The sequence below is a fragment of the Shewanella sp. P1-14-1 genome, from assembly GCF_001401775.1.
Lineage (GTDB): Bacteria > Pseudomonadota > Gammaproteobacteria > Enterobacterales > Shewanellaceae > Shewanella > Shewanella japonica.
The window spans coordinates 115,343-164,783 of sequence record NZ_LKTL01000009.1 but is presented as its reverse complement, the minus strand read 5'-3'; the positions used below and the strand labels follow the sequence as shown (position 1 = coordinate 164,783).

The 49,441-nt window shown below is 42.0% G+C and carries 51 protein-coding genes and 1 riboswitch (1 of these 52 only partly in view); of the genes, 14 read left to right on the top strand and 37 right to left on the bottom strand.

Features of this window, described 5'->3' with window-relative positions; genetic code table 11:
• Nucleotides 1-313 precede the first annotated feature (313 nt).
• The gene (locus tag AN944_RS08725) at nucleotides 314-769 is read left to right on the top strand and encodes an RNA-binding protein (RefSeq protein WP_055024226.1); all 456 of its coding nucleotides are present in this window, start codon (nucleotides 314-316) and stop codon (nucleotides 767-769) included.
• Between the two features lie 8 nt (nucleotides 770-777).
• On the opposite strand, the gene murI is transcribed toward AN944_RS08725, so the two are convergent.
• Nucleotides 778-1,566, bottom strand: coding sequence for a glutamate racemase (gene murI / locus AN944_RS08720; protein WP_144430165.1), 789 nt, complete (start codon nucleotides 1,564-1,566; stop codon nucleotides 778-780).
• A 142-nt stretch (nucleotides 1,567-1,708) separates the two neighbouring features.
• On the opposite strand from murI, the gene trmA reads away from it, so the two are divergent.
• A complete protein-coding gene (gene trmA, locus AN944_RS08715; protein WP_055024215.1) occupies nucleotides 1,709-2,806 on the top strand; it encodes a tRNA (uridine(54)-C5)-methyltransferase TrmA in 1,098 nt (365 codons plus the stop codon).
• 66 nt (nucleotides 2,807-2,872) lie between these two features.
• Here trmA and fabR read toward each other — a convergent pair whose 3' ends face one another.
• Complete coding sequence (gene fabR / locus AN944_RS08710; protein WP_055024214.1) at nucleotides 2,873-3,487, bottom strand: HTH-type transcriptional repressor FabR; 615 nt, start codon at nucleotides 3,485-3,487, stop codon at nucleotides 2,873-2,875.
• A 144-nt stretch (nucleotides 3,488-3,631) separates the two neighbouring features.
• Between fabR and AN944_RS08705 the strand changes: the two genes are divergently transcribed.
• Nucleotides 3,632-4,735: a fatty acid desaturase gene (locus AN944_RS08705; protein ID WP_055024213.1), complete on the top strand. Its 1,104-nt coding sequence runs from the start codon at nucleotides 3,632-3,634 to the stop codon at nucleotides 4,733-4,735.
• 130 nt (nucleotides 4,736-4,865) lie between these two features.
• Here the strand turns inward: AN944_RS08705 and AN944_RS08700 are convergent, their stop codons facing one another.
• From AN944_RS08700 to nudE, 4 genes are all read right to left on the bottom strand, one after another.
• Nucleotides 4,866-6,731, bottom strand: coding sequence for an MFS transporter (locus AN944_RS08700; protein ID WP_055024212.1), 1,866 nt, complete (start codon nucleotides 6,729-6,731; stop codon nucleotides 4,866-4,868).
• Nucleotides 6,725-7,345 (bottom strand): TetR/AcrR family transcriptional regulator, encoded by a 621-nt coding sequence (locus tag AN944_RS08695; protein WP_055024211.1) that lies wholly within the window; start codon nucleotides 7,343-7,345, stop codon nucleotides 6,725-6,727. The genes AN944_RS08700 and AN944_RS08695 overlap by 7 nt, the downstream gene beginning before the upstream one ends.
• 162 nt (nucleotides 7,346-7,507) lie before the next feature.
• Entirely contained in the window at nucleotides 7,508-8,317 is an 810-nt protein-coding gene (gene cysQ / locus AN944_RS08690; protein WP_055024210.1) for a 3'(2'),5'-bisphosphate nucleotidase CysQ, read from the bottom strand.
• A 111-nt stretch (nucleotides 8,318-8,428) separates the two neighbouring features.
• Nucleotides 8,429-8,977: an ADP compounds hydrolase NudE gene (gene nudE, locus AN944_RS08685; protein ID WP_055024209.1), complete on the bottom strand. Its 549-nt coding sequence runs from the start codon at nucleotides 8,975-8,977 to the stop codon at nucleotides 8,429-8,431.
• 79 nt (nucleotides 8,978-9,056) lie between these two features.
• Here nudE and yrfG point away from each other — a divergent pair, with 79 nt between their 5' ends.
• The gene (gene yrfG / locus AN944_RS08680; RefSeq protein WP_055024208.1) at nucleotides 9,057-9,722 is read left to right on the top strand and encodes a GMP/IMP nucleotidase; all 666 of its coding nucleotides are present in this window, start codon (nucleotides 9,057-9,059) and stop codon (nucleotides 9,720-9,722) included.
• Between the two features lie 67 nt (nucleotides 9,723-9,789).
• Here yrfG and AN944_RS08675 read toward each other — a convergent pair whose 3' ends face one another.
• The 12 genes from AN944_RS08675 to gspC form a co-directional block, all read right to left on the bottom strand.
• Nucleotides 9,790-10,551: a type II secretion system protein N gene (locus tag AN944_RS08675; protein WP_055024207.1), complete on the bottom strand. Its 762-nt coding sequence runs from the start codon at nucleotides 10,549-10,551 to the stop codon at nucleotides 9,790-9,792.
• Nucleotides 10,552-10,563: 12 nt separating this feature from the next.
• Nucleotides 10,564-11,040 (bottom strand): type II secretion system protein M, encoded by a 477-nt coding sequence (locus tag AN944_RS08670; RefSeq protein WP_055024206.1) that lies wholly within the window; start codon nucleotides 11,038-11,040, stop codon nucleotides 10,564-10,566.
• Nucleotide 11,041: 1 nt separating this feature from the next.
• A complete protein-coding gene (gene gspL, locus AN944_RS08665; protein WP_055024205.1) occupies nucleotides 11,042-12,244 on the bottom strand; it encodes a type II secretion system protein GspL in 1,203 nt (400 codons plus the stop codon).
• A 63-nt stretch (nucleotides 12,245-12,307) separates the two neighbouring features.
• Complete coding sequence (gene gspK / locus AN944_RS08660) at nucleotides 12,308-13,309, bottom strand: type II secretion system minor pseudopilin GspK (RefSeq protein ID WP_055024225.1); 1,002 nt, start codon at nucleotides 13,307-13,309, stop codon at nucleotides 12,308-12,310.
• Nucleotides 13,309-14,043, bottom strand: coding sequence for a type II secretion system minor pseudopilin GspJ (gene gspJ / locus AN944_RS08655; protein ID WP_055024204.1), 735 nt, complete (start codon nucleotides 14,041-14,043; stop codon nucleotides 13,309-13,311). The genes gspK and gspJ overlap by 1 nt, the downstream gene beginning before the upstream one ends.
• Nucleotides 14,024-14,392: a type II secretion system minor pseudopilin GspI gene (gene gspI / locus AN944_RS08650; RefSeq protein ID WP_055024203.1), complete on the bottom strand. Its 369-nt coding sequence runs from the start codon at nucleotides 14,390-14,392 to the stop codon at nucleotides 14,024-14,026. The genes gspJ and gspI overlap by 20 nt, the downstream gene beginning before the upstream one ends.
• Nucleotides 14,379-14,954: a type II secretion system minor pseudopilin GspH gene (gene gspH / locus AN944_RS08645; protein WP_055024202.1), complete on the bottom strand. Its 576-nt coding sequence runs from the start codon at nucleotides 14,952-14,954 to the stop codon at nucleotides 14,379-14,381. Before gspH ends, gspI begins: the two co-directional genes overlap by 14 nt.
• 20 nt (nucleotides 14,955-14,974) lie before the next feature.
• Nucleotides 14,975-15,409 (bottom strand): type II secretion system major pseudopilin GspG, encoded by a 435-nt coding sequence (gene gspG / locus AN944_RS08640; RefSeq protein WP_055024201.1) that lies wholly within the window; start codon nucleotides 15,407-15,409, stop codon nucleotides 14,975-14,977.
• A 65-nt stretch (nucleotides 15,410-15,474) separates the two neighbouring features.
• Nucleotides 15,475-16,698, bottom strand: coding sequence for a type II secretion system inner membrane protein GspF (gene gspF / locus AN944_RS08635; RefSeq protein WP_055024200.1), 1,224 nt, complete (start codon nucleotides 16,696-16,698; stop codon nucleotides 15,475-15,477).
• 3 nt (nucleotides 16,699-16,701) lie between these two features.
• Nucleotides 16,702-18,249 carry a type II secretion system ATPase GspE gene (gspE, locus tag AN944_RS08630; RefSeq protein WP_174567627.1) on the bottom strand — a complete coding sequence of 516 codons (1,548 nt, stop codon included), beginning with the start codon at nucleotides 18,247-18,249 and terminating at the stop codon, nucleotides 16,702-16,704.
• A gap of 7 nt (nucleotides 18,250-18,256) precedes the next feature.
• Nucleotides 18,257-20,404: a type II secretion system secretin GspD gene (gspD, locus tag AN944_RS08625; RefSeq protein ID WP_055024198.1), complete on the bottom strand. Its 2,148-nt coding sequence runs from the start codon at nucleotides 20,402-20,404 to the stop codon at nucleotides 18,257-18,259.
• A gap of 25 nt (nucleotides 20,405-20,429) precedes the next feature.
• Nucleotides 20,430-21,350 (bottom strand): type II secretion system protein GspC, encoded by a 921-nt coding sequence (gene gspC, locus AN944_RS08620; RefSeq protein WP_055024197.1) that lies wholly within the window; start codon nucleotides 21,348-21,350, stop codon nucleotides 20,430-20,432.
• Between the two features lie 248 nt (nucleotides 21,351-21,598).
• Between gspC and hslR the strand changes: the two genes are divergently transcribed.
• The 4 genes from hslR to AN944_RS08600 all read left to right on the top strand — a co-directional run bounded on the left by hslR (nucleotide 21,599) and on the right by AN944_RS08600 (nucleotide 26,723).
• The gene (gene hslR / locus AN944_RS08615; protein ID WP_055024196.1) at nucleotides 21,599-21,997 is read left to right on the top strand and encodes a ribosome-associated heat shock protein Hsp15; all 399 of its coding nucleotides are present in this window, start codon (nucleotides 21,599-21,601) and stop codon (nucleotides 21,995-21,997) included.
• A 32-nt stretch (nucleotides 21,998-22,029) separates the two neighbouring features.
• On the top strand, nucleotides 22,030-22,890 hold the full coding sequence (gene hslO / locus AN944_RS08610; RefSeq protein WP_055024195.1) for an Hsp33 family molecular chaperone HslO: 861 nt from the start codon (nucleotides 22,030-22,032) through the stop codon (nucleotides 22,888-22,890).
• A gap of 256 nt (nucleotides 22,891-23,146) precedes the next feature.
• Complete coding sequence (locus AN944_RS08605) at nucleotides 23,147-24,688, top strand: phosphoenolpyruvate carboxykinase (RefSeq protein WP_055024194.1); 1,542 nt, start codon at nucleotides 23,147-23,149, stop codon at nucleotides 24,686-24,688.
• Nucleotides 24,689-24,863: 175 nt separating this feature from the next.
• Nucleotides 24,864-26,723 carry a M14 family metallopeptidase gene (locus tag AN944_RS08600; RefSeq protein WP_055024193.1) on the top strand — a complete coding sequence of 620 codons (1,860 nt, stop codon included), beginning with the start codon at nucleotides 24,864-24,866 and terminating at the stop codon, nucleotides 26,721-26,723.
• A gap of 66 nt (nucleotides 26,724-26,789) precedes the next feature.
• On the opposite strand, the gene AN944_RS08595 is transcribed toward AN944_RS08600, so the two are convergent.
• Nucleotides 26,790-27,128 (bottom strand): GIY-YIG nuclease family protein, encoded by a 339-nt coding sequence (locus AN944_RS08595; RefSeq protein WP_080917187.1) that lies wholly within the window; start codon nucleotides 27,126-27,128, stop codon nucleotides 26,790-26,792.
• Between the two features lie 135 nt (nucleotides 27,129-27,263).
• On the opposite strand from AN944_RS08595, the gene glp reads away from it, so the two are divergent.
• The 3 genes from glp to AN944_RS08580 all read left to right on the top strand — a co-directional run bounded on the left by glp (nucleotide 27,264) and on the right by AN944_RS08580 (nucleotide 29,676).
• Complete coding sequence (glp, locus tag AN944_RS08590; RefSeq protein ID WP_055024192.1) at nucleotides 27,264-28,514, top strand: gephyrin-like molybdotransferase Glp; 1,251 nt, start codon at nucleotides 27,264-27,266, stop codon at nucleotides 28,512-28,514.
• Nucleotides 28,515-28,523: 9 nt separating this feature from the next.
• Nucleotides 28,524-29,306: a molybdopterin-synthase adenylyltransferase MoeB gene (moeB, locus tag AN944_RS08585; RefSeq protein ID WP_055024191.1), complete on the top strand. Its 783-nt coding sequence runs from the start codon at nucleotides 28,524-28,526 to the stop codon at nucleotides 29,304-29,306.
• Between the two features lie 73 nt (nucleotides 29,307-29,379).
• The gene (locus AN944_RS08580) at nucleotides 29,380-29,676 is read left to right on the top strand and encodes a DUF333 domain-containing protein (protein ID WP_055024190.1); all 297 of its coding nucleotides are present in this window, start codon (nucleotides 29,380-29,382) and stop codon (nucleotides 29,674-29,676) included.
• A 21-nt stretch (nucleotides 29,677-29,697) separates the two neighbouring features.
• Here the strand turns inward: AN944_RS08580 and AN944_RS08575 are convergent, their stop codons facing one another.
• Both AN944_RS08575 and AN944_RS21380 read right to left on the bottom strand, forming a co-directional pair.
• Entirely contained in the window at nucleotides 29,698-29,907 is a 210-nt protein-coding gene (locus AN944_RS08575) for a DUF2986 domain-containing protein (RefSeq protein ID WP_055024189.1), read from the bottom strand.
• 202 nt (nucleotides 29,908-30,109) lie between these two features.
• Nucleotides 30,110-30,277, bottom strand: coding sequence for a YqaE/Pmp3 family membrane protein (locus AN944_RS21380; RefSeq protein WP_065110529.1), 168 nt, complete (start codon nucleotides 30,275-30,277; stop codon nucleotides 30,110-30,112).
• A gap of 153 nt (nucleotides 30,278-30,430) precedes the next feature.
• On the opposite strand from AN944_RS21380, the gene AN944_RS21965 reads away from it, so the two are divergent.
• A complete protein-coding gene (locus AN944_RS21965; RefSeq protein WP_055024188.1) occupies nucleotides 30,431-31,597 on the top strand; it encodes a GGDEF domain-containing protein in 1,167 nt (388 codons plus the stop codon).
• Between the two features lie 42 nt (nucleotides 31,598-31,639).
• Here the strand turns inward: AN944_RS21965 and AN944_RS08565 are convergent, their stop codons facing one another.
• From AN944_RS08565 to moaA, 11 genes are all read right to left on the bottom strand, one after another.
• Nucleotides 31,640-32,335 carry a TIGR01621 family pseudouridine synthase gene (locus AN944_RS08565; protein WP_055024187.1) on the bottom strand — a complete coding sequence of 232 codons (696 nt, stop codon included), beginning with the start codon at nucleotides 32,333-32,335 and terminating at the stop codon, nucleotides 31,640-31,642.
• Between the two features lie 54 nt (nucleotides 32,336-32,389).
• Nucleotides 32,390-33,664, bottom strand: a complete 1,275-nt coding sequence (locus AN944_RS08560) for a HAMP domain-containing sensor histidine kinase (protein ID WP_225442287.1) — start codon at nucleotides 33,662-33,664, stop codon at nucleotides 32,390-32,392.
• A gap of 31 nt (nucleotides 33,665-33,695) precedes the next feature.
• Entirely contained in the window at nucleotides 33,696-34,373 is a 678-nt protein-coding gene (locus AN944_RS08555; RefSeq protein ID WP_055024186.1) for a response regulator transcription factor, read from the bottom strand.
• Between the two features lie 42 nt (nucleotides 34,374-34,415).
• The gene (locus tag AN944_RS08550; protein ID WP_055024185.1) at nucleotides 34,416-34,940 is read right to left on the bottom strand and encodes a hypothetical protein; all 525 of its coding nucleotides are present in this window, start codon (nucleotides 34,938-34,940) and stop codon (nucleotides 34,416-34,418) included.
• Nucleotides 34,941-35,024: 84 nt separating this feature from the next.
• Nucleotides 35,025-36,131 carry an ABC transporter ATP-binding protein gene (locus AN944_RS08545; RefSeq protein ID WP_055024184.1) on the bottom strand — a complete coding sequence of 369 codons (1,107 nt, stop codon included), beginning with the start codon at nucleotides 36,129-36,131 and terminating at the stop codon, nucleotides 35,025-35,027.
• Entirely contained in the window at nucleotides 36,112-36,792 is a 681-nt protein-coding gene (modB, locus tag AN944_RS08540; protein WP_055024183.1) for a molybdate ABC transporter permease subunit, read from the bottom strand. Before modB ends, AN944_RS08545 begins: the two co-directional genes overlap by 20 nt.
• A 3-nt stretch (nucleotides 36,793-36,795) precedes the next feature.
• Nucleotides 36,796-37,671 (bottom strand): molybdate ABC transporter substrate-binding protein, encoded by an 876-nt coding sequence (gene modA, locus AN944_RS08535; protein ID WP_055024182.1) that lies wholly within the window; start codon nucleotides 37,669-37,671, stop codon nucleotides 36,796-36,798.
• A 17-nt stretch (nucleotides 37,672-37,688) separates the two neighbouring features.
• Complete coding sequence (gene moaE / locus AN944_RS08530) at nucleotides 37,689-38,174, bottom strand: molybdopterin synthase catalytic subunit MoaE (protein ID WP_055024181.1); 486 nt, start codon at nucleotides 38,172-38,174, stop codon at nucleotides 37,689-37,691.
• Nucleotide 38,175: 1 nt separating this feature from the next.
• On the bottom strand, nucleotides 38,176-38,424 hold the full coding sequence (gene moaD, locus AN944_RS08525) for a molybdopterin synthase sulfur carrier subunit (RefSeq protein ID WP_055024180.1): 249 nt from the start codon (nucleotides 38,422-38,424) through the stop codon (nucleotides 38,176-38,178).
• A gap of 39 nt (nucleotides 38,425-38,463) precedes the next feature.
• A complete protein-coding gene (gene moaC, locus AN944_RS08520; RefSeq protein WP_055024179.1) occupies nucleotides 38,464-38,946 on the bottom strand; it encodes a cyclic pyranopterin monophosphate synthase MoaC in 483 nt (160 codons plus the stop codon).
• Between the two features lie 57 nt (nucleotides 38,947-39,003).
• Entirely contained in the window at nucleotides 39,004-39,984 is a 981-nt protein-coding gene (gene moaA / locus AN944_RS08515) for a GTP 3',8-cyclase MoaA (protein WP_055024178.1), read from the bottom strand.
• Nucleotides 39,972-40,105: riboswitch (molybdenum cofactor riboswitch) on the bottom strand. (Overlaps the previous gene by 13 nt.)
• Before the next feature lie 208 nt (nucleotides 40,106-40,313).
• Here moaA and AN944_RS08510 point away from each other — a divergent pair.
• Both AN944_RS08510 and AN944_RS08505 read left to right on the top strand, forming a co-directional pair.
• Nucleotides 40,314-41,963: an electron transfer flavoprotein-ubiquinone oxidoreductase gene (locus tag AN944_RS08510; protein ID WP_055024177.1), complete on the top strand. Its 1,650-nt coding sequence runs from the start codon at nucleotides 40,314-40,316 to the stop codon at nucleotides 41,961-41,963.
• A gap of 182 nt (nucleotides 41,964-42,145) precedes the next feature.
• On the top strand, nucleotides 42,146-44,068 hold the full coding sequence (locus tag AN944_RS08505; RefSeq protein ID WP_055024176.1) for a methyl-accepting chemotaxis protein: 1,923 nt from the start codon (nucleotides 42,146-42,148) through the stop codon (nucleotides 44,066-44,068).
• 80 nt (nucleotides 44,069-44,148) lie between these two features.
• Here the strand turns inward: AN944_RS08505 and AN944_RS08500 are convergent, their stop codons facing one another.
• From AN944_RS08500 to AN944_RS08480, 5 genes are all read right to left on the bottom strand, one after another.
• Nucleotides 44,149-44,856 (bottom strand): MOSC domain-containing protein, encoded by a 708-nt coding sequence (locus AN944_RS08500; RefSeq protein WP_055024175.1) that lies wholly within the window; start codon nucleotides 44,854-44,856, stop codon nucleotides 44,149-44,151.
• Between the two features lie 29 nt (nucleotides 44,857-44,885).
• A complete protein-coding gene (locus AN944_RS08495; protein WP_055024222.1) occupies nucleotides 44,886-46,343 on the bottom strand; it encodes a sensor domain-containing diguanylate cyclase in 1,458 nt (485 codons plus the stop codon).
• A 403-nt stretch (nucleotides 46,344-46,746) separates the two neighbouring features.
• On the bottom strand, nucleotides 46,747-47,598 hold the full coding sequence (locus AN944_RS08490; protein WP_055024174.1) for a PfkB family carbohydrate kinase: 852 nt from the start codon (nucleotides 47,596-47,598) through the stop codon (nucleotides 46,747-46,749).
• Between the two features lie 172 nt (nucleotides 47,599-47,770).
• The gene (locus AN944_RS08485; RefSeq protein WP_055024173.1) at nucleotides 47,771-49,108 is read right to left on the bottom strand and encodes a coproporphyrinogen III oxidase family protein; all 1,338 of its coding nucleotides are present in this window, start codon (nucleotides 49,106-49,108) and stop codon (nucleotides 47,771-47,773) included.
• Nucleotides 49,109-49,414: 306 nt separating this feature from the next.
• Nucleotides 49,415-49,441, bottom strand: the 3' portion of a protein-coding gene (locus tag AN944_RS08480; protein WP_055024172.1) for a formate dehydrogenase subunit gamma. Its footprint extends 963 nt past the window's final position; only the last 27 of its 990 coding nucleotides appear in the window; the start codon falls outside the window, past its right edge; the stop codon is at nucleotides 49,415-49,417.

Genomic DNA, 49,441 nt, shown 5'->3' with positions numbered 1-49,441 from the left:
GCGTGTACACCATGCTATTGCGTGGTTTGCCGTGTCAGTGGATGCGCATTATAGGGAGATTATGAAACCGTGCAAGGGCTTTTTGCAAATATTCAGATCGAATGAGGATCTTTTGTGCAGATCGTTTTATTTTTAACTATTATGACCGTTTTTATAGCAGTTTTATTCTATTTCCCTGACTTGTTATGAACTAATTATGGTGTTTTAAGGTCATTTTTTCGTCAGAGTATGGTGAAAGCGCAAATAATTCATTACCATAGCTATGCTTTTTAACAGTTATTTATCATTTTTCATTTTTATTAGAGATAAACTTATGCAGAAGTCATTTGTTATTACCTTAGTTACAGCGCTCATTGGCGCAGTTATCATTTATGCTCTATCTAGTAATGTTCAACTTGTTATATCTTTTATTGCAGGTGCAATGTTAGCTAGTCTTATTTTTACTTTCGTTCCTACTTCAACCGCAGCGGCTTCAAATGAGCCTTATGTTGGCCCAACTATGACACTGTATGTGGGTAACTTGCCATACCGTGTACATGAAGGTGAAGTGAAGAGTCTTTTCGGGGAGTATGGTCCTGTCAATTCAGTACGTTTAGTGAGAGATAGAAAAACAGGTCGCCGTAAAGGTTTTGGTTTCGTTGAGATGTCAGAAGCCGGTGCTAAAAAGGCGATGAACAAACTAAATGATTACAGTTTCCAAGAACGTACTTTAAAAGTAAGAGAAGCTAAATCACAAGAATCAGATCCAGCGGATCAAAATAAAGATTAGTTATATCGTTAGCTGGCTATGGAAAGACACTCAAGTTGTGTAAAGCCATAGTCAGTTAATGTCTGTTTTAGCCCATCCCCAATCTCAGCTGTATACCCAGCTTTTAAAATCACATCACAATTCTGACTCTTACTTTGACTACCTATCAAAAACAACACTCGTGTAGCAATCGCACTACCTGAATCAAGTAGTAATATATTAGCACCTAAAACTTGTGCTATTTCTTGGCGTAAAAACGGAAAATGAGTGCAACCCAACACCACGGTATCAATAGATGAGTTTTGAATAGGTTGTAAAATCTGTTCAATTTTCTTTATATCAACACATTTTCGTCCCGCTTTGTCTTCTGCTATTAGTACTAATTCAGAAGAGCCAATTAAATCTACTTGGCAACCACCCGCAAATTCAGTGATCAATTCTTGGGTATAGGCTCTATTGACAGTGCCTGGTGTAGCAAGCAATGCAATATGCTGGCTTATGGTTTGTTGTGCTGCTGGTTTTATTGCTGGCACGACACCAACAACTGGAATGCTAAGTTGTTTTCTTAGTTCAGGTAACACTAAGGTACTTGCACTATTACAGGCCACAACAACTATCGAAGCGTTTAACTGTTTTGCTTGTGTAACAACTAACTTAACGCAGCCATCAATTAACTCTTGTTCACTTAAATCTCCATATGGCAAACGCGCATTATCAAATAAGTAATAGATATCATGCTGAGACAATTTTTTATGAACATGTTCAAACACGGATAAGCCACCTATGCCTGAATCGAAAATGAGTATGGGACCGCCCAAGTTAATCTCCATTGAATGGGGTTAATAAGTGAAATTCATCGATTTCTGTTGTTAATATTCTAAGACTTCGCCGTTCTACTGGACATCAGCGGTGTGTAGTATAATATTTGCGCCCTTATTTTACAGCATATGGTGGAACAAAATGAATTTAGCAGCAATGGATCCTAAGAACTATGATGCGCAACTCGAACAAAAACGTGTCAAGCTTGAAGCTGCCTTTGCTGAGTTTACTCCGCCAAGTTTAGAAGTTTTTGGTTCTGAGCCAGCTCACTACCGTATGCGAGCGGAATTTCGAGTCTGGCATGATGGTGACGACTTATACTATTACATGTTTGACAAAGCATTGAATGAAAAAGTTCGTTGCGAGCAATACTTACCTGCTGGAGCGCTTATCAATGAGATGATGACAGCATTGATGGAAGAACTTCGTCCAAACCATGCACTTCGCTTTAAATTATTCCAAGTGGATTTTTTATCTACTCTTAGTGGCGAGATCTTAGTCTCACTTCTTTATCATCGTCAATTGAATGATGAATGGCGAGAAGAAGCTGAACTCATGAAGCAACGTCTATCTAAAAAGTTCAATGTGAATTTTATCGGTCGTGCCCGCAAACAAAAAATTGATTTAGATAAAGATTTCGTGGTTGAGTCCTTAACTGTCAATGGTAAAGAATTACAGTATAAACAAATTGAAAATAGCTTTACTCAACCTAATGCTAAAGTGTCAGTTAAAATGCTTGAATGGGCTATTTCAACGACTCAAAATAGCACGGGTGATTTATTAGAGCTTTATTGTGGTAATGGCAATTTTTCAATTGCTTTAGCGCAAAACTTTGAACGTGTATTAGCAACTGAGCTAGCAAAGCCTTCCGTGGACGCTGCGCAATATAACATTGCTATTAATGAAGTCGATAATCTTCAAATTATCAGAATGTCAGCCGAAGATTTTAGTGATGCAATGGCTAAAAAACGTCGCTATCGTCGTTTAGAAGGTATCGATTTAGACAGTTATAACTGTAATACCATATTTGTTGACCCACCGCGTGCAGGTATTGACGACAATACGCTTAGCTTAATGCAAAACTATGACCGAATTTTGTATATTTCGTGCAACCCTGACACGTTGAAAGCAAACTTAACCAAACTGAGTGAAACACATAAAATCACTCGATTTGCACTGTTCGACCAATTCCCATATACCGATCATATGGAATCAGGTGTACTTTTAGAGCGTAAATAATCACACTGCAATAAAAAGGCGATGCTATGTAAACAGCATCGCCTTTTTATTGCCTAATAGCTTAATTTATTTAGTTTCTACTTTATGCTGTAGCGCTTCAGCACCTTTAGCAACCATGCGTAATTGTAAAACCAAATGATCCGCTAATACTTTTCTATCAGCTCGTTTCATATCTAATGCCGATGCGCCAGCATTAAACACTAAGGTCACTAAGGCTTCAGCTTGAACTCTCGCTAACATAGGTGTTCTACCAGCGGTAGCTTCAGTGTAATGAGACAACTCCGAAATAAAGTGCTCAATCTCTCTCGCAACAGCAGCACGAAATGCCGCAGAAGTCCCTGAACGTTCATGCAGAAGAATACGAAAAACATTGGGATTTGATTCTAGCACTTCAATGAAAGTATCAACTGATATACGAATAACACTGCCACCTGCTTCGGCACGCTGGCGACCTTTACGCATCATTTGTCGCAATGTCAGACCACCTTCATCGACCATGGTTAAACCGAGTTCATTCATGTCTTTAAAGTGACGATAAAAAGAAGTTGGCGCTATGCCAGCCTCTCTTGCAACCTCACGTAAACTTAAGCTTGAAAAGCTACGCTCAGCACTGAGTTGATTAAAAGCGGCATCTACCAATGCACGACGGGTTTTTTCTTTCTGTAATGCTCTTACACCCATGTAAAGATCCATTTAGTAAATGATAGTGCACAGATAATACCGTTTTTAACAAAGAAACACAGCCCCATAAGGGTTGACCATATATTGAGGGTAAGTTAAATTAGCGTACAACTGTACGCCCAATAAGATTTTTGGATTATCTTAATGAAAAAACCACCGATTATTTGGTTAAACACATCACTATTTGCACTCACGCTATTAGGCGCTATTACTTTGGTTCCATGGCGTGGCATGACCCATGGATTTGAGGCCATCGAATGGATAGCATTTGTCGTGCTTGCTTTTGCAAGTGGCTTATCGATTACTGCGGGGTATCATCGCCTTTGGTCCCATAAAGCTTATAAAGCACATCCTGTCATGCGATTCTTATTTGCATTGGGCGGAGCTCTTGCACTACAAAATAGTGCGCTGCATTGGTCTTCTGACCATCGAGTTCATCATAAGCACGTCGATAACAACGATAAAGATCCTTACTCTGCTAAAAAGGGGTTTTGGTACAGCCATATTGGTTGGATGCTACGCGAGTACCAAGCTAGTCGCTACCATGACTACAACAATGTTCGTGATTTACAAAAAGATGCCATTGTTATGTGGCAGCACAAACATTACTTATCATTGGTTGTCATAATGAATATTGGCCTGCCTGCATTTTTAGGCTGGTTAAATGGTGACATTATTTCAATGGTATTAATGGCAGGATTACTTCGCTTGGTTGTCGTACATCACTGTACTTTCTTTATTAACTCACTGGCTCACATTTGGGGCAGTCAGCCATATACCAATAAAAATACGGCTCGAGATAATGGTGTTATCGCATTATTAACCTATGGCGAGGGTTATCATAACTTCCATCATATTTTCGAAAATGATTACCGCAATGGCATTAAATGGTGGCATTACGACCCAACAAAATGGCTCATTAAGTCGATGCAATGGGTTGGCCTTGCAAGTGATTTAAGAATGGTTCCTCAAGAACGAATAGAGAGTGCCAAGTTACAAATGCAATTACTTAGAGCACAGGACAAAGTGGCGCATTTACCTAACTGTGACGAGATCATTGCTAATTTCCAAGCTGAATATGAACTCATGAAGCAGCACTTGATGGAATACTATCAAGCTAAAAAGAGTTTACTAGAAGCCAAGCGCAAAGAATTGAGCGTCCAGCAGCTAAATCTGCAAGTTGAAGAGTTAAAAGCACGCCTGTTAGCTCAAAAGAAAAACTGGAAAAGCTTAACCGCTGCATATTAACGTTAGTAATTATCAATATTGTGAAACGGCTACCTTACTCGGTAGCCGTTTTTTGTTTCGCCAGAATGAATGTCACAACACACATTCAGCACTCTGCCATGAGCATATACATTATCGGGTCATTGACCCTTTATGACTTGCGCTCAAACAACTCACTTACCTGCTGATGCAAACCATGGCGACCTAATTCAACACCATTTACAGTCTCACCAATGTTGACTTCAACTCTTGACCAGAAACGCTTTGGTCTCGTCGTTAAAGCATGACCACCTTTATGGCTAAAGTATGATCCCCATAAGCCTTTTAACGCCATTGGTGTGACGGATACAGGGTCGGCAGCTAGGATTCTTTCAATACCAGGTCTAAACTCAGCAATATCGCCATCGGCGGATAATCGACCTTCAGGAAAAATACACACAAGCTCTTCGTTATTCAGCGCTTGATGAATGTGTTCAAATGCCTGCTCATAGGTCTTTTCACATTGTTTTGGCGAACAAATCGGAATAACACCAGCATGACGGAACAAATACTTTAAAAGTGGTATTTCACTAATAGACTTATCCATAACAAAACGCATCGGTCGCGTTGAAGATCCCATAATAATCAGTGCATCAACGTAACTCACATGGTTACACACAATAACACCTGCTCCCTGAGCTGGAATATGTTCACGGCCTGTTACGTTAACTCGGTACATGACATGGCTAAGAATATAGCTCACGAAGCGTTGAGCAAACTCAGGCACCTGTGAATAAACATACAAAGCCACCACAGTATTCAAGGCTGCAAGTAATAAGAATAACTGTGGAATGCTCCATTCTAGGAGCCCAAGCAATACGATGGATAACACCGCTGCAGTTACCATGAAAAAGGCATTAACAATATTATTTGCCGCTATAGCTTGTGCGCACTCGCCTTTTTCTGCTCTAGACTGAATAAAGGCATATAACGGAACAATGAACAGCCCACCACTTAGGCCCACCATAAATAAGTCAGCCATGACTCTATAATGCTGGGATGCAGCAATAAAAGTACTAAAGCTATACACGGTACTCAAATCAACCGGCGCTGGCGGTATAGCAAAAATTAAATCCACACCAAATACCGTTAACCCCAACACGCCAAATGGAATGACGCCCAATTCAACATGACTATAAGAAACTCGCTCACAAATCCACGAGCCTACCGCAATGCCAATTGAAAATAACGCCAGTAATAGCGATACCACTGTCGCATCTGCATGAAGGTGTAATTTGGCAAAATTAGGAAACTGAGTCAGATAAGTTGCACCTAAAAACCAAAACCAACTGATGGCCAAAATTGCCATCCAAATACTTGGGGTTTGACGCACTTTAGCAATACTGCGCCAAGTACCAGAAAGTGGCGTAAAGCGAATTTTTTCAATCTTGCCTTGAGGTGGTAAAGCTGGAATTGCTCGACTTGATAGATAACCAATTGCAGCAAGAGTGACAACGGTTGCAGAAGCGGCTACTAAGCTATTATCACTCGCAACAATTAACCCTGCAGATAACGTCCCCACAAGAATTGAAATAAATGTCCCCATCTCAACCCAAGCATTACCAGTAACAAGTTCATTTTCTTTTAGCGTTTGTGGCAATAAAGAATATTTAACAGGGCCAAAATACGCAGACTGCGTGCCCATTAAAAACAGGAGTAATAACATCACCAAATAGCTTTGAGACAGAATAGCGACCGCAGCACATGACATGATAATAAACTCAATCAACTTTAATCGTCGTATGAGCATGGCTTTATCAACATTATCAGCCACCATACCTGCGTGGGCTGAAAACAAAAAGAAAGGTAAGATAAAAACACCCGCCGCCAGATTTACAAACATATTAACGCTAATGGGTAATTCGTTAACTTGGCTATAAGTCACCAATAGCAACAGCACATTTTTATAAATGTTGTCATTCAGTGCCCCAAGACACTGAGTAACAAAATAGGGAAAGAATCGTCTAGAGATTAACATGCTGCATCCTTGTTTTTTGTCATTCCTAAAATGTAGCCTTGTACATGACTACTGAGCATTGCTGGTATTTCGGTTTCAGTGGTAAATAACTTTTCATCAATCGCTAAGCAAGTTAATCCATGAATCCCCCCCCATAACACTCGGCTCATTAATGTAATTTGTTGTTCTGACGCCTGTGCAAAAACATGTTTTAACTGCTGCGAAATCAATCCAAATAATGAATCAATAGCGTGCTGATGACTAGATGACAATGACACATTGTCTGGCGCTGAAATTTCAAACACGAGCTTAAAGCCAGCCTTATGTTCAAAAGCAAATTGGCAATATCCATGTGCCATGGCTTCTATGATATTGATAGGTTCATCTTGAGAGCAGTCAACATTAAGATCGGCTAGGTGTTGGTATAAGTTCACCAAAACTCGCTCAGAAACACGTAAGAGTAATTGTTGATATGACCCATAGATATTAATTAAGGTACTAGGTGCATAGCCTATTTGACTGGCCACTTTGCGAAGTGACAAACCATCAAGCGAAGCTGCTTGTAAGTATTCCATGACTGCAACTATGGCCATCTCATTAATTTCTTCATGAGTATGTTCCTTCCTTCGCGCCATCATAATCCCTATTGTAATTAACTAATGTGGTTAAACTAACAACAAACAAAATAAAAAACAATGTTCATAATAATTTTTTATTCATTCAATAATCATAATGAGGCTTGTTCAGACACAAAAAAGCCCTCAATAGAGGGCTTAAGGCATAGTTGAATGCAAAAATTATTTAGTGAGAATATCATCCCAAGCTAAACTTGGACTGCCAACAACGATAAAGTTAGGGTTTTCGAGCGTTTCTCGTTCGTTATAACTCATTGGCTGTAAATTGATATCCATTAACGCGCCGCCAGCTTCTTCAAGAATAATTTGCGCAGCACCAGTATCCCACTCACCTGTTGGGCCTAGGCGTACATAACAATCGGCACGTCCTTCAGCAACAAGGCAACTCTTTAACGCTGCGCCACCAAGGACCACTAACTCACAACTATTAGGATGACTTAATAATTTAAGCACTGACTGCGGATCTTGACGACGACTCACTGCAAGTTTCAAACCTGACTGTTCAATGTCACCAATTTGTCTGCTCATGATGCGAACTTCATTCTTAGTATCACGCTTATACGCCCCAAGCCCAGCAATGGCGTAATAACAAACGTTTGTCATCGGCACATAAACAATCCCCATAACAGGGCGATTATGTTCAACGAGTGCGATAATAACGGAAAAATCACCGCTGCCGGCGATAAATTCACCAGTACCGTCTAAAGGATCAACCAACCAATAACGCTGCCATTCAGCACGTTCTTCAAATGGAATATCGGCAGCTTCTTCACTCAAAATGGGAATATCTGGGGTTAATGCTGCGAGGCCGGCACAAATGATTTCATTTGCCGCTAAATCAGCTGAAGTAACAGGCGTATTGTCTGACTTAATTTCTCTGTCAAAGTCACCTTTGACATAAATATCTCGAATTTTTTGCCCTGCTTCAGTGGCAATTTTGATGACTTGTTCAATTACTTCTTCTGGCTTCATACCCACTCCAATCGCCAAATAATACGCTGAATACTGTCAAGTTAGTCCAACTTAGGCTTTTTTAGTAGCTTTCATCGGCTAATATTTTGTTTTTATTTTAATTAATAACCGCTATTTTGCTAAAAACTGCTGTGCAAGAAATAATGCACTGACACTTCGTGATTCAGAAAAGTCAGCATCTTCAAGCAAGGTTTGCCAATCTTCTAAAGGATATGGAATGACCTCTATTGGTTCAGGCTCATCACCTTCAAGGCGACTTTCATATAAGTCTTCTGCAATAAAAATCTGCATTTTACTGGCAAAGTAGCCAGGCGCTAAACTGAGTTCTTTTAATAAAGTCAGTTTGTTACTGGCAAAACCGATTTCCTCTTGTAGCTCTCGGTTAGCAGCTTCAGCGGCCTCTTCTCCAGGATCAATTAAGCCTTTAGGGAAACCCAGTTCATAATTATCGGTACCTGCGGCATATTCTTTGGCTAACAATAATTGACCTTGATGCACAGGGACAATCATTACTGCACCACGGCTACCGCCACTCATTCTTTCATATTGACGCTCTACGCCATTAGAAAACTTTAAGTGCAGCTGCTCAATTTGAAATAGACGACTTTTTGCTACTATTTCACGATGAAGGATGTCAGGCTTTTTATGCCGAGTTGTCATTCAAACCTCATATATGACGAATTTAGATAGACAAGTTACAATCTTACTACCCTAGCTATATTCTACAACTGGAATTTTCATGTTTCCTTGGCATAAGATAGACACAGTTTTACTCGATATGGATGGCACCCTACTCGATTTACACTTTGATAATCACTTTTGGTTATCTTTAGTGCCACAACAATTGAGCCAACAGCGGCAGATATCAGTAACTCAAGCGCAACAATTAGTCGAGCAATCTTACCAAAAGGTAGAAGGAACATTAGATTGGTATTGCATTGATTATTGGCAAGAAAAGCTTGGTTTGGATATTTTAACTTTGCATTATTCCTTGGCAGAGCGAATTCAAATGCGTCAAGACAGTATGCCCTTTCTTAATGCACTAAAAACAGCAGGGAAACAGCGGATATTAATGACAAATGCTCATCCCAAAAGCTTAGCATTAAAACTTGAACATACTGAACTTGCACACGGACTTGATGCAACTTTTTCAAGCCACGAAACAGGCTACCCTAAAGAGCACCCTAATTTTTGGGAGCATGCAATTCGTCAATTCAGTCTTAATCCAAGCCGTTGTTTATTTGTTGATGATAATGAGCACATTTTAGAAGCGTCGAAAAAAGCGGGAATTGGATATCAACTTGGTATATCCAACCCTGACAGCCAAAAACCTCATAAAGACTTTATCGACTTCCCTGCCATTCATGATTACCAAATGCTGCATCAGGATCTGCTCGACGCGTAGATTACTTTTGGAATGAAAAACAGAAAAGGCATGTGATTAACATGCCTTTTTTATTGAAGCTGCCAGTCTACATACCTGGAATTACGCCGTTATAATTAATCGGGTAATATCCTTGGCTATCTTGCTTACCTAGGAAGGATAATGCTTGAGTAAGATCTTCTGGTTGTTCTGGTGTTGGTTTAATTTTAGCGCTGACAGAAAAGCGATTACTTTCACCTAAACTTGCAATCCCTTCAATACCCATTTGGTTCATTGTGTCATCAGTATTTAACTGCACCATGCCATCAATACACTTCAACCCTAATGCAATGTTACCTAATGGATACTCTCCAAACTGGTTTTTTACATCAATACGATTTAAAAATAACTTACCTGACAGCTGTTCACACCATGGCTCACCTTGCTCAAGACGTTCAACAATCAAGCTAACATCACCATTCACTTTCGTTCTGAATGGCAGACGGCTATTACCTAACAAAAATGAATTTGGCGCTTCAAAACGTAAGTTTTCAGCTGATATACCTGATAACGACCAAGTGATATCCCCTTGTCCACTGACTGCTGTCGCACGATTACCAATGTTGACATCAAGGTTCACTTGGCCAATAAACAATGCCCATGGGTTCATGTCCCAGCTCACTTGTTCAATGATGCGACGATCAATAGATACCAGCTCAGCATGACCTTGCCATAACGTGCCTGATACACCACTCACTTTTATGTTATTAGGTAACGGCGCAATGCCTACTACCCAATTAGCAGGAATGTAAGCCACCATAAAGGCGAGATAAATAACAACGCCTATTACTATTTTTTTAATCAAACTCACTACAATACCTGCTTACTTAGACAGCTGAATACGACGTACTTTGACAAAACCGGCCACATCAGACTCTGATAAATCCACACTTTCAAGGGTTAAGCCTTTTTGTTCAACCAGCTCATGTAAATAATTCAATAAGCTGTCAAAAGGCACATCATCCATCCACAACTGGATTTTATCACCCTGAGGCTGCATTCGTGTGATTTCTAACTTATATTGACCCGCAAGTTGATTGACCACAGAACTGAGGCTGCCAGTTGACGTTGGTTTCGAGCCTGATTGCTTCAAACCTGCGATTTTATTAGCCGTTTGTTTGACATAGTTGAGTGTTTGTAATTCTGATTGGTGCCTCATTTCAGCATTTTCAGCAGCTGAAGAAATCGGGCTCCAAATTCCCCAATATAAGATACCAATAATGACAAACACACCACAGCTGGCGACAAGCTGCTGTTCTCTGAGGGCTAAGCCTTTCCACCAAGCTTGCAAATTTTCCATCTTATTTGCCCCTCAATGTTAGGGTTGTATTCACTTCGTCTTCACCGCTATTGATTGCACCCATATCAAGGTCATATCGTGTTTCAACTAACTCTTTAAACTTATCGACTTGGTCATAAGTTTTGGCCGTCACTTGCATACGCAGTTCATTACGGTTGGCATCAAAACGTAAAGAATTTGGTTTTAAATCCGGTACCTTTTCAAAAGCATCTTTTAAGCCATCAAGCATTTCAAAAAATGCCGCTCCACCACCCTGACCTTGCATACTGCGTAACTGAGAATCCATTTGCGAGCGGATATTAACAATACGATTAATGCCTGGACTGACTCTTTTAAAAATCGCTTCACTTTGTTGCTTAACTTCAGCAGTTTGCGCTTCTAGCTGATAAATCGTTAAGCCTTTATTGACCAGAGATAAAACGATCGCTATCGCCATAATGATGGCGACATTACGCCATAACATTAAATGTTTACTGTATTCACGCTTTGGCTGATAAATGCCACTGAGTAAATTGATCGGCGCTTGGATAATGCCTTTAGCCAAAACCATCATAGGTAAATCTAAGGGTTTAGGCTCAACTTCCGCTCCCATAAAGACTAAATCTTCGCTGTAAGCTGCAATATTGAGGGGAGCTTGATCTTCTTGCTGTTCAGGCATCAGTTGAGGTAATGCAAAATCTAACCATGTTTTAGGCAGACTAACACCGCTTCCTTCACCCGTGCGTAATAACAGTTCATCACCCATATCCAGTGCCGCCCAGCGACACTGTTCTAATGGTAATGCTAAACAATCAGGTACGATACGTTTTACCTTCATACCGGCATCAAGCAGCCAAGATAACCAATCTTGCATTTGCTCATGGGCAACTGCAACCACGTTCAGCTGCTCACCATCACGTGGCCCAACGACAAAGTGCATATCTTCAACATCAGATGCAATCGTTTCTTCTAGCATAAAAGGCAATGCTTTCAATGATTGGCGCTGGTTTTTCTCAGGTAATTCAATTTGAGTCAATGTCATGCTTGACGCTGGCACTAATACATCAACAGGGCGATTTCCAGCACGCTCAGTTAAACTTGATAGGCTTGCTGCATCACTTAACTCGCCAGAGGCGATAATTTCTTGCTCCTGCTCTGACCAAACTAGCCAAGAACATGGGCTTTCTGATGTTTTACCTAATCGGATAAAAAGCCGTTCAGACACTGTTACTCTCCACTGGCTGCAAGGGTTTCAAAAAACTGTGCAGCGGGTTGTTTCTCTTATTCATTACTGTTGCCCACCATACTGGCGAGTCAACACGTCAAATTTATCACCGCTTCGCTGTAGCACACTGTCCATTCTGAACGTGGCATTATCAACTTTAGCGCCCGCTTTCAGTAAAAAGAAATTACTGTCCACTACAATACTCGACTTCATATTGCTCTCAGTCGCTAAACTAGCAAGCGTATTATTCTCCCAAAACTCTGCAGCAGTTTCGAAACCATCAGCAGGTCTTTGGTTAATCAAGCTTTCGGCATCACTCAATGAAATTTTGTTATCTAACATGCCAACAAGTAATGCGGCTTGTTCTACTTCAATGGTGTTGACATTCAATAACTGTTGGTTGTTACCTGGAATCGCGCAAATATAAGGTAATAACGTGGTATACACTTGCTGGTTATAGCCAATCACCGCCCTTAATTCACTATGATGACTCATCAAAGTATTCGCTGCTCGATACGGGATATTACGCGATTCATAATCCGCATCTTCAGCACCATAAGGCATAGAAACTGTGTCATCATCAATATAATCAACCAAGGTATGAGTCAGCCTTTCTGCACCAAACTCGTCCATCCCCAGTGCGACTAATAACGCTTTATATTGGCTTGCCGCTAAACTGAGCTTGGGCTGACCATTCTCAACTTCTGTCGAAGTCACAGATAACGCATTGATATTGAAACAGGAGCGCATATCCTGAATTTCGCCACCAATTTCACCGTACTCGGCAGGAAAAATAACATCAGCCAGTGCCCAATATTGTTGGCGATGCACAGTGCCATCACTGTCTTCCATATCTTGCTTTAAAATCTTTTTCGCTAACTCTTCTGCAGAAATAGCATACCAATATGCTTGGTCATATTGCGCCAAGTTTAACGTTCGGCGCATAGATAACTGGTTACGGCTGGTGATGTTGGTAGCGATAATCACAACCAATGCCACAATCAACAGTACAACTAATAACGCCACTCCGCGCTGTTTACGAAACCCCGGTAATTGTGACTTCATCATGTGTCGTCACCTTCAGTCTTTTCTCCGGTTTCATCAGTGTCGCTGCTATCGCTATTGTCACCGTTATTGCCACCACTATTACCACCGCTGCCGGTGCTTGAGCTATCTCCACCTTTAGGTAGTAAAAAACGACGTTCAATGGTGCCTAAGCCTTCAATCTCAACTTCCATCGCTATCGCAAGCGGTAAGGTAGAAGCATCAACTTTTCGCTCCCATTTATCACCTACAAAAAATGAATACTCAATGGAAACGACATCTTTCACGATTAAACTTTTTAACGGCTCTGCACCGACCTCTGGCTCTGGGTAAGGATAATACCAACGCTCTAAGCGGCCATCTTGAACAACATAAGCAACAGACTGCAAACTACCACGAGGTAACATGCCATCTGGATTCAACCAACCTAAGCGGAAAAACACTAAGGCTTCAGTTTCAGAATCCAGCATATTATCACCGGTTTGAAATACAGATGTTGTACGCTCACCATCAAAACCACGCTGAGTTCGCGCCACGATTTGGCCTAAGTCTCGCTCAATAATCCCAAACCCTTGTTGCAACGCTTTGAGTCGAACCGAAAACTCTTTGGTCGCTTCATCATTTTTCATCACAGTCGATAGCACAGCATTGGCGGCCAATCCAATCATGGCGAAAATGGCTATTGAGATCAGCATTTCTAATAGGGTAAACCCTAACTGATTATGCTTTTGTGATTTAACCTTCGTTGTGAACATAACTACTCACTTGGGCAACGGTTCGGTTAAACCTATCTTCATCGCTCACTAAAATTCTTATCATACGGAAATTGTCGTCTGTGGTTTTAACCACTTCTTGACGCCAATACCAATCTTTTCCTGCGAGTTCGACTTGGCCATTTTTAGTACCAAGTTCAGGAAATTGCTGAATTAATCTGGCTTCAACCATCTGATTACTCGCAACCCATTGCGCAAGGGTTCTTTCTTCTAATATCGGTAGGTTCGCCATTTGATCACCGATACTTTTAGTGACGGCAACGGCTGCAATCGAAAACACTGCTAACGCAACGATGACTTCGAGTAGCGTCATGCCTTTACAAGTCTTCATCGAAACTTCCTAGCGCTAATCGTCCCATTGAGTCACCGACAACTAAGACTTCAACTTCTTTGCCATTGGCATCATCAGTTAAAAAACTCAATTCAAATGTCGACATTTCACCGCTTGGAAATAACAAAATTTGCGGCTCTGGGTTTTTCTTCTTGTCTTCTTTGCTTTCATCAATGAGTGGCTCATCGAACCATGACTCATCTTCTTCATCGTCTTGTACTAATGGCAAACCGTCCAGTAGCAGGCTCATCATGACACCTTCCTCCATTTGTTGTGGAGCAAGCTGTCTATCACCTGTTAGCGGTTCCCATTTACCGTCTTTGTAATATACAAATTGGTATTCATCTTCTTCTACGACAATCCCTAAAAACTGGCCACTGAGGATGGTTTCTTCAATCACTAACTCAGTGGTTGCTATAAATTGTCGAGCTGTTTTAGTTAACGCCTGCTCTGGTCCTGCTGTGTTCGTCGTCATGGTGACTGCTGCTGCAGTTAAGCCCATCAGCAGTGCAACCAATAACACCTCTAAAAGAGTGAACCCAGCTTGGCGTGTAAACTTCATTGAATTATCTCAAGCTTCCATTACTGGAAGTTTTGTAAATTCCAGTTACCAATATCGTCTTCAGTGCCCACTTGTCCGTCAGGACCTGCACTGAAAATATCGATACGACCATTCTCACCAGGGCTTAGTAGGTAATAATCATTACGCCATGGATCTTGTGGTAAACGCTTTAAATAACCATCTGGACGGTAGTTACGAGGCTCTGGCGAAGACGTTGGCTTTTGCACTAATGCATCTAAACCTTGGTCAGTTGTTGGGTATACACTGTTGTCTAAGCGGTACATATCCAATGCATTTTCTAAAGCTACAATGTCTGAAACTGCTTTTTGTAAATCCGCTTTATCTTTGTTACCCATTAAGTTGGGAACAACCATTGAGGCTAAGATACCCAGAATAACGATTACCACCATCACTTCTAAGAGGGTAAAACCACGTTGTTTACGATTGACTTGCATTGACGACTTCCTCCGATACGCACGACAAAGTGCGTGATAAAAATTACCTTAATAACCTAATCGGTTTAACCACTGATCAAGTTATTTAATTCTAAAATAGGCTGTAAAATAGCCATGACAATAAACAGCACCACTGACGCCATGCTAACAACAAGCATAGGTTCGAATACCCCTAATGCGATGTTCACATTAGATTCAAACTCACTGTCTTGGTTATCAGCAGCACGTTCTAGCATTTGCTCTAACTGACCACTTTTTTCACCCGATGCAATCATATAGAGCATCATAGGCGGGAAAAGTTTAGTATTTGTGAGCGCAGCCCCTAAACTAGTACCTTCACGTACTCTTGCAGTAGCATCATCAACTGCGGCGCGTACTTTCACATTCAATAATACTTCACTGGCAATTCTCATCCCTTCAAGAAGCGGAACAGAACTCGCAGACAAAATACTTAATGTTCGTGCAAAACGAGCGGTATTGATGCCCTTGCTGACCTTACCTATAACTGGCGCTTTTAATAACCAAGTATCAAAGTGCATCCGAAAGTTCGGTTTTTTGAGCATCTGCTTAAACAGTACAAACGCTGCGAATAACAGGCCTAGTACGACTAATCCATATGCTTGCACAAAATCAGAAGCTAAAATTAAGAACTGGGTCGTTCCTGGTAACTCTTGCCCCATATGCTCAAATTGCCCCACAACTTTTGGGACAACGGCTGCTAATAATACGGCAATAACGCCAATCGCAACGACGGTCAATACAATTGGATAAATCATTGCTTGAGTGAGCTTTGACTTTAATTGCTGACGGCGTTCGGTATAATCCGCCAAACGGTTCAATACCACTTCTAAATGGCCTGACTTCTCACCAGATGCCACCATTGCGCGATATAAATCATCAAAAACATGGGGATATTCGGCAAGTGAATCAGCCAAGCTATAGCCTTCAACAACACGAGAACGAACTGCCATCACTAGACTAGCAAGCCTGTCCTTTTCACATTGTTGACCTACTGCTTTTAATGATTCTTCAATCGGCAAACCAGCTGCAACCAGTGTCGCTATTTGGCGTGTAATAAGTGCTAACTCTGCAACTGAAATACCACGTTGGAATAATTTAAAGCCACCCGTTTTAGCTTTTGCTTCTTTCTCTGCAACCGGTTGTAGCTCGATTGGCATCAAGCGCTGTTCACGTAATTGACTACGTGCATGGCGAGCAGTATCAGCTTCAATGACGCCTTTTTGTTGTTTGCCATTGCTATCAAGGGCTTTATATTCAAACGCTGCCATTGATTATTCCTCGCGGGTCACGCGTAAGACTTCTTCAAGCGTTGTCACGCCATCAAGTACTTTACTCATGCCATCATGACGAATACTAGGAATGGTTTGGCGAACATACTTTTCAATGGCCAGTTCACCACGTCCACCATGAATAAGCTCTCGAACATTATCGTCAACAACTAATAATTCATGGATACCAGTACGGCCTCGGTAACCGTTATGACCACAGGCTTTACAACCATTGGCACGATAAATCACTCGAGTATCGTTCGCAGTGACGCCTAATAGCTCACGTTCACGTTCATCTGGCTCATGCTCAATCTTACATTCATTACACAAGGTTCTGATTAGTCGCTGGGCTAATACACCAAGAAGACTTGAAGACACGAGGAAGGGTTCAACACCCATGTCTTGTAAACGCGTAATCGCACCAGAAGCGGTATTGGTATGTAAGGTTGAAATCACTAAGTGACCAGTTAATGACGCTTGAACTGCAATTTGTGCTGTTTCTAAATCACGAATCTCACCAATCATTACAACATCAGGATCTTGACGTAGAATCGCACGTAAACCACGAGCGAATGTCATGTCGGCTTTCATGTTAACTTGCGTTTGCCCAATCCCTTCAAGCTCATACTCAATAGGATCTTCGACAGTCAAAATATTCGTATCTTTTGAGTTAATTTCAGTTAAGCCAGCATACAAGGTGGTACTTTTACCTGAACCAGTAGGGCCTGTAACCAAAATAATTCCGTGAGGCTTACGGATAATGGCATCAAATTGTTCACGAATTGACAGCGTCATACCTAACTGTTTCAAATCGAGATTACCGGTATTTTTATCCAGTAGACGCAATACCACACGCTCGCCATGACTTGACGGCATAGTAGACACACGCACATCAACCGCTCGACCTGCTATACGCAACGAAATACGACCATCTTGAGGAACACGTTTTTCAGCAATATCAAGGCGTGCCATTACTTTGATACGTGATACCAACAGTGACGACAACTTGCGATTTGGCTTTAATACTTCTTTTAACACGCCATCGATACGGAAACGAACGACCAATTGTTTTTCGTACGTCTCAATATGGATATCCGACGCTTCTTCTTTAATCGCTTCTGATAATAATGCGTTAATTAACTTAATAATTGGCGCATCATCATCACCTTCCAATAAGTCTTCTGTTTGCGGCAATTCTTCGGCAAGAGTGAATAAATCCATCTCGTTACCTATATCTTCCATTAATTGCTGCGCTTCAGATGAATTAGCTTGGAAAGTTTGGGTTAACTTTGCTTCGAATTCTTCGACAGGTAATTGACTTAACACTAAGTCTTCACCAGCATAACGGCGTACTTCTAACATCGCAGTCAGCGGCGTTTCACTGGTGTAATACAACTTCAGTGCATCGGCTTCTTTGGCTAATGCCAAGTTAAAGCGATGCGAAAAAGCAAACGGTAAGCGCTCACGACTGGTTGAGTGGAAGACCTCATCATTAAGCTCTTCCGATTCAATACCTAACTCGTTAGATACTTGCGCCAACTGCTCAGTCATTTCTGCTTCACTCATTGGCATCATCTTCTTGTTCTGCATCGACTTCAGTTTCTGCAGGCTGCTGATCTTTGGCTTTACTCTCGCTGATATGCTTTAGCGCTGGGTCGGTTTCACGCATCTTAGTTTCTAAACTCTTCCCTTCTTTGTAACGATTCAGTACTTCGTTAACTTCATCAGGCAAGTACGCTTCTTGATCCCACTCTTCAAGCATCGGCACATCAGTGTTTGGCATTAAATTAACGCCACGTTCTTGTTGTTCAAGTTGCAATGCACGGAAGTAGTTATACTTGCGGCCCGCAATGCCCTCCATGGTAATCCCGTCACGAATAATCGTCGGCTTAATAAATACCATCAGGTTCTTCTTTTTCACGCCACTTGAAGATGATTTAAATAAGTGACCAATGATTGGTAGGTCGCCTAAGAATGGCACTTTTTGCACTGATTCTTGAGTTTCTTCGTTAATCAAACCGCCTAAGACAACAATTTGACCTGAATCAGCCATTACAGTGGTGGTTAATCGACGAGTCGCAAATGTCACATCGACACCTGTTTTACCGTTAATACCTGACACTTCTTGTTCGATGGTTAACTTAACAGACGTTCCTTCGTTAATTTGAGGAACCACTTTTAACTTCACACCCACTTCTTTACGTTCAACCGTTTGGAAAGGGTTACTGTTACCATTACTTGAGTTTTGGCTACCTGTTAAAATCGGGACTTCATCACCAACAATGAACGACGCTTCTTGGTTATCTAGAGTTGTGATAGAAGGTGTAGCAAGTACGTTTGATTTAGTATCACTTGAAACAGCTTGAACTAGTGCCCCGAAGTCACCAGCAGTGATCCCCCATGCCATACCATTCACTTTACCTAATGCTTGTGCCAATAAGGTAATATCACCACGAGTGTCTGGGTTTTCAGTACAGGTACCATTTTCAGTACAAACTGTAGTACCTTCTTCACCTTGAGCCTGCCAAACACCAGCACCGATTTCACCAATAGTTGGACCTAGGTTATTAAACTGAGTACCACCACCGGCTGTGGTTGCCCATTGGACACCAAAACCAACATCATCACCCTCGGCGACTTCTACAATGATAGCTTCAACTAATACTTGAGCACGGCGGATATCAAGTTGATTGACCACACTTTCAATTGTGCGCATTTGATCAGGATCTGCACTGATCACTAATGCGTTAGTATCAAGGTGCGCCATGATATTAATTTCTTTACGACGCTTATTACTGCTTTGACCCGCATCTTGATCAGATTGTAATTGCTCAGCAAATCCTGTTAATACCTCGACTAAATCCTCGGCTTTGGCATAACGTAAATATCTTACTTTCGTATTGCCCGTTGTTGCCTGCTCAGCATCAAGACGACGAATAAGTTCGACAACACGTTGACGACTTTTTTCATCGCCACTAACAACGACAGCATTAGTACGCTCATCAGCAACAACTTTAGGCGCTTGGCCTGGCATTTGTGCTTGATTAGCAGTTGAACGATAAAGGGTATCGATAATTCGAACGATTTCGCCAGCAGAGGCATACTCAAGCGAGACAACTTGAACTTCAGTGTCACCTTGTTTATCAACACGGCGAACAATTTCGACTAACTTGTTGACCACGGCTGCACGACCAGAAATCATTAACACATTTGATGGGTCGTAGTTAACTACATTACCGCCACCCGCATTATCGTTTAACTGACGTAATAGTGGTGCAAGTTGTTTTGCTTCCGTGTTGTAAAGGGCAACAATACGAGTCACCATTTCATCGCCTAAACCAGGCTTACTATCATCAGCGACACGAATTGCGGCCGTTTTAGCATCTTTATCTTTAATGACCTTAATGACGCGGTTTTCCATTTCAACCACAGCATAGCCATAAACTTGCAGAACATTGAGGAAGAATTGATAGTACTGCTCATCATTTAATAAATCATAACTACGCACATTGATTTTGCCACGTACGGTCGGATCCACGATGATAGTTTTATTGAGGTTTTTGCCTACAATATTGATGAATTCTTGAATATCTGTGCCTTTAAAGTTGGCAGCATATTGTTCCGACCAAGCCGCTTGAGAAGCAAGCATTGCAATACCTGCAACAAACCCTGCTAATAACTTGCGTCGAATTCCATAACTCTTCATTATTTTCAATCCTCTACTGCCGATACTATTCAGGCAAACTAAATACTATTTCTACTAACTGCCCATCGCGTTCAACCATAACGCCGATTTCTGTTAATTCTTGTAACTGTGCCATTACTTCTAATGATTGTCCCATGTCGGTCAAATCATAGCCGTTAATGGATTTGGCTAAATCATTGGCTTTAAACCCAGCTGCGGTAAATAAGGTTTTATTCTTACCTGGGTTCAAGCGGTAGCCACTCACTCCGTCAGCTCCACGCACCGGAGAAATAGCTAAATAATCTGTTAATTTTCCTGGGTCTGCTAATAATTCATCACGCGAGTCGCTAATTTGCTGAGCAACTTCAGCATTTTGACGGCGATCAATGCGCTGAACTTCACGATCTTTTTTAGCTTGTTGTAATGATTGGTTTGCCTGGCTTTGTGTGGTGTAGCTTAAGCCGTCTAGCATTAAGGTTTCGTAACGCCCAGCGTTAGTGATAATAATTCGGTCTGCATAGACTTCTTTTAATGAGGCCGATGTGCCTTTAATTTTATCGCCAAGACTATAGGTTTCTTGACTACCTTTCGATTCAATGACAGCAAGGCCATTGGTATCGGAAGTCGATGCAACCACACCAGTTAACAGAATAGACAGATTGGTTTTAGGGGCATCGGTAATTTGTTCGACGGGTGCAGGCTTTTTAGGGCGGCCATCGTCACTGGCATCTTTCTCACCAAATAATGACAACTTCTGAACACTACTTAGCTCCACTCGCTTCGCACTCGCAACGGATGTAGGTGAAGGTTGCCAAGCAACAGCTTGGCTATTAACTGGTATTAATTTCCAAGTAATCTGTGCTGTCAGTAATAGCACAATCACTAATCCCAACCAGAATACAGCGGTGCTTAACGGCTTTTGCGGTATCGCTGAAGCCTTCGTTATAATTTTATCTAATACATCCATATTCGGCTTGGACCCTCTATGCAGGTCGCTGTTCTAATTCTGTTAATTTAGGAAATACTGCATCATGCTAACCTACCCAGCTTATTGCAACAAGCCCGTAGCATATCGATTGGCGAAATTGCACCGAATATGCTACATTTGCGCGCCTAAAAACGCTGTGAGAAACACCGTTATTTGTGCGCTTTCCTACATTTTAAATATTAAAAATGTCAACCTTGTGAACTCATACCACTTTTGGGGGTGTTTAGATGGGCCAAGCTTCATCATCAGCAACATCAGTCAGACTCGATAAATGGCTATGGGCGGCGCGCTTTTATAAAACACGCTCGCTTGCAAAAGAGATGATCAATGGTGGAAAAGTACACTATAACGGTCAACGTACAAAATCCAGCAAGCAAGCTGAAGTCGGTGCCAAGATTCGTTTACGACAAGGCCACGACGATAAGGAAATAATTATTGCTCAATTGTCAGAACATCGACAAGGAGCGGCTATAGCACAGACGCTATATGAAGAAACAGCCGAAAGCATTAGTAAAAGAGAATTTAATGCCGAAGCCAGACGCTTAAATATTTTGAATAATCCTGCACCAGAAACCAAGCCGGATAAAAAACAGCGTCGTCAACTTATTCGCTTTAAAGATCTATAAAGACGATTAAAGCACAACAAACGAGAGTGAACATGAGCAAAGATATTTTACATCGCTACTTATTTGATAATGCCGATGTGCGTGGTGAGATGGTACAACTTGAAAAAAGCTATCAAGAGATTCTATCTGCCCATGAATACCCATTCGCATTGCAGCAACTATTGGGTCAATTAATGGCGGCAACGTCATTATTAACAGCCACAATCAAGTTTAGTGGTGACATTAGTGTGCAGCTTCAAGGTGACGGTCCTGTTTCGTTAGCCGTTATCAATGGCACTAATTTACAAGCGCTTCGTGGTGTTGCACGCTGGAAAGGTGAGTTAGCTGACGATGCATCCCTAACTGATCTAATGGGTAAAGGCGTAATGGTTATCACGCTGACGCCTGACGAAGGTGAGCGTTATCAAGGTATCGTTTCACTTGAAAACGAAAGCTTAGCAGCTTGCCTAGAAGAATATTTCAGCCAGTCAGAGCAATTACCTACTCGCATCACCTTATTTGCTGATGGCAAACAAGCTGCTGGTATGTTGCTACAAGTATTGCCGACTCAAACCGATGAAAACGAAGACTTCAACCATTTAATGGCCCTTACTGAAACCATCAAACAAGAAGAGCTTTTCACTTTAGATGCTGAAGAGATTTTACATCGTTTATATCATCAAGAAGAGGTTCGCCTTTTCGATCCGGTTGATGTCACATTCAAGTGCACCTGCTCAAAAGAACGAAGTGCTAAGGCGCTAGCGACATTAGCACAAAATGAAGTAGAAACCATTTTGGCTGAAGAAGGTAAAATTGAAATGGGCTGTGAATATTGCCCAGCAGTTTACACTTTTGACAGTATCGATATTGCTGCAATTTTTGCAGGTAATTTTGAATCTACCACACAGCAATAACTGATCACCACAACACCAAAACTTTCATAAAAAAGCGCATTTGGCGCTTTTTTTGTGTAAAAAATCTATCTTAAAACTAAAAAACCACCCCAAATTACAAAAAAGTTACCAAACTGTTGGTTACCTGTATTGTTTATTACGTTACAATGACATCGCTAAATTAGCTTCAGCCTAAGCAAGCGATAACGTAAGTCATCCTAAATATAAATCGGCAACATAGACCGATAAACGACCTATTTACGACGGAGAAGACCCGATGACAGATGGAACAAACAGCGTACACTTCAACCTGACAAGCGCTGAATTAATTGAACTTGCTTTACAACGTAACGAAGGACAATTAACAGCCAATGGCGCATTAGTCGCTAAAACCGGTGAACGTACTGGTCGCTCACCAAATGATCGCTTTATCGTTCAAGAAGCCAATACCCAAGATGATATTGATTGGGGTTCTGTTAACAAAGGTATAGCTGCAGATACTTTCGATGCCCTTTGGGGAAGAGTTGAAGCTTACCTTTCTGAAAAAGACATTTTTGTCTCAGAACTGGAAGTAGGTGCCGATGATGAGCATTATCTTCCTGTGCGTGTCACCACTGAATACGCTTGGCATCAAGTATTTGCACGTAACCTATTTATCACTCCAACACATTTCAACCGTGGTAATAAAGACGTATGGCAAATAATGAACGCCCCAGAGTTTGTCTGTGACCCCGCTCGTGACGGTACTCACTCTGATGCGGTTGTGATGATCAACTTCGCCGATAAAAAAGTATTGCTAGCAGGGCTTAAGTACGCTGGCGAAATGAAAAAGTCGATGTTCTCTGTCCAAAACTTCTTATTGCCAGCTAAAGGTGTACTGCCAATGCACTGTTCTGCCAATGTCGGCCATGATGGTGATACAACCTTATTCTTCGGCTTATCAGGCACAGGTAAAACAACCTTATCAGCCGATCCAAAACGTTTTTTAATTGGCGATGACGAACATGGCTGGGCTCCGGGTGGCGTTTTCAATATTGAGGGCGGCTGTTATGCCAAGTGCATCGACTTAAGCCAAAAAAATGAACCCGTTATTTGGGATGCGATTCGTTTTGGTACTGTACTTGAAAACGTCATGCTAGACGAAAATAGAGTGCCTGATTACACCAATACTGAACTAACCGAAAACAGTCGTGCAGCTTATCCACTTGAACATATTGCCCAACGTAAAGAAGAAAACCGCGGTGCAGAGCCTAATTCGGTCGTATTCCTAACATGCGATGTTTCAGGTGTCCTTCCGCCAGTTTCTGTGCTTACTAAAGAACAAGCAGCTTATCATTTCTTATCGGGTTATACCGCTAAGGTGGGGTCAACTGAAATGGGGTCAACATCTGCCATTCAATCGACATTCTCGACTTGTTTTGGAGCACCATTCTTCCCTCGTCCAGCAGGTGTTTATGCTGAACTATTGATGAAGCGAATCGAGTCTTTCGGTAGCCGAGTTTATCTGGTTAACACGGGCTGGACAGGTGGTCCACATGGCGTAGGTAAACGTTTTGATATTCCAACAACTCGTGCCATTGTCGACGCGATTGTCAGTGGTGAGCTTAAAGATGTGGAAACACAGCATATCGATAAGCTGAACTTAGCGGTACCCGTCGCTGTTTCTGGTGTTGATACTCAACTATTGAATCCAATTAACACTTGGGCAGATAAAGCTGAGTACAACAAATATGCGCAGCAATTGGCAGAAGAGTTTACTGCTAACTTTGCCAAATATCAGGTATCTGATGCAATTAAAGCAGCAGGGCCCAATAGTTAGGTATTGCTAACTTTCATATTGTTTTATCTGCACTAAGCCTCAAATGACATTGAGGCTTTTTTATTTGTTACATTTTAAACAACAAACAAAGCAACAACCTGCCCTTAACCTCTTGTCTCAATGTTGAAATAATTTATGATAAAACAACACACTTGCTCATTTTGTAGGGATATCTATGCGCCGCGTTTTACTTGCCAGCTGCATCATAAACTCACTGATTTCTTTTTCTAGCGTGGCGACACAGATCACTCCTCCTTCAGCAGGCTCTTTGCAGCTTAGTTCGGAATTTGCCAAACCGGTTTTTATTAACGATGTTATCTTGCCTCCCATTAAGCCTTGGAGTGGTTCAAGTGAAACGTTACTGCGATCTGCTGATCAATCTTGGTCAACGCCATTTGAACAAAACGGATTAACCACCAGCCCAAACTATGATGAAACTCATCAATGGATAACTAACCTTGTCGATAATAGTGAATTACTAACACAAGTTTCGATTGGGAAAAGTCCACAAGGGCGAGATATTTGGATGGTGGTTGCCTCAGAAACGGGGGCAACAACCGCCGCAGAATTATCACAAAGTAATAAGCCTACTGTGCTCGTACAAGCTGGGATACATTCTGGAGAAATCGACGGTAAAGATGCTGGGATGATGTTACTTAGAGACATCACTCAAGGTAATAAGGAACAATTACTGGATAAAGTTAACCTTCTGTTCGTGCCTATTCTGAGTGTCGATGCCCATGAACGCAGCAGTGAGTTCAATCGTGTTAATCAACGCGGGCCTGTTGATATGGGCTGGCGTACTAATGCACGCAACCTTAATCTTAATCGTGACTACGCAAAGTTAGACACCCTAGAACTACAGCATATGATACGAGCCATTAATATTTGGCAACCTGATTTATATATCGATGTGCATGTCACCGATGGCATAGATTATCAATACGATGTCACCTTTGGATATAACGTTAAAGAAGGCTACAGCCCAGCAAGTTTTGAATGGCTTGAAACCTATTACCGTCCTGAAATTGAATCGGCATTATCAGCTCAAGGGCACATTCCTGGTAAGCTAATATTTGCAATTGATAATACAGATTTATCAAAAGGCCTTTCTTATTGGAACCCAAGCCCACGGTTTTCTAATGGTTACGGTGATGCCCGACATTTACCCACTATTTTAATTGAGAACCATAGTTTAAAACCCTTTAAACAGCGTGTTTTAGGCACTTATGTCATGTTAGAGCAAACCTTGAAAACGGTAGCTAAGCATGGAACTAAACTCAAAGCCGCTATATATGAAGATAAATATCAGCATCCACAACGTATCCCCTTAACATGGGAAACCGTTGAGCAGCCTGGTTGGGACTTTAAAGGAATAGGGTACTCTTTAGAACAAAGTGAGATTAGCGGTAATGAGGTTGTTCGTTGGGACGGTCAACCAAAGTTATACCCAAATTTAACTGTCATGGGGAATACGCAGCCAGCTATTAATACCCTACGCCCCAAATATTATTACGTCCCAGCGCAGTGGCAACAAGTCATAGAAAGGCTATCAATCCACGGGGTGAGAATGACCACACTGACCAAGGCGAAAACAGTAAAAGTCGCGCAATATCAATTTTCCAATCCCGTGTTTAATACAAAAGACTACGAGGGTCGCCAACGTGTAAATGCCACCAGCAATAAAGTTAAGTTTGAAACTACACTCCCTGTCGGCACGGTTGAGATTTCGACCAATCAACCACTGGGCGATTTAGCAATATTATTGCTTGAGCCACAATCAGCAGATTCATTTTTCCAGTGGGGATTTTTCAATAGTATCTTTACTCGAACAGAATACATTGAAGATTATGCGGTAGAGCCAATGGCAGCCACTATGCTAGCAGAGAATGAAGCTTTAGCGAGTGAGTTTGCCCTTGCATTAAAAGATGAAGACTTTGCCAACGATCCTAAAGCCAGATTACGCTGGTTTTACGAAAGAAGTCCTTACTACGACAATCAATATATGAAGTACCCAGTATTACGTTCAAATTAGTCATGGTAGGCTAAAATAGCGATACATTGCGTGCAAAAGGTAATTGTCCCAGCGCTTTGTATCGCTTTATTTCGGTTGATAGCTTGTGATTAATGCCAGCTTTTTTGTTCGAGACAGTTTTTTTACCGCAAGTTCACGTTTAGTGGCAGCACTGCGGTTGGCCACGGGTTCTTGATACACTAAATTAAGTGGCCCCTTACCACGTAAAAATTTAGCACCTTTTACCCCCTTTTCATGCTCGCTAAAGCGGCGAGCAACATCTGTGGTAATCCCTGTATATAACTGCCCATCTCGACATTGAATCATATAAAGATACCAATTCGCTCCTTTCGCTTGCGACTTATCTACAGGCTTAGTTGACTGTGAGGTTGACCCAATTGAGTCATCAGCTTGATTACTGCTCATCGATATAAAAAACCTTCGTTCGGATCATAGTTATCTGTGGCTATCATGGCATAATGCGGTATCAAAAATAAATCTTATGTTCTAAGCCTACCTTAGACAAACCACAACATGATGAACGTCATGTGAGGAGCAACGATGTCAACAAAATCTGATGCCTGTGCACAACCAGGCTTAATGGCACCCCAAGATGCAATTAACGCACTTTTAGCACAAGTCAGTGTCATTGAAGATAGCGAGATGGTGGGCTTAAATGATGCTGTTGGGCGGATTTTGTCTGAAGATTTAGCATCATGTATTGATTTACCACCTTTTGACAATTCTTCTATGGATGGTTATGCCTTCCGTTTTGACGATTTAACAGGCGAGACAGCAACAACACTGACACAGGTCGGTACTTCTTTTGCGGGTCACCCATACACAGCGCCTATTAAACCCAACACTTGCATTCGAATCATGACTGGCGCCCCTGTGCCTGCTGGATATGACACAGTACAGATGCAAGAAAAGACTCAAGCGGATGGTGAAAGCATCACTATCGAACACCCTAGCGCCAAAGGCAATAGTATTCGCTATCGTGGTGAAGAGTTACTGGCAGGAACCAATGTATTAAAAAGCGGTACTCAAATTCGTGCAGCCGAAATGGGCGTACTGGCTACAATCGGAATTAGCCAAGTGCGAGTAAAGCGTCGCTTAACGGTTGCCTTCTTTTCAACAGGCGATGAACTCCGTCCTGTTGGTAGCGAGTTAGCACCAGGACAAATTTATGACTCTAACCGTTATTCAATTCAAGGTTTGCTAACTCAAGCAAATGTTGAATGGATAGACTTAGGTGTTATTGAGGATGATAAAGAAGCCATTCGTGGCGCTTTTAAAGAAGCGGCAGACAGAGCAGATATGGTCCTTACCTCTGGCGGCGTGTCAGTTGGCGATGCTGATTACACTAAGCAAATTTTATCAGAAGAAGGTGAAATTACCTTTTGGCGTTTAGCCATCAAACCAGGTAAACCTTTTGCATTTGGTAAACTTGGCAACGCCGTATTCTGTGGTTTACCGGGTAACCCTGTTTCTTCAATGGTAACTTTTTATAAGCTCGTTTGGCCAATCATCAATAAAATGCAAGGGTTAACCCCTAAGCCAGCCTTAGTGGTCAATGCAACCCTATCAACGCCTATCCGTAAACAACCTGGCCGAGCCGAATATCAACGTGGTATTTTAAGCCGCAATGAGAACGGTGAACTTATTGTTGCTTCTACAGGTGGTCAAGGCTCAGGTATGTTAACCTCAATGAGTTTGGCAAATTGCTTTATTAACTTAGATCAAGACCAAGGGGATATTGCCGCTGGTGCAACCGTTCATGTCGAACCATTTACCAGTGTGCTGTGCTAAGGAAATATCATGACTCAGATACCTCAAGATAATGAAGTCGATATTTTAACTGACAATGAAATGCTGCGTTATAGCCGTCAGATATCCATTAAAGCAATGGATATTGAAGGCCAAGAAAAGCTTAAACAAGCAAAAGTGTTAGTCATTGGAGCCGGTGGTCTTGGGTGCACGGTGACACAATACCTTGCTGTCGCGGGTGTAGGTGAAATGACCATTGTTGATTTTGACACTGTAGAGTTATCCAATCTACAGCGCCAAGTCTTACATCAAGATGCCAATATTGGCCAAGCAAAAGTCGACTCTGCCAAGCAAACACTTGCACAATTAAACCCACTCATCGCTATCAATACCATCAATCAATTTTTGGATGAGGATAGTATTGATGCGTTGGTTGCTGAACATGGGTTAGTACTCGATTGCACCGACAATGTTCAAGTCAGAGAGCAACTAAATCAAAGCTGCTTTAAACATAAAGTCAGCTTTATCTCAGCTGCTGCGATCAGAATGGAAGGCACTGTCACTGTTTTTGATTATCAAGCCAGCTCTCCTTGCTATCACTGTTACAGCAGTTTGTTTGGAGAACAGCAGTTGACCTGCGTCGAGTCTGGTATTCTAGCGCCAGTTGTTGGTCTCGTCGGCTGCATACAAGCAACTGAAGCTATCAAAGCCATTAGCCAGTTTGGCCAAGGCTTAAATGGACGCATTTTAATGATTGATGCAATGACAATGGAGTTTCGAGAGATGAAGCTACCAAAGCAAACTAATTGCTCTGTTTGTGGTGGAGAAAAGTAACAAAAACGGCAATTTGTGGTTATCTTGTCTATAGTTAAATAATGAAAAATAGCAGCGTAATCAGGATGCTAAAATGTTCATTGTTTTAAAGATAACCACTGTATTATCTTGCTTCAAAAAACACTGTGAGTTAATAAGCCCGCTTAGCTTGGCAATTTACAGTGTCATTTTAGGTAGCTTAACAGCCTGTTCAGGCGATGACATAACGCCGCTACATTCAACTAATCCTGCTTCGAATTATTGTTTAGATAACGATGGGACACTTGAAACCATTAAACACATCAATGGCGATATCTTGTTATGCACTTTACCTGATGGAGAAGTCATCGAAACTTGGGAATTATTTAGACGGGATCACCAAAAAACCTAATCGATTTATAAGTGGTTAAACTTAATTTATGCCACTTTCAGCAAGTTTTACATCCTCAACACCTTGCAAATCTGCCGTTTCAGCACTAAGTAGTGCTTTAGCTGCTTGTTCCTCTACTGCCCTATCCGCTTTTGAAATATATTTAGGTTTATTACTCGCGCCAGCCTTTTTCGCGTTGGCTTTTTTAGCTTTACCTTTTAGGGTTTGATTAATTTTTTTACGTCGGTTCATCTTAGTATTACCCTAAAGTACATATAAAAAAGCGGTTTCATTACAGCTCTGTCTGTCGAGGGGGGGATTTTACAATCTATACACCAAAATACCAATTCAAAATCGCTTCAACCATCGACGCAATTAAGAATTGGCCTTTCTGTTACAGCTACTCACTTATCAAAAGTGCTTGTTGCCCATACGCGCAGTTATCGCTAAATGCCTATTCTTGTATTACAACCCAAATGGCATGGAGTAAACCAGGAATGAAAAATAACAGACACAAGATAACGTTAATAAGTAAGTCTTTCCCCACACCTTTTTTCAAAAAAACCGCAACCGGTGGCAATAAAATAGCAATGATAATGAGTAATAGTTTATTTGTATCCATAAGTGTTTAATCCTTTATTTGTAAGTGAATCAATTTAATTACAGCTCAACTGCAACAATTTGTTAAACAGTTCAAATATCATTATGATGATTAAGAAATAAAATTTATCCTTGATTTTTAATCATTTAAGCTAATTACTATGTAGAAGGTGCGATGATAGAAAACAGTAGCCTTATTCTCGTTCAAGTTATTTGCCTATTAAGCTTCGCAGCGACAATAGCTTGGACAGTTATGGTCACCCCAATGCGAGTTGCGCCTAGCGCAAGTTGGCGATTCGCATTAGCTAATTTTTCTATCTTGATAGGTATGTTGCTGTATACCCAGCGCACATTTGAACCCAGTTACCTGCATTGGCTCATTGCAGATAATATTATTCTAGTCGGTTTTTGCTTATTGCGCTGGGGAGCCCAGCGTTTATATCATCTCAATTCCAGTTATCAGTTTGATATTGGCGTATTACTGGTCACCTGTGGCTTCATGCTCATGGTACAACCCCAAGCAGAAAATGCGTCCTATCTCATGATCATCTTATCCTTGGCCGCCTCGGTGTTGTTTTTCATGTTAGCCAAAGATCATTACACCGCTTTCAAAGCTAACTTTACCGCTTTTGCCACTTACTGGCTGGTTGTCCCTATTTTCTTGATTGGTTTGTTGTTCTTTATCCGCTCGGTAATTTTAATTATCTATCCAGAAAAAGTAGCCACCTATGCAGCTTTTAACACTGAACAATCCATCCCTGTTCTTTGGACTTACATCGTCCTTATTTTAGTCGTCAACATTCTCATTATTGGCAACACTATTAATCGCCTAGTCGTTAAAATAATGACGCTTGCTAACAAAGATCCTTTAACAGCTCTTTGGAATCGAAATGCATTACAGAAAAAGTTAACCGCTGAACATGAGCGCTGGCTGCGAGATAAAGTGATGTATAGCGTCGTGTTAATCGACATAGACCACTTCAAACAAATTAATGACACTCACGGGCATACCGCAGGGGATGAAGTATTAAAGCTGACCGCTAAACGGCTTAGTAAAGTGACTAGAAAAATAGACTTTTTGTGCCGTTTTGGCGGAGAAGAGTTTGTACTAATTTTACCTAACACCACAGAGCAACAAGTTCTTTGTGTTGCAGATAAGCTGCAACAGACGCTCGCAGAGATTGACTTTAAATGGCAAGGTACACCGATTCAAATACAAGCGAGTATTGGCTGTGTCACCATCACGGAATCACTAGCAGTAGATTCGCTATTACAGTTGGCAGATAAAGCGATGTATGAAGCAAAAGCCAGTGGCCGTAACTGTATCAAAAGTGCTAATTAGCCATACTGTCTAGGATATCAAGCTTAATTTTCCAACTCATGCCTAATTCGCTGACGGTTTAGTTTTGGCTTTCGGCCAATCTAGTGCTGCCGGAGTCTTCCAATCACCTTGTAATTGCTTAATGACCTTTTCATTTGAAAAGATCTCACCAGAGATTGGCAGTTGGTTTATGTGATAATGCTGCCCTTTGTAATAAAAATCTAACGCCATTGCATGCAAATAACAACGATCGCTTTGTTCGGCGCCATAAAGCGTGTCTCCAATTATCGGAACGCCAATACTGGCCAAGGCAACTCGTAACTGATGGGTTTTACCACTTAACGGTTTTAATAGGTACAGTCGCAAACCGTGTTCTAGCGAGTAAGAGAAAAACTGAGTGATAGCAGGATTCTCTTTGCTGCGAAGCAATTTATACATACTACGCCGAGATTTACTCATGTCACCGATAACCCAACCTTGCTTTTTTTTCGGTTTACCCTGAGCAATGGCGACATAGTATTTTTGAATACGATGCTCAGTAAACAACGCGGTAAACTCCGCTGCAGCTTGGGCAGATTTGGCTAAAATAAGCAGCCCCGAGGTTGGTGTATCTAAACGATGAACACTAAATAGCTTAATACCTAAATCAGCCTCAACTTGAGCAACCACTCCTGCACTGCCATCTTGGCTGTGGAAATGCACATTAGGCGATTTATTGATCACAATAAAGTCAGGGTGTTGTTCAACGATTTGATACATAGACTGATTTCTGTTGGGGAAAATGAGTAAGGTTTATCTGTTTTACCAGCTGGCTTAAAACTGAATGTCGACAATCAAACCCGGATGATTATCTTTAAGTTCAATAGTAGCATGATGACGGGATAAAATCGCTTTCACCATTGATAAACCAAGCCCTGTCCCCTTGTGGTGACGACTTGGATCAAGCCTCACAAGACGCTCAAATACTCGCTCTTTGTCTTCGTCGCTGATCCCGGGGCCGTTATCAATAATCTGCACAGTGCGCCCAGTTTGAACAATTTTAATCTCGGCATCTTCAGGCGCATATTTAATAGCGTTATCAACTAAGTTAAACAGCGCTTGGAATAACAAATATTTATCGCCTGAAATGGTCACATCATTAGCCACACTTAGTGACAAGGTTTGCTGCTTCGACTCCGCAACCACCTCTGCCATTTCAAACAAGTCTTCACATAATAACTGCAAACTCACAGGCTGTTTATCTAACGTCTGCTGGCCTTCTTCAATGCGTGTTAATGACAGCATCGCATCAAAAGTCGCTAAACAATGATCCAGCTCTTCAAGTAGCATAGCCGTGAGTTCTGGAACCTGTTCAGCTGGTTTACTTGGTAACTGCTCAATACCGATGCGCAAATGTGATAAAGGTGTTCGTAAGTCATGGGCAATATTATCGGTCACGCCTCGCACTGACATTAAATTATGCTCAAGCGTATCTAACACTCGGTTAAATTGTCCGGCTAACATGTCAAATTCATCTTGATTATGACTAACGGGCAAACGGGTGTCGTACTCACCTTGTTCAATTTTCTCACTGAGTAAATTGTACTGTACCAATCGTCTTAAAATGGCTTTGGAAAACACAAAACCAACCGCAAGAGTGATGCCCAAAGTAAACGCAACCGCCCAAAAAGCAGCATTGATAAACTTCTCAATTAAGGCTGACAAATTATCGGTTCGAGTTGCAATCAGCACAGGCCCGTAATGGGTCATGACGATTCCGCCAGTGAGGATATGTAGCTTATCTGGGCCACCCGTCAAAATCGGAAAGTCACGGGTTTTAGGCAATAGCGGCATGTTGTCTGGCACAAAACTTAATGCACCAACCATATCAACACTGTTACGCCATGCTATGAGCGCAGTTTTGGGATCCGCTGCGCGTATTTGGGCTGCAAAGCTGCGACGGTCAACCGTTAAGGCTAACTGCTGATAACGTTGCATTTCTGTGGCAAGGTGCTGCTCGACTTGGTTTTCCTGTTCAATCACCAATTGCCGATAGAGCCCAAACACCAGTAACACAATGAGTAAGGTTACCAGTGTTGAGAAAATCAGCGTAATTCGCCAAGCACTACTTTGGTAGGGTTTAATTCCCTTTGCAAAGGCGATATCCAGCCCCTCGAACCGTTTCAATGATTTCAGGGTGGCCTAACTCTTCAAACTTACGACGTAATTTAGCAATGTGCACATCGATGACATTGGTGCGAGGATCAAAGTGATAATCCCATACTGCTTCAAATAACAATGTGCGACTGATAACTTGATTAGGGTGTTCCATCAGATACTTAAGCAACTGAAACTCTTTAGGTTGTAACAATAACTCGTGTTCATCAAGTGTCACTTTACGAGTCAACAACTCCATTTTTAAGTTGCCCACTTCCAAGTCTGTATTGGTTGCAGACGGAGCGTTACGCTGAATAAGCTTCTCTGCACGCACTTGTAACTCAGCAAAAGCAAATGGCTTGGTCATATAGTCATCACCACCAGCACGTAAACCTTTTACACGCTCATCCACATGGCTTAGTGCCGAAAGGATTAATACTGGAGTCTGGTTACCGTTATTACGTAATGCCGTAAGTAATGTAAGTCCATCAAGCTGAGGTAACATGCGATCTAAAATGATAATGTCATATTGATTATGTTTAGCTTGGTGCAAGCCATCATGGCCATTTGTCGCGGTATCGACTTGATATTGTTGAGCGGTAAAACCTTCAGCAACATATTGTAGCGTGGTTGCGTCATCTTCAACGATTAATACTCGCATAGTGCTATTCCTTCGTTTTACAGCATGAAATTCATTGTGAGTTTAGTCCCACTGCAATAATGGCAATGGGCGTAATTCTTCAATATCAAACGCTATCGTATGCTTACTAGAGACGTTCAGCAGTTTCAGCTCAAGATAGCTGATGGCAAGGTCGTGATCTAACTCAGCTTCAATTAAATACCCAGACTGATTTTCTTTTGCCAACTTAACTAATTCGGTAAAAGTCATGCCTTTTGAAATTAATACCTTGGCAGCCTTCACCTGATCTAAATCATCGGACTCAAGCGTCGTTAATTTCTTTTTCATCAAGGCGCCATCAACAGCAAAAAAAGACAGCTCAGTGATTTCACTGTCTTCAAGGTTGAGTACATCCACTTCATAGATTAACTGACCATTTTCCACATCCATATCAAATGAAGAAACAATACCGCGATAATCTAGTTCAATTTGTTCAATCACAGTTATCGGTTGCACGTATCCACCTTCAGACAACAAAGTATGCATACTCGGGGTTGCCATCACCATTGACGGGAACACAACTAGCAACGACAAAACGATACGGAACATGAAAGCCTCAATAAAGAGAATTGGAATAGTGATACTTTACCTAAGCCCGACAAAAGACCCAAGCTTTGTAAGATTAATAATTGATCATGATTCTAGTATATGAACTTGTTCAGATTTAAGCGCGATAGTCGTCTCTAATCCCGGTTTCAAGTTCAATTTAGTGGCCAAGTGAGAAGGAACATCCATATTAAAGGTCTCTTTCACATCCCGCATAGAGGCCTTAACACGCACAGATTCTCCCATGACCAAAATCGAATCGATGACGATATCCAGTTTATTGATGCTACGGCATAATCGCCCACTGGAAATGGCATTAAAGCGAATACCTTGGTTTGGAATGACCCAACGTACCTGTTGGCCTATCGCCAACTCTGGCGCACTATCACTGGCGATGATCTGTTCGCCCATTTTCAACCAAGTGATATTGGCTTCCTCATCTCGCCCACTGACTTCGGCGTGAAATATATTACGCAGCCCCATTTGCCTTGCGACGGTTTCATTACGGGGATGGGACAATACTTCAAACGGCTCACCTTGCTGAAGCATATTTCCCTGACTGATAAGAATCATTTTATCGGCCAGCAACAAGGCTTCATTCATATCATGGGTCACCATGATAACGGGTATAGATAATTGCGATTTGAGCCGTGCAAGCTCGATATATAATCGCTCACGGGTTTCCCTATCTACGGCAGAGAAGGGTTCATCAAGTAATAACACCGAAGGCTCACGGGCTAATGCCCTCGCTAAAGCCACACGTTGACGCTGACCACCAGATAATTGCGCAGGCAACCTAGCAGGCAGTCCATGTAAGTTAACGCGTTCAAGCCAGTCTAAGGCCCTCGCTTTACGTTCGCTCTTAGGGATATGGTCTAAGCCAGAAATGACATTCTCAAGGGCTGTTAAATGTGGGAACAAGCCAAAATGCTGCGGTACATAGCCGATATGACGCTGTTGAGGCGATAAATGCAACTTAGGCTCACTCGCATACCAGTCTTGTCCGCCACATTGAATGGTGCCCTTTTCAGGTGAACTCAGACCTGCAATCATCCGCAATAAGGTGGTTTTACCTCCACCAGACGGCCCGACTACAGCCAGCACTTCGCCAGCCTTACAATCGAACTTGGCCGATAAAGGAATAGGAAGTTGCTGCGAAATATCGCAATGTAAATCAGCGTTGCGGGTTGGCATGCTGCCCCCCAATACGCTTTGATAAACTGGTAGTGATTGCCAGTACACTAATGGCAAAGACAAGCAGCACTAACGACATCGTACCCGCCGCTTCAAAGTCAAAGGCTTGCACACTGTCATAAATGGCAATTGAAATGGTTTTCGTTTCACCTGCGATATTGCCGCCTAACATCAATACCACACCAAACTCACCTAATACGTGGGAAAAACATAATACCACCGCAGTCAAAATCCCGGGCCAGATCATCGGTAATTCGATTTTGAGAAATATGCGCCACCAGCTCATACCACAGCATGCTGCGGCATCTGGAATATCATGGGGGATAGTTTCAAAAGCACGTTGAATTGGCTGAACAGCGAAGGGAATATTGACCAAGATAGACGCAATAACCAATCCGGAAAAGTTAAACACTAATTGTGCACCAGTAAATTGCTCAACCCATTGCCCAATAAAGCTTTGGCTGCCTAAGCCAACCAATAAGTAATAACCAATAACGGTCGGCGGCAACACAAGTGGCACCATAATCAAGGCTTCAACCCAAGACTTGCCTTTAAACTGGCGGTAAGCCAAAAAACGGCCAACAAATACCGCCATTGGGACTAAAATTAATACGGTTACACTGCTTAACTTGGCCGATAGCCACAATGACTGCCAATCCATAAATTACTCTTCCGCCACTTGCTGTCTTGGTTGTGGTGCACGAAGTTTAGGTTGATGCAAATGATGCTTGTCTGTCAGTGAGTCTGGAAAACCAAAACCGTAATTTTCTAATACGTCATGAGCCGCACTCGACTTCATGTATTCATAAAACGCTTTGGTGGTATCACCAGCTTTAGGGGTCATCACCATGCGTTGATTAATCGGTTGATATAAAGACTGCGGGATTTCAACATAGCGTCCCATTTTGCTGAACTGCGGCGCAGAAGCTAATGATAACGCCACAATACCACCTTGAGCAGAACCGCTTAGGGCAAATTGAGCCGCCTGAGAGACATTTTCACCCATAATGATGGTTGACTGCAGTGCTTCCCAAAGGCCTTTGTCTGTTAATAGCGCTTGAGCACGTTCGCCGTAGGGAGCGTGAGCCGGGTTAGCAATCACAAAACGTTTAATTTCGCCTTGCTCAATTGCCGCTTCAAGACCTGCAAGTTGCGGATCAAGGTTTAAAGAAGAGTTATTAGGCGCAACAAGGGCAAGTTTACCAATGGCATAAATATCACCATCAGAGTCAGTTTTACCGACTTTATGTAACTGCTGTACATAAAACTCATCAGCGCTAAGCAGCATTTCAAAAGGCGCACCATGTTGAATCTGCGCCACAAAATTACCAGAAGAACCGTAAGACACTCTAAGCTTCAGGCCCGTTTCAGCGGTAAAGTTCGCCACAATTTCATCTAAGGCAAACTTGACATTCGATGCTGCAGCAATCGCAGGGGGTTTGGCTGCTTGTGCCGAGAATGACACTAAGGTCATCAAACCAATAACCCCACTCAACACTAAAGTTTGAATACCCTGCGACAAACGGCAACTCACGGTCATAAACTTAGTGTCCTTATTTACTTAACATCATTCCACATTGATGCAGCTTGTTCGTCAGAGTCGCGTGCTTCAACCCAGTTATTGCCTTCTTCACCGGCTTCTAATTTCCAAAATGGCGCTTTGGTTTTTAAGAAATCGATTAAGAATTCACACGCTGCAAATGCCGCTTTACGATGCATACTGGTGACACCGATAAACACGATTTGCTCTCCTAGTTCCATACGACCTACACGGTGAATAATCGTGACATAGTTTAGCGGCCAGCGCTCATAAGCTTGCTCCGCTAATTGGACTAATACCGTTTCTGTCATACCAGGATAATGCTCAAGGGTCAGATCCGTTACCGCACTGCCATCATTAAAATCACGCACTTTACCGGCAAAGGTCACCACAGCGCCGTCACTGTTGTCAGCCGCAATAGCAGCATATTCATCGGCGACATTAAAATCGGCCGTCTGAACACGGACGACTTGTTTTGGGTTTGTTTCTTTACTGGCCGTCATATTAACCGCCTGTCACTGGAGGGAAAAAAGCAACTTCATCACCATCAGCAACCGCAGCATCCCATGCGCTCATGGTTTGATTCACGGCAACAAGTAGTTTGTCTGAAGACAAGACTTTTGCCCATTTCTCATCCGTCGATGCCAATGCTTGGCGTAACTGCTCGGTGTTTGTGATCCCTTCAGCTGAGATTTCTGTTTTGGCTGTACCCAGTAACTCTCTAACTTGTGCAAAAAATAAAACCTGAATCATGACAATATCTCTTTAAATATTTTGGATGCCAGCGAAAAATTAATCTTCAGCTTGGAAGTGACCTGATTTACCACCACGCTTTTCGAGTAAACGTACTTGGGAAATAATCATGTCTTTTTGAACCGCTTTACACATGTCGTAAATCGTTAACGCCGCCGTTGATGCAGCCGTTAATGCTTCCATCTCAACACCGGTTTTACCAGAAAGTTTACATAAACTGGTAATACGAACGCGATTGTGTTCCGGTTGAGCTTCTAAGTCCACTTCAACTTTCGTCAGCATAAGTGGATGACATAGCGGGATTAAATCTGAGGTTTTTTTAGCAGCTTGAATACCTGCAATACGGGCTGTCGCAAACACATCACCTTTGTGATGGCTGCCACTCATGATCATTTCTAACGTACTTGGCGCCATTTCAATGAATGCTTCAGCACGCGCTTCACGTTCAGTAATGTTTTTCTCTGTCACATCGACCATGTGCGCGTTGCCATCGGCATTGATATGGGTAAAACAATTGCTCATGCTAACTTGCCTTATAAAATCTAGATGTCAGTTAGGGATTGAACTTTGCAACCAAGATTAGCCACCAATTGATGCTAAATGTTTGGTTACACCTGTTATCCCTTGATGTAAATAATGGGTTTCTTCTTTTTGCGCTAACTGACTGTGTAAACGCTCAATTAACTCTGCTCGTTGAGATTCGTGTTGCAATAAATCTCGTAAGTCCAAACCATTTTCGGTAAATAGACACAAGTGCAATTTACCTTTGGCTGAGACTCGCAGGCGATTACAGCTAGCGCAAAAGTTTTTGGCGTACGGCATAATCAATCCGATACGGCCTTGATAATCTGGGTGACTAAAGTTTTGTGCAGGACCATCATCTACGCTAGGTAAGTCATATAACCAGCCTTCTGACTCAAGTTTTAACTTGATATCAAGGCCAGCTAAATGGTGTGCGTTAAAATAATCATGACCCAAGCCCGTTTCCATGAGTTCAATAAAGCGCAAATCAATCGGTGTGCTTTTGATCCAATGTAAAAAACGTGGCAAATCTTTGTCATTTAAGCCTTTTAACAATACGGCGTTAATTTTAATTCGCTCAAAGCCAGCATCCAATGCAGCATCGATTCCGCGCATGACCTCATCAAATTTGTTTTCACCAGTAATTTGGTAAAACATCTTAGGATCAAGACTATCAACTGAAACATTAATGCGTCGCAAGCCTGCGTCGTACCATTCTTTAGCATGTTTTTCGAGACGATAACCGTTGGTTGTCATTGCGACAGTATTAATGTTGTCATTGTCGGCAACAATACGAACGATATCGGTAAAATCTTTTCTTAGTGTCGGCTCACCACCGGTAATGCGGATTTTTTGCGTACCTACCTCGCCAAACGCTGCCACTAAATTTTCTATTTCATTTAGCGCAAGGAACTTAGGCTTGCCATCAGGCTTGTAGCCATCAGGGAGGCAATAGGTACATTTGAAATTACAAACGTCAGTGACTGACATCCGCAGATAGTGAAATCTTCGACCAAAGCTGTCTTGTAGTTGGGACATGTTAACCTTTCCAAGTGTGGGAGGTAAGCGCATTTCTTTACTCACCCCGGTGGCATTATTACCACGGCTAAATACCCGTATCTGTGGACGTAGGATATAGAGCTCGGAGAACCGTCAACCTTGATTATAGGCCTAAAATCACTCGGATCAGTACCTTTTTATGACAATTTGTCCCAGTTTGAGCAAAATCTGTAAAGATTTGCGAGCTAGCTCACGAGCTCAAAATCGCAGTTGCTACTGTGACCTAAGTCATTTTTGAGGTAAGGTGAGTAAAACAAAAAAACAACAAACCCGCCATAAACCGGGAAACGAAGATCAAAGGTGAGATGATGGAACGCGAATCTATGGAATTCGATGTAGTAATAGTCGGTGCAGGACCTGCCGGACTCGCTACTGCATGTCGATTAATGCAAATATCACAAGATGCAGATAAAGAAATGACCGTCTGTGTGGTTGAAAAAGGCTCTGAGGTTGGAGCGCACATCTTATCAGGTGCGGTTTTCGAACCTAAAGTATTGGATGAATTGTTCACAGATTGGCGAGAATCCGATATCCCTTTGACTACCAAAGTGACTCACGACGAGATTTATTTACTTAGCTCAGAGTCAAACTCCAAGTTAATGTCGAACAGCTTAGTGCCTAAAACCATGCATAATGAAGGCAACTATATTATCAGCGTCGGGAACTTAACCCGCTGGTTAGCTGAAAAAGCTGAAGGCTTAGGCGTTGAAATTTTCCCAGGATTTGCTGCAAGTGAAGTGCTGTTTAATCAAGATAACAGCGTAAAAGGCATTTTAATTGGCGATATGGGCGTCGGCGCTAACGGCGAAGAAAAAGACAGCTATATGCCAGGTATGGAATTACATGCCAAATACACCGTCTTTTCTGAAGGTTGTCGAGGCCACCTAGGTAAAGAGCTAATCGCAAAATATCACCTTGATAACGGAAAGACCCCACAGCATTATGGTTTAGGTTTTAAAGAGATCTGGAAAATTCCTGCCGAGCAACATCAAGAAGGTAAAGTTGTCCATACTGGTGGCTGGCCATTAAACCAAGGTACTTCAGGTGGCGGATTCCTATACCACATGGAAGACAACCAAGTTGCGGTAGGGTTAATCATCGACTTAAACTACAAGAACCCTCACGTCAGTCCATTTGACGAGTTCCAACGTTATAAGCAGCACCCTGTGATCAGCCAAACACTGACAGGTGGTGAACGCTTAACCTACGGCGCGCGCGCAATCGCAAAAGGCGGCTTAAACTCACTACCAAAAATGAGCTTCCCTGGTGGTCTTCTGATTGGCTGTGATGCTGGCACCTTGAACTTTGCCAAAATTAAAGGCACTCACACTGCAATGAAGAGCGGTATTGTGGCAGCCGAAACCTTAGGTGAAGCCTTAATGGCTGGTGTTGAAGCGGGTAAGGATCTTGATTGTTTCCAAACTCGTATCGAACAAAGCTGGTTACACGAAGAGTTATTCCAATCACGTAACTTTGGCCCTGCTCTGCATAAGTTTGGCACTTATTTGGGTGGCGCATTTAACTTTATCGATCAAAACTGGTTTGGCGGCAAGTTCCCAATCACCTTGCGAGATGAAACCCCAGATCATGCAGAAATGGGCTTAGCGAAAGACTTTACTCCTATAGAGTATCCAAAACCGGATGGTAAATTAAGCTTTGATAAACTGTCTTCTGTTTATCTTTCAAATACCTATCATGAGGAAGAGCAGAAGTGTCATTTGCAACTTAAAGATGCCTCAATTCCTATCGCGGTAAACTTAATAAAATACAACGAACCAGCGCAACGATATTGCCCTGCTGGCGTGTATGAAGTCGTCGCTGAAGGTCCTGAAAACAAGTTTGTGATTAATGCGCAAAACTGTATCCACTGTAAAACCTGTGACATTAAAGACCCAAGCCAAAATATCACTTGGGTCACCCCAGAAGGCGGCGGTGGTCCAAACTATCCAAATATGTAGTTGATATCCTTACTATCACTTAAGCAAAATTGTCACTTCAACAAAACGCACTATTAATTGGTGCGTTTTTTTATTGTATAAATAACCTATTACCGCAAAATTAGCTCAAGACCACATAAAACCTATTTAATTATTCCGCAAATTGCCGATATTAAACATATCGAACTAATTAGGTTGTCCGAATGAATCAGCTAAAACATCTATCCATTAAACAAAAAATCTTATTCTCGATGATCTTTGGCGTGGTGTTTTCAACCATGCTAGTGGGAGTATTGAGCCAGCGTAGCGCGAAAGTCGTTGTTGAGCAGCGTATGATTGATTCAGAACTGCCGAGCTTATTGATGCAAATACGTCATAAATTAGAGCTTGATATTAACAACTTGCTCAATGCCGCAGAACAACTGGCAAAAAGCCGAATGCTACTGGATTGGGTAGAGCAAGGTCGTCCCAATGATAGAGAAGACGATGTGATTGCCCAGTTAGGTGATATACAAGCACAGTATCAGTTAGTACAAGCCTCCTACGCGGACCGTGAAACAGCAGCTTATTACACTCAAGATGGTTTTCTTCGCGTTCTTAATCCGCAGCAAGATAGTTGGTTTTTCGACTATCTCAATAGCGGACAGGAGCGAATGCTGAATGTCTTTACTGAAACAACTGGCGAAGTAAAACTGTTTATCAACTATCAGCAACCTAATGGCCGAGGGTTAGTCGGTTTAGCTAAATCTCTTGATGATATGGTGCAACAACTTGCTTCATTCAAGATTGAAGATAGTGGCTTTGTTTATCTTGTTGACGCATCAGGTAGCGTGAAACTTCACCCAGATCCGAACCAGATAGGTAAAGCCAATTTAAGTGGGTTTTATTCTGGCACCAATAGCCAATCTTTATTAGCTAAAAATGACTTTAACTTAATGCGCATTGAGGTTAATGGTGAAAGTAAAATGGTGGCAAGTAGTTATATTCCTGCTATGGACTGGTACTTAGTTGCGGAAGTGCCTGAGTCTGAGATTTTTGCCCTACTCGATAAAGCTGTGTACCAAATCATACTTGGCACCATCATTATCGCGGTGTTCTTTATTATCGTAGCAAGTGCTGTTGCTTCTTCAGTGAGCCGCCCTATTGCTAAGGTTGCCGAACTGTTTAAAGATATTGGCGAAGGTGAAGGTGATTTACGTCAACGTCTTCCAGTTGAAGGTCATGATGAACTGGCTCAGCTGGCAAAAGGATTTAATAGCTTTATCACGAAAATTCAAGAATCCGTCATTGAAGTGGCTAGAACCAGTGAACAACTGAGTTTATCCGCCAAAGATGTTTCAGCCCAAGCAAACCAAACTTTAGATGACAGCCAGCAGCAAAAAGATAGAACCATTATGGTTGTCACCGCCATTAATGAAATGGGAGCAACGGTCAATGAAATTGCCAGTAATGCAGCCCAAGCAGCGGTAACGGCTAAAGAAGCAGATACCGAATCCTCTGATGGACAGCAAGTGGTAATGAGTGCAAGGAGCACCATTAATCAACTTTCAAATGACGTAGAACAGGTCGGTGAAGTGATTGAGTCGTTGGCGACTCACACTAAGTCTATTGGCGGTATCTTAGATGTGATCCGCGCTATTTCAGAGCAAACCAACTTACTGGCACTCAACGCTGCTATTGAAGCTGCACGTGCTGGAGAAGCTGGTAGAGGGTTCGCAGTGGTTGCTGATGAAGTTAGAAGCCTTGCTTCACGTACAGCGGATTCAACTAACGAAGTGCAAACCATGATTGATAAATTACAATCTGAAGCCAGCCGTGCTGTTGTTGCAATGGAAACATCTCGTAATCGTTCTCAAGAAGGCGTTAACGCTGTGGATGAAGCGAGCCAATCACTTAGCGGTATTAGCCAGCAAATTGCGTCAATCAGTGATATGAACATTCAAGTGGCAGCGGCAACAGAAGAGCAATCTACCGTTGTCGAAGACATTAATCGTAATGTCACTGAAATCAACGATATTACTCAGCGCACAGCTGATACAGCCAAGGCCGCAGCCCAAGCCAGTGAATCACTGAATAGCTTAGCAAGTCGACTTGATGTGTTAGTAGCCCGATTTAAAATTGAATAAACGGATGCTTTAATCAGAGACTAAAAACGCACTATACAGTGCGTTTTTTATTGCGACTTAATTGATGAGCAAGTTAAGATTTACTCAACAGGCTCACCTTCTGGGCCATATAAACGATACTGCCAATTTTCAATGGTTTGAGTATCGATACGCTTTTGCATACTGGTAACCCAATTATTAGCCAGTCCTTCACACTGCATCAGCAGTTGATATTGCTCGGCATCGACTTCTGGTAAGAAATAGATTTTCATTGCTTGCGCAACACTGATATCAGATTTACGCTCAATGAGGACGATGCTATCGCTAGCGTTAATCTCACCCGCTTGTAATACCCGATAAAACCAACCACACATGCGACTCTCTTGCATGGCGAGAGCAAATTTAGGATGGCCGAATTGCTGATTTAGCTTAAAGCAAGGTGAGCGTGGCTGCGTCACTTGCAACAGTACTTCGCCAATTTGAATAATATCGCCAATATTCACCTGAGACTCATCGAGTCCCACGGTACTAATATTTTCACCCATCGCTGGCACGTCTTTATGATTGCTGATGAGATCCCAGCGACGATATTGCCCATAATGTTCTCGAGGGAAATGATGTAATACTCGCTCTTCGCCACCATGATGAATCGGATCCGCTTGAGCATCTCCCTCAACTTGGTGTTGATTAACCTTCAGCACTTGCATGGGCAATTTGTTGTTCATCCCACTGTCGATACTGCCTAAAGAATTAATTTTATCCCCACAAAATAATCCTGATATTTTGCTTGCTAACACATGGCCTGCCATGACTACTCTCTCATTGTAAAAGCGCTACTTTAATAAGATAAAACCACCTGATTTCGACCTTGTGCTTTCGCTTGGTAAAGGGCGATATCAGCGCGATTTACTAACTCTTCTGGTTTTTCTGTCTTGCGATGTTCAGCCACCCCACAACTTAAGGTGACACTGATTTTACTCCCATTAACCTTAATGGTTTTCGCTGCGACTGACTCCCGCATTTTTTCAGCCAACTCATTAGCTTGACTGATATTGGTATTAGCCAATAAAACTAAAAACTCTTCGCCGCCCCAGCGACATAACAAGTCGGCATCTGTTAAATGGGATTTAAGCACATTCGCTGCAGATTGAATGACAAGATCGCCAATGTTATGACCATATTGATCATTCACTTGTTTAAAGTGGTCAATATCGAGGATCAGCACTGACATAACTGTGCCATCTACCACTGAGCGAGATAGCGCCTGAGCAAAGTAATCTTCAAAGACTTGTCGATTGGCTGCACCAGTTAACTTGTCTGTGGATGCCATTAACTCTAACTTTCGCTGATATTTACCTATCGTCATATTGGCAATAAACAATATCCCTAAGGTCACAACCAAACTCAAACCAATATTAATCCAAAACGTCGTTAGTAGTTTTTTCTCTGCTTGCACTTCGTCTTGTTCTACCATCAAGTACCATTTGAACTCTTCAACTAAGCGGCTGTTTAAGTAAATCGTTCTGTTATCTCTATGGTAAGAAAATGATGCACTAGGACTGGTGAGAATTCGAGTCGCCAGCTTTTCTAGCCCTGCACTACTCTGTAATGTGGTAGCACCTTCAAATCCACTGCTGTGCAGCTTAATATTGCCCTGCCTATCGGAAAAATATACTCGGCGGTTATAACGTGTTTGATACAGATCTATCAGTTTTTTAACTCGCTCAACGGCAAGTCCGACTCCAGTAACACCGATAAAGTTACCCTCAAAATCATAAACTTTGTAGTTTACATAAATCACGGTACGATTTTTATCAGCAGTATCGGTATCAATATTAACTTCGTAGTCTTCATCTTGCGGCAAAGAGCGCACTCGAAAATACCATGCATCGTCATTAGAGACGTCTTCTATTTTTCTCAGAACCCCTGAAGAATGATAATAATTTCGGCTCGCTTCTGATACAAAAAAACTGGTCACTGTATCGTATTTGTTTTGAATTTCTCTCAGGTAGCGCACTAGCTTTTCAGGTTGCTGCTCATCATTAATCGTCCAATCACGGACAAAGGTGTCTTGAGCCATCAAAGATGAAATAAAGATAGGGCGTAATAAATCTTGCTGAATTTCGGAATAGATATTGTCACTGGTCAGTGGCAATGTGTTGTCTTCAATCTGTTCGCTTAACGAGTCATGTGCAACTTGATAGCTAATGCTGCTTGTTACTATAAATGCAGCCAAAAGTAGAATGGATAATATCCAGATAAAACGTTTTTTATCGTTCCAAACTTTATTTCCCATAATGCCCCTAATAACTTCATCGCGCATAAATTCAAGCGAACCCCAGAGAACGGGTTTCTGTGAACATGTTAACTCAATGTAAATACTAACTGAAAAGCCTAAGTGACGCACCGATTTTCCAATTAGCTTTACAATTTGCCAACCGCACTCAATTCGTCAGCGACAAAAATGAATAAAAAAAGCCCTGCAAATGGGGGAATGCAGGGCCGTAAGATCAAACAGAATAAATAGGGTTGTAATTAACTTCCAGGAAGTAGGAAGAGTACAGCTAAAACGCAATCTCCGATGAAAAAGACTAAGCTTTCAACAAATTACGGCGAAAGTATAATCTTGTAATATGACAGATTAGCGACACAAAAATGACGAAACGATGAAGCTGAATGTGTACGGCCTAGGCCCGCTTCTACTCAGATTCTGGCGCTGTTAAATAGTGTTGCAAGCAATGTCCTGGTACTGAACTAGGAGTCGCAACCGCGAATGCTGCCCAACGGGCCCCTTCTTCCATCGCTTCTTTGATACCTCTTTGCTGACACAAGTAATGGATCAGTCCTGCAGCGTAAGCATCGCCAGCACCTGTTGTATCAACAACCTCAGCTAATACAGCAGGCACATGCACTTGTGCGTCTTTGCTGTAAGCGACTGCACCATTTTCACCGTCTGTGACCACAAAATATTGTAATGACTCACCAGCAATTTGCTCGGCAAACTCCCATTTATCTCCAATACAACGACCTTGCATATCAGTGATTGAAGCAATAAGCACATGACAAGGACGAACGCGTTCATCTTTGGCTAATTGAGAGACGACAAGGCAATCGTTTAACGCCGAAGTCGTCCAGCCACTAATGCCTTTTGCTGATGAATTAGTGTATAGCGCATCAAACTGCTGCCATTTCGGTGGAGAGGGTAATTCAAAAACTGGCCGTTGTGGGCGAATGATAGTGCGCTCACCATCAGGCGTCATGACCAACAACATTTCACATGTGGTTCCTTCAAAACGCTCGACAAGCCGACAATCCAACCCTTGAGTACTGGCTTGCGCCAATATCCAGTTGCCCACCTTATCATTACCCACTTGGCTCACTAAAGACACCGAATGCCCTGCCCATACCAAGCCGATGCCAGTATTGGCACCGCCGCCGCCCAAACGTGAGCCGCCGTCTTGATAATGAAAGCGACCACCTGTTTGCAGTGGCTTATCAAGCTGCAGAAGTCGGTCACAATTGATATTGGCAAGGAGTAATATATTAGCCATAGCGCTCTCTGTCTGAATTATTGAATCGCAATAAAACCATCTCAGTGGAACCACAGTCATTTGAGTGATATCAAAATCAGTATACTGCAAAAACAAAAAAGGCAGTGAAGATTATCACTGCCTTTAATTTCACGATATTTACTAGACGATATCAGCTGACTATAGCGTAAGCTTACATGTCTTCTGGTCTGAGTGGTTTGCGTAATTGTGCACGGACATTATCCATACCAGAGTAAAACTCTTTCATCATCAGCAAGCCCATCATTTTACCATTATCGGTCCAAATCAAATTATCTGGATCGTTCGGGTCATTTTTAATTGCGCCAATCGCTTTCATTGAAGCCATTTCTTTAAACAAGGCAGTGTCTAAATTCACACCAAAGGTTTCACGGAAATATTTACGTGATAAACGGCCTGAGAACATACCTAATAAGAAGCGATATTGCATGACTTCTTTTTTGCCGTATTGCTTTTGTTGCTCAACGCCCATCAGGCCGTTCTCAACACGTTCTTGATACTTTTTCAGCGAGAAAGTATTCACGTATAAGGTGTCATCCAAGAAGCTGAAAGAGCCTGAACCAACCCCTAAGTACTCATCATAATCAATCACATACTCATCAAAGCCTTCGTTGTTGGCTTTACCAAATGCCCAACCTGAAAGTTGCGTATATTGACCGTTTAAGCTGTTAAGGATTTGACGATATTGACGGGCCATATCACCGTGCGGCGCAGCCAGTTTACCCTTGACGCTTTTACGTGTTTGGTGAGTAATCATCAATGGATAAGTAGTAATTTGGCGTGGGTCTAATTTAGATGCCATATCCAAATCATGCTGGATGATTTCATCTGTTTGACCACGGAAACCGAAAATCAAATCGACATTAATGATAGGGAATAGCTCTTTAGCCGCCATGATTTTATCGAACGTCTGCTGACCAGTACCGAACTTTTCAATTCGGTCTGTCATGGTCAAGATATCATCATTAAAGCTTTGTACACCAATAGACATACGGTCGACTAAGCCTTCTAACTGCTTGAAGCCTTCGCTATCGAGATGCTGAGGGTCGGATTCACACGATACCTCTTTAATATTTGGGAATAAGGTTTTTGCATGTTCAATGGTACGTGCTAACTCATCTTCTAATACCGTGGTAGTCCCGCCACCGATATACATAGATTCGAAGTCATAACCTAAGTTTTTCACCATATCCATTTCTTTACGTAAAGAAACAAAATAGCGACGGGCTTTGTCTTCTTTAAATAAGAAACGGTGGAAAGTACAGTAAGAACACAAGGTATGACAAAAAGGCACATGCGCATAGAGCATGTACTTTTTACCTTCAACTGGCTTTGGCATCATTTCAGCAGATACAGTGTCCAATCGTAAATTACGATCAACATAAAACTGCATCACTTTCTCCATCGCACTGATCATCCAGTCTGGCGTGGTAATGTTCGCTTGATAAGGCGACTGAATAATGGTGTCTGATGGTTTAATTATTGATGACATAGCATTTCCTACCTTAAGAATGAGCAGACTCGCAGCTCATAGCTGCAGTGTGAGCAGAATACTCTTAAATCACTGACCTTTGTGTGAACTATCTATAACTTAACGTTGAATAACAAGCCAAGGAGTTAATTTTTACCAAGGAGATCACAGATTAGCACCTGGTAAATAATTAATCACTAATAAACAATATCACTATGTTAATTATAAGAAATATCTATGTTTAAATTTTGATCTATCAAAGTCAGATACAAAAATACCCTCAAAAGCGATGCCATTGAGGGTATTTTTCCTTAAATTCCAAGACGACTAGTCTCTGTATTTAAGCTCGCCTTT

Bases quoted from the DNA above. Each gene is read 5' to 3' on its own strand.
- gspK (WP_055024225.1), bottom strand. From the start codon at position 13,309: ATGAAGTCACAATTACCGGGGTTTCGTAAACAGCGCGGAGTGGCGTTA.
- hslR (WP_055024196.1), top strand. From the start codon at position 21,599: ATGGGCCAAGCTTCATCATCAGCAACATCAGTCAGACTCGATAAATGG.
- AN944_RS08500 (WP_055024175.1), bottom strand. From the start codon at position 44,856: ATGGCAGGCCATGTGTTAGCAAGCAAAATATCAGGATTATTTTGTGGG.
- glp (WP_055024192.1), top strand. From the start codon at position 27,264: ATGTCAACAAAATCTGATGCCTGTGCACAACCAGGCTTAATGGCACCC.
- modA (WP_055024182.1), bottom strand. From the start codon at position 37,671: ATGACCGTGAGTTGCCGTTTGTCGCAGGGTATTCAAACTTTAGTGTTG.
- gspD (WP_055024198.1), bottom strand. From the start codon at position 20,404: ATGAAGAGTTATGGAATTCGACGCAAGTTATTAGCAGGGTTTGTTGCA.
- gspI (WP_055024203.1), bottom strand. From the start codon at position 14,392: ATGAAGACTTGTAAAGGCATGACGCTACTCGAAGTCATCGTTGCGTTA.
- AN944_RS08695 (WP_055024211.1), bottom strand. From the start codon at position 7,345: ATGGCGCGAAGGAAGGAACATACTCATGAAGAAATTAATGAGATGGCC.
- AN944_RS08550 (WP_055024185.1), bottom strand. From the start codon at position 34,940: ATGTTCCGTATCGTTTTGTCGTTGCTAGTTGTGTTCCCGTCAATGGTG.
- yrfG (WP_055024208.1), top strand. From the start codon at position 9,057: ATGTTTCCTTGGCATAAGATAGACACAGTTTTACTCGATATGGATGGC.
- AN944_RS08495 (WP_055024222.1), bottom strand. From the start codon at position 46,343: ATGGGAAATAAAGTTTGGAACGATAAAAAACGTTTTATCTGGATATTA.
- AN944_RS08555 (WP_055024186.1), bottom strand. From the start codon at position 34,373: ATGCGAGTATTAATCGTTGAAGATGACGCAACCACGCTACAATATGTT.
- AN944_RS21965 (WP_055024188.1), top strand. From the start codon at position 30,431: ATGATAGAAAACAGTAGCCTTATTCTCGTTCAAGTTATTTGCCTATTA.
- gspC (WP_055024197.1), bottom strand. From the start codon at position 21,350: ATGGATGTATTAGATAAAATTATAACGAAGGCTTCAGCGATACCGCAA.
- AN944_RS08505 (WP_055024176.1), top strand. From the start codon at position 42,146: ATGAATCAGCTAAAACATCTATCCATTAAACAAAAAATCTTATTCTCG.
- AN944_RS08485 (WP_055024173.1), bottom strand. From the start codon at position 49,108: ATGTCATCAATAATTAAACCATCAGACACCATTATTCAGTCGCCTTAT.
- moeB (WP_055024191.1), top strand. From the start codon at position 28,524: ATGACTCAGATACCTCAAGATAATGAAGTCGATATTTTAACTGACAAT.
- hslO (WP_055024195.1), top strand. From the start codon at position 22,030: ATGAGCAAAGATATTTTACATCGCTACTTATTTGATAATGCCGATGTG.
- AN944_RS21380 (WP_065110529.1), bottom strand. From the start codon at position 30,277: ATGGATACAAATAAACTATTACTCATTATCATTGCTATTTTATTGCCA.
- trmA (WP_055024215.1), top strand. From the start codon at position 1,709: ATGAATTTAGCAGCAATGGATCCTAAGAACTATGATGCGCAACTCGAA.
- modB (WP_055024183.1), bottom strand. From the start codon at position 36,792: ATGGATTGGCAGTCATTGTGGCTATCGGCCAAGTTAAGCAGTGTAACC.
- AN944_RS08565 (WP_055024187.1), bottom strand. From the start codon at position 32,335: ATGTATCAAATCGTTGAACAACACCCTGACTTTATTGTGATCAATAAA.
- cysQ (WP_055024210.1), bottom strand. From the start codon at position 8,317: ATGAAGCCAGAAGAAGTAATTGAACAAGTCATCAAAATTGCCACTGAA.
- AN944_RS08725 (WP_055024226.1), top strand. From the start codon at position 314: ATGCAGAAGTCATTTGTTATTACCTTAGTTACAGCGCTCATTGGCGCA.
- AN944_RS08545 (WP_055024184.1), bottom strand. From the start codon at position 36,131: ATGCCAACCCGCAACGCTGATTTACATTGCGATATTTCGCAGCAACTT.
- gspG (WP_055024201.1), bottom strand. From the start codon at position 15,409: ATGCAAGTCAATCGTAAACAACGTGGTTTTACCCTCTTAGAAGTGATG.
- AN944_RS08600 (WP_055024193.1), top strand. From the start codon at position 24,864: ATGCGCCGCGTTTTACTTGCCAGCTGCATCATAAACTCACTGATTTCT.
- gspH (WP_055024202.1), bottom strand. From the start codon at position 14,954: ATGAAGTTTACACGCCAAGCTGGGTTCACTCTTTTAGAGGTGTTATTG.
- gspE (WP_174567627.1), bottom strand. From the start codon at position 18,249: ATGACTGAGCAGTTGGCGCAAGTATCTAACGAGTTAGGTATTGAATCG.
- moaE (WP_055024181.1), bottom strand. From the start codon at position 38,174: ATGACGGCCAGTAAAGAAACAAACCCAAAACAAGTCGTCCGTGTTCAG.
- nudE (WP_055024209.1), bottom strand. From the start codon at position 8,977: ATGACAACTCGGCATAAAAAGCCTGACATCCTTCATCGTGAAATAGTA.
- moaD (WP_055024180.1), bottom strand. From the start codon at position 38,424: ATGATTCAGGTTTTATTTTTTGCACAAGTTAGAGAGTTACTGGGTACA.
- AN944_RS08575 (WP_055024189.1), bottom strand. From the start codon at position 29,907: ATGAACCGACGTAAAAAAATTAATCAAACCCTAAAAGGTAAAGCTAAA.
- moaA (WP_055024178.1), bottom strand. From the start codon at position 39,984: ATGTCCCAACTACAAGACAGCTTTGGTCGAAGATTTCACTATCTGCGG.
- moaC (WP_055024179.1), bottom strand. From the start codon at position 38,946: ATGAGCAATTGTTTTACCCATATCAATGCCGATGGCAACGCGCACATG.
- gspJ (WP_055024204.1), bottom strand. From the start codon at position 14,043: ATGTTCACAACGAAGGTTAAATCACAAAAGCATAATCAGTTAGGGTTT.
- AN944_RS08705 (WP_055024213.1), top strand. From the start codon at position 3,632: ATGAAAAAACCACCGATTATTTGGTTAAACACATCACTATTTGCACTC.
- gspF (WP_055024200.1), bottom strand. From the start codon at position 16,698: ATGGCAGCGTTTGAATATAAAGCCCTTGATAGCAATGGCAAACAACAA.
- AN944_RS08580 (WP_055024190.1), top strand. From the start codon at position 29,380: ATGTTCATTGTTTTAAAGATAACCACTGTATTATCTTGCTTCAAAAAA.
- AN944_RS08595 (WP_080917187.1), bottom strand. From the start codon at position 27,128: ATGAGCAGTAATCAAGCTGATGACTCAATTGGGTCAACCTCACAGTCA.
- AN944_RS08490 (WP_055024174.1), bottom strand. From the start codon at position 47,598: ATGGCTAATATATTACTCCTTGCCAATATCAATTGTGACCGACTTCTG.
- AN944_RS08605 (WP_055024194.1), top strand. From the start codon at position 23,147: ATGACAGATGGAACAAACAGCGTACACTTCAACCTGACAAGCGCTGAA.
- fabR (WP_055024214.1), bottom strand. From the start codon at position 3,487: ATGGGTGTAAGAGCATTACAGAAAGAAAAAACCCGTCGTGCATTGGTA.
- AN944_RS08670 (WP_055024206.1), bottom strand. From the start codon at position 11,040: ATGGAAAATTTGCAAGCTTGGTGGAAAGGCTTAGCCCTCAGAGAACAG.
- AN944_RS08700 (WP_055024212.1), bottom strand. From the start codon at position 6,731: ATGTTAATCTCTAGACGATTCTTTCCCTATTTTGTTACTCAGTGTCTT.
- AN944_RS08510 (WP_055024177.1), top strand. From the start codon at position 40,314: ATGGAACGCGAATCTATGGAATTCGATGTAGTAATAGTCGGTGCAGGA.